Below are 57,671 nucleotides of genomic sequence, written 5' to 3'. Positions count from 1 at the left end.
CCCTAAAATTCGACAAAGTGTCAAGAGCGGCAATCTAATCCCGGTAAAACGTGGTTGGTATGCTGTTCCCGGAGCTAATCAGAATGTGATTCGCGCCCTTAAAATCGGTGGACGTTTGGGATGCTTATCCGCTCTGAAGGAGTACGGGGTCTGGGTGCCCCAGACCGACAGGGATTTACATGTGGTACTTGGCAAAAATGCCGCGATTCCGAAGCTGGAGAGTACAGTGTTCCACCGCTACGATTTTCTGCCAGAAACGGTTGCTTTCAGTGTAGAAGATTGTCTACGCCAAGTTATGAGACACCACGACCCAGAAACAGGATTAATCGTTTTAGAATCGGCGGTGCAAAAGTCCTTGGTTACGCCGTTCTGGGCTCAGATGCTGATAAAGGAACTACCATCTAAAAAGCAACGCATCTACCGTTTCTTCGATCCGTCATCCCAGTCGGGAAGTGAAACTCGGGTGCGCTTGTTCTTCCAGCGTCGAGGGGTAAAGGTTCACAGCCAGCATAAAACGAGCGGCGGATGGGTGGACATGCTGGTAGGGCAATCGTGGATTATTGAATGTGACAGCAGAGCCTTTCATGATAACAAGACGAACCACAATATCGACTGCCACCGAGATTTATCCAATTTCTCTGCGGGTTTCGTGACAACTCGATTAAGCTATCCCCAGATATGGTTCGAATGGGAAGATGTAAAACCCCAGCTCCTGGGGATTTTGCGAAAAAAGGAGCACCTGCGTTTGCCTCGCCCGTGCCGGACTTTCGGAACGTAACCGGTGCGATTTTGGCCACATCGTCGTATATAGGAAGATGTGGCCGAAATCGCACCACTTACGACCAAGCGCCCCGCGTCAACCTTGGATTTGGGCAGAAACCCGTGCCGGTGGTACACTGGACAGGCCTAAGACCGCCGGTCCGAATGGATAATCAGTGAATGCTGAGCCTGCGCAGGTTGTGTTTGTGAATCGAGCGACTCGCCCTTGCCGGGTGTTGTGATGGTTACGTGATTTTGTGGTTGCGTTTTCTGTTTCATGAGTCGCCATCTCCAAGCCCCGCCTGCGGCGGGGCTTTTTCTCGCCCCACAAATGGCACCTCATGACACTGAAGAAACCAAGGCGACCGGCACTAACACGGAAGGGAGGGCTCATGGCACGGCCTGATAAAGTTGCAGGGGTGAAGTCACTCGCGGATTCCGCGAAGGACGCTGCCGCTGTCATTTTGACCGAATACCGTGGTCTGAGTGTAAAGCAGATGAAGGAGTTGCGTTTGGCGCTGGGTGGCGAGGTTCGCTATGCGGTGGCCAAAAACAAGCTCTCGAAGCTCGCATTCAAGGAAGCCGGGGTGGAAGGTCTCGACGAATACCTCGTTGGCCCCACCGCGATTGCTTTTGTTGGACACGACGGGGATCCCGTTGCGGCCGCCAAGGTGATTTCAAAGTTTGCGAAAGAAAACCCGGCGCTTGTCGTCAAGGGCGGTCTCATGGACGGAAACGTCATGGACGCCGAGGATGTCAAGAAGCTGGCGTCCCTCGAATCTCGCGAGGTATTGCTGGCGAAGTCCGCTGGGGTACTCAAGGCGCTCATGTACCGCGCTGCAGCCGTTATGGTGGCTCCGGCCTCCAAGACGGTTCGTACCGTCGACGCGCTGCGTGAAAAGCAAGCCAAGGCTGCGTAACAATAACAGACCACTTATTCAAACCCGCCGCTGGCGCATAAACCAATAAACCCATAGAACCGCGTCGCGGCAACTAACCGAAAGGAAGCCAAAATGGCTAAGATGACTGCTGATGAACTGATTGATGTGTTCAAGGAAATGACCTTGATTGAGATTTCGGATTTTGTAAAGAAGTTCGAAGAGGTATTCGACGTGACCGCGGCGGCTCCGGCTGCGGTGGCGGTGGCTGCCCCGGCAGCTGGCGGCGACGAGGGCGGCGCTGCCGACGAAAAGACCGAGTTTGACGTAATCCTGGAGAACCCGGGTGCGGGCAAGGTTCCGGTAATCAAGGTAGTGAAGTCCTTGACCGGCCTGGGGTTGAAGGAAGCCAAGGATCTGGTTGATAACGCCCCGAAGCCCATTCTCGAGGGTGTCAAGAAGGAAGAAGCTGACAAGGCTAAGGCTGAACTCGAAGAGGCCGGTGCCGAGGTTACGGTTAAGTAACGTTCATGAGTCGCTAGGGGGAGGTGCGGTGTGTGCACCTCCCCCTTTTCTATGCCCTATTTGTTGTATTTCTTTAGTATCCGTGCTGTAGAATTGTAGTTGTTGCATTGAGGCCTTGGCTGCAGGAAGTCGCCGGTGACTGTCCGGGGTGGGGCTGGTGTTGCAAGTGTAAAAGCATACGAATTCCGAATCGTAAAATTCAGAAAGGACTCGTCATGAGTACTGGTGAAGCCATCGAACCGAATGGATTAAATCCCAAAAAACAACATAACTTTTTTGCTAATTTAAAGCTTTCTGTGAAATTCACTGTAGTGATCGCGGTTTTGCTGGCTCTGCTGGTGGGGCTGGCGGGATATTCTATTGTCAAGGTAAATGCCTTGGGGGATGACGCGGATCGACTGTTGGAGGTCAGCCGATTTTCGCGTTCTATGGCGGCTATGGATGCCACCTTAATTTCCACCCGTTCCGACGTGTTGCTCACCTTGGGGATGCCTAGTCAAGAAGAAAAAAACAAGTTCCGTGACGGGTTTAAAGCCAAGCAGGCCAATGTGGACAAGATGCGCCAAGAGATTATGGCGAACCCGATAGCGAAAACCGTTGCGGAACTGGACCAGTATTTCGCGGCTATCGACCACTGGCAGAAAGTCTTGGAGGATGAACTGGTGTCGGCCGCTATTGTGGATGACCGGGAATTGTACTCGAAACGCTTGGCCGGGGAGTCCTACCAGAAAGCACGTGGGGATTATTACAAGGCCTATGACACTATCACGAAGCGTTTCACGCAACTGGAACTGGAACGCAAACAAGACGTGGATTTCACTCGTTTCAGCTCCATGATTATTATCGGCGTGCTGCTGGTGGTGGCCTTGGGGATTGGGCTGACCCTGGGCATAGTTTTGTATCGCGGGATCAAGCGGCCGCTGCATTTGGTGAATGTGGTGGTGAAAGCCATGGGAACCGGGGATTTCACCCATCGTACCGAATACGTGGCTCGAGACGAGTTGGGTCTAATTTGTCAGGGTCTAGACGCTTCAATAGAGTCCGTGGCGAAACTGATTAACCAGTCATCTTCCCTGGTGGGTGGCGTTTATGCGGCCGCTACCGGGTTGAAGCAAGACGCTGACGGGGCGGCGGCCGGCGCCAGCCAGGTTCGCAGTGAGTCTGAAATGGTTTCCAATGCTGCCGGCGAGGTTTCCCAATCTATTCAAACCGTGGCTGCTGGCGCGGAAGAAATGGGGGCTTCTATCCGCGAAATTTCTTCTAATGCCGCTGAAGCCGCCCGGGTTGCCGCCGAGGCCACCCAAGTCGCGAGTGAGACCAGCAAAGTGGTGGCTAAACTGGGCGAGTCCAGCAAAGAAGTCGGGGAAGTCATCAGGGAAATCACCGCTATCGCCGAGCAAACCAACCTGCTGGCGCTAAACGCCACTATTGAGGCCGCCCGTGCCGGGGACGCTGGTAAGGGCTTCGCGGTGGTTGCCGGCGAGGTTAAGGATTTGGCTTCGCAAACCGGGGACGCCACCGAGAATATCGGCTCGCGCATCACCCAGATTCAAGCCGACACTGCCGAGGCAGTGTCGGCCATCGAGCGGATTTCTGCGATTATTTCCAGTATCAACGACTTCCAAACCACGATTGCGGCCGCAGTAGAGGAACAATCCGCGACCACCAACGAAATGTCGCGTTCGGTGCAGAGTGCCGCCGAGGGTGCCCAGCAAATCGCCCAGAATATTGCTTCGGTGGCGGAGGGCACAGATCACACTTCCGCAACCCTCGAGGATATGGTGACCAAGACCGATGAACTCTCGGCGCAGGCCACTGGCTTGCAAGGCGAGATGGAAAAGTTCCGTTTCTAGCTAGCGTTTTCGCTGTGGTTCATGAGGTGCTTGCCGTGGTCACCGCCGCACCACACTGCGCCCGGTTCCTGAAAGTGAGGTGCCTCGCTGTTCTCGTACTTGATATATGCAGTATGACGCCCCTGCCGAAAAGCCGTTAAATCAAGTAGAATCATGGGGGTGATATTTATCAAGGAGGATAGATGAGCGTGCAAAGAACCAAGGGTCTATTTAGCGTTCTGGTAGCTTTTTTCCTGGTTTTGGCGATGCAAAGCCTGACGGCTGTGAATGTGGCTCACGCCGATGTTGGGAATATGTACCTGAGTTTCACGCCAGACCCGGCGATACAAAAACCCATCACCAAATACCGAGTGGCCTATTGGGCTGACGGCAAAGAAAACACCCCGACGGTGCAACTCTTCGACGGGATGGATAACGGGAAACTCAACGCCGTGATTCGCCCTGGGAGCACAAATGGAACGGTGAACTTCCAGCTTTACACCACTGACACGGTGAAAACCGGACCTAATGACGTTGACAATCGTACTTGGGAATCTGCGGTCTTTAAAAAAGTTCCGTTGGGTAGCTCTATAGTTGCGGCCTATAACAGTAACCAACTGACTGACCCTGATGGTAAACCGATAGTAACTGGCGCCCCCGCTCCTACCCCCCATCCCGCCGAACCCGCCGGCTGTGACGCATAAAGTTGTGGTGACCTTCACGCCGCAGCCAGGCGTAGACGAGTCAGAATATAATCTGTGGGTTTGGGGCGATGGTGATAAGAAGGTACTTTTTACTGGCAAAGATAGCCAGGGTCGCTTGACTGCGGAAATAGTGGTGTCTGAAAGCGTCACTAAAATCGGGATGCTTTTGCGTCGTGGGGACGGCTGGGATAAGAAAATTACCGGAGACATTCAGAACGTGCCGGTTCCAGGACGGGTAGATATTAAGAGTGACGGCAGTTTTGAGATAGCTAGCGGGCTGGGAACCACCCCGAAACCTAAACCAAAGCTCACTGAAGTTACCTTGACTGTGCACTATGTGCGCTGGGACGAGGACTATGAAAATTGGAATATTTGGAGCTGGATTGATGGTAAAAACGGCGCCCGCTATGGTTTCGACTCTAATCACACCGCCACATACTCCCTGGCAGACCCCGCTGGAATAGCTAAAGTCGGGTTGATTGTGCGAAAATCCGTGGACGGCAATGATTGGGCACAAAAGAATAGTAAAGACGACTTGTTTATAGACAATTTCCCTGGCGGCAAGGCCGAAATTTGGATTGTGCAAGGAGACGCAAAGATTTACTACTCTCAAGCTGAACTGCCCGCAAAACCGAGTAATTTCGGGGCTTGCACCAAACTGCACACGAAGGCCTTTAACGACCAGTATTACTACGATGGGGAATTGGGTGCGATTTACACCCCCGCGTCCACCACCTTTAGGGTGTGGGCTCCCACCGCTCAAAAGGTTGAGTTTGTGAATTATTCCCGGGGTGGCGCCACGCAACTCATGAACGCCGGCGCCAAAGGCACCTGGGAGATTACGCTGAGCGGCGACCAAAAAGGCACCGAATATCGCTACCGGTTGACTTTCCCGTACGGTAAAGTCAACGAAACGGTTGACCCCTACGCCAGGGCGGTTACCGCGAACTCCACCCGCACTGTGGTAGAAGACGCGGAGGGTATCCGACCCGCCAACTGGAATGGTGGCAGGATGCCCGCCTTTACTTCGATGAAGGATGCGATAATTTACGAGGCGCATGTGCGCGACTTGACGATAGACCCGAACAACGGCATCCAACACAAGGGTAAATTCTTGGGACTGACCGAGCCGGGCACCAAGACCGCTCAAGGGAATCTTTCAGGTCTGGATTACCTGAAATCCTTGGGTGTCACCCACGTGCAGCTACTGCCGATTTACGATTTCGGCTCTGTGAATGAAAACGACGATTTAGGCTTTGGCAAGCAATATAACTGGGGTTACGACCCACAAAACTATAACGTGCCCGAAGGCTCATATGCTACTGACCCGGCCAACCCGCAGGCGCGGATTCGGGAACTGAAACAACTGGTGGATACGCTGCATCAAAACGGAATCCGAGTGATTATGGATGTGGTTTACAACCATGTCTATGACCCCAAGACTTCCCCATTGCAGTTGACCGTACCGGATTATTACTTCCGGATGGACGATGCTTGCAATTTCCACAACGGCACCGGGGTGGGCAATGAAACGGCTTCCGAACAGCCCATGATGCGTAAGTATATTATTGATTCCCTCAAATATTGGGCCAAGAACTACAACTTGGATGGGTTCCGCTTCGACTTGATGGGGATTTTGGATGTAAAAACTATGCAGCAGGTACGCGCGGAGTTAAACCAGATTGACCCTTCGATTGTGATTTTGGGTGAAGGCTGGGAGATGGGTAAGCATCCGGCGGGGTCATTAGGTGCCAACCAAAATAACGCGAAACAACTTCCGGGGATTGCCTTCTTTAATGATTCCTACCGTGACACGGTTAAAGGCGATAACTTTGAGCTGTCACACTCTGGTTTCGTCAATGGAGCCAATCAGGAACAACGCTCGTGGGATTTGCTAAACAATATTAAAGGCGGTCAGTATGTGCGCCACTACCTGGATCCGAATCAGTCCGTGGTTTACAACGAAGCCCACGACAATTACACCATGTATGACAAACTCAAAGGCAGTACCCCAGGGGCAAGTGAGGCAGAAATCGCTAAGCGTCACGCCCTGGCAACCGCTACCCAATACCTGGCCAATGGTTCGGTTTTTATCCATGCTGGCCAGGAATTTCTGCGCACCAAAGGCGGGGATCACAACTCTTACCAGTCCCCCGACTCGGTGAATCGGCTGGATTACGACCGGGCGGCGTTCTATCCGGAGAATGTGGAATTTTTCAGAAAACTGAACAGTTTCCGCAAACAGTATGATTTTATGCGCCAGCCCAGCTATGAGGCTGTCAACAAACGCTATGCACATGATTTTGCAGCGGGATCCCAAAAAACGGTGGAGACCAATCACGTGTCCTACCTGGTCAAAGACGCTTACCGTTATGGTAGCGAGAAAAGCGCGAACGCCTATGTTTATATTAACGCCGACACCCGAGCATGGAATGCTCCCCTGCCGGCAGGTAAATATGAAACCTTGATTAAAGGGCTTGAGGTCTATGAGGTTCCCCCGGCTTTGACCTCGGATGGGCAGGTGGAAGTGCCACCACTAAGCATTATGGTGATGTTGGAATGGACGGGTACGCATCTGACACCTCCAAGTCCTCCGAAACCTCCGATTCCCGCGCCGAATCCTGGTACTCCGGGTGGGGGTTCGACTCCGAGTCCGAGCACGCCGGCACCGGTTCCGCCGGTTCCGGGTGGTTTTGGTAGCGGTAACTCTGGTTCTGGTGGGGGTAGTGGTTATGTGCCCTCGTATTCTGGCGGCGGTTCCGGTGGGTCTGCTGGTGGCGGGTCTAGTTCCGGTTCGTCTTATGACTCTGCTGACAAGAGCACTGATGAGAAGCCGGAGTCTAAGAAGCCGACTGTGAAGCCTGCGGCGCCTCAGCTGTCGGTGTTTGATAAGCAGTTTACGAAGCCGTTGAAACTGGAGGCTAAGGCGGTGTTGCGGGCGGCTGGGCGAGACCGGGTAGCTACGTCTTTGGCGGCTTTGTCGCTGGTGCAGAATCATGAGACGGTGGTGTTGGCTACGGGTAATTCTTTCCCGGATGCTTTGGTTGGGGGCGCCCTGGCGGGGGCTTTCAAAGGCGGGGTGGTGCTAACCACTGGCATGAACCTGGAGCAGTCCGTTATCGATAGTTTGCAGTCTTATAAGACTAGGACGGTTTACATTATTGGTGGCGAGAATGCCGTGTCTGCTCAGAAAAAAGCTGCGCTTAAGGCTGCTGGGTTGAAGGTGATGCGCCTGGCTGGGGCATCACGCTACGAGACGGCTCGGGCAGTGAAGGCTGCTACCTTGCGTATTTTGGGCGGCAAGTCTGTGGTGACTTGCGTGGCCACAGGATCTAATTTCCCGGATGCTTTGGCGTGTTCCTCGGCTGCTTCCCTGCAGGGTGGGGTCGTAGACTTAGTGAAGCCGGGTGCGTCTGTGACTAAAGACGTGGTGTCTGCGAGAACTATGTGTGCAGGTGGTTCGGCATGTGTGGGGGCTCAGGCCGATGTGACTAAGGTAATCGGTTCGGATCGTTACGATACGGCTTACCGGGTGGCGCTGTCGGGTCCAGATAAGGGTAAGGTAGTGGTTTCTAGCGGTATGTATTATGCGGATTCCCTGGTGGCTTCGGCTTTGTCGGCTTCTACGGGGGCGCGTTTGTTCTTGTCTAATGGTAGGCGGGTGAATGTGCCGGCTGATACTAAGAGTGCGCATCTGGTTGGTGGCAACGCTGTCCTACCGGACAACCTACCAATGTTTACCAAGTAGGTTTGTTGCTGCGGCGGCGCATGGCGTGGTTTTTGCTACGCCGCGCGGTCGGCGGCGGCTTGAGCTGATGGGGATCCGCTCTGTTTCTCTAAGCGGCTGTGCCGCTAAGAGAAACTACGAGCACCCATAGGCTCTTCGCCGTCCGCCTTCCCCGCACGGCTTCGCGCGTGCACACCGCAAGCCAACGCCAAGCCTAAGATGGCAGGGGGCGTTATGGTTCTTGTCGATAGATGGGTAAGCTGTGTGTCCCCCGCCTCCTGGCGGGGGACACACAGCACTGTCTAACTCTAGGATTCAGCTAAGACTAATTCGTCGGTAGTGGATTCGCGATCCGGGATTCCAGTGGGTGTCTGGGAGTGCGGCAGTTTCGAGGGGTCGACCGGAGCCACCACGTCCAAAACCAGGCCTACCACCATGACCACCATAGCGGGAGTGAGCCAACCCATTTGGATATCGCCTAATGGCAACATCTTCAACACTCCCTGCATCGCCTCTTGGAAATCGGTGACTTTACCGCCCCAAGCCGGCAGCGCGAAGGTAGAGACCGCCTCGAGGAAGCCCACAACCCCAGCTACCCAGGCGGAAAGGCGATACGCCCAGTACAGTTGCTTGCGGCTCATCGCGTAGTCCACCAAGGTCACGACTATCAGGCAGATAGCCGGGGGATAGGTCGCCAGACCGATGGTAACCACGAAAGCGAGGATGTTTTCCAAGCCCAGGTTTGCCACCATCAGGGAAACCACGACGTGAACCCCCACCATCGCTTTCGACGGCACCTTGGGCAGCAACGCCTTGAAGTACTGTAAAGACGCTCCCATCAGGCCAACCGCAGTGGTCAGACAAGCCAGGAACACGATGATAGAGAACAGTACCTTGCCCACCGGCCCGAACACCATTTCCGCTGCCATCGACAGTCCAGCTGCGGGGTTATCGACTTTCTGGTCAGCGATACGGGTGCCCAGGAAGGCCAACCCGGTGTAAACCAAACCGAGCGACACTCCGGCGATACCAGCAGTGAAAGCGGTGGCGCGGAACACAGTGCGTTTTTCGTTATATCCCCGGTTGTGCAGCTGGGTGATGATAACCACCCCGAACATCAGGGAGGCCAGGGCATCCATCGTACCGTATCCGGTTTTCAGTCCGGTGGCGAATGGGGCTTTAGCATAGGCTGGGTTAAGATGCAGCGTGGGGACGCTGGGCAGCCGGAACATCGCTATGGCTATCATCGCCACCAGCAGCACCAGCAGTGCCGGGGTCAGGTATTGGCCGATACGGTCGAGCATCTTGTCGGGGCGGTTACAAAGGAACAGGGTCAAAGCAAAGAACACTACTGAATAGACAAACAAGCCTACTTGGCTCGCGGACCCAGAATTACTGCCTAGACCGGTCAGCGGTTTCACCGCCATTTCCCAAGAGACCACCGCGACGCGTGGCATGGCATAACATATCCCACAGAACAGGAATATTGCCACCGTGAGGACTAATCCGGGAACGTGACCGATCCGGTCGGCGATACGCCCGGCACCGTGGGAATCGGTGGATGCTGCCAACATTCCAGCGACCGGAAACAATACGCCTGTCAACAAAATCCCGGATACGGCGGGAATGACTTGGGCACCGCTGGTGATTCCGACTTGGAACGGGAAAATCAAGTTGCCAGCTCCAAAGAACATAGCGAAGAGAGCGAAACCGGAAACAAGCAGGTAACTGTCAAAGCCTTTAACCGGTTTAACGGATTTACTCATGATGACTCACTCCTTTCAGTGGGTTACGGCCGGTGGCCGGAGTCGTTTACAGAGGTTACAGGCGCACATAACCGCTGATTGATGCGGAATGTGCAGCGCTGTAATGAAAACTTAGACTAGCACAGCGCTAGAAAACCCGAAAAACCGTCTCGTATTTTGACATAACCGTCCATATGTTGAAACGGTTCGCTGCGCCACCTGTCCGGCTGGTTACGTTTCGGTTTCATGAGGTGCCATCCTCGGCACCGCCCCGCGCCTAAGTACTAACCAGTTCTTTTCCACAGCCTGTGGAAAACTGTTTTGTGCTCGCGGATTGGGACTGTATCCTGGTCTAGCCAGGGAAAGGCTCTGGCTGCGTCAAGGCAGCCTGCCTTGACGCATGGTAAAAGCCCCGGTTGCGCCCGGGGCTTTAAGGAAAGGACATCCAGATGATCACCCTCATCCAGATTCTGATTTCCTTACCTCCTTCGATTCTAGCAGTAATCCTGATAAAGGAGAAGCTGTGGAATAACAAGAAGGACGATTAAGGAAATCGCGGCCAGCCTACCCAGGCTGGCCGCTTCCTTATTTTACGGCTATTACTCTGGCTGTGCCGCGCCGGGTTCATAGGTGCTTGTGTCGCCGCCGTAGCGCCTTGAACGGCGAAGCCGTAACAGCCGCTACGTGCCGCACCTTGCCACACCTTGCTGCGCCGCCTTCGCGCGCGGTTTCGCTTGGGGCTCTGGGGCGACACGGCCGGGCTAGCTATGTTTTGTCCGATAACGCTTAGCGGCAAAGCCGCTAAGAGAAATTACGGAAAACATGAATCGCCCTACGTTAAAGGTTTCGGTGGCGACGGCAAATCGTTGCTGTCGCTTAATTGCCTTCGCCGGTGACTGTGCCGATATGCGGCTTGCGCCGCGCGGCACAGCCCCTTACGAGCCTCGCAAGCCGCCTCCTAGCGAAGGCGCGCGGGGAAGGCGGACGGTGAAGAGCCTATGGGTGCTCGTAGTTTCCCTTAGAAACGAAGTTTCTTAGGGAAACAGAGCAGGACCCCATCAGCTCGAACCGCCGCCGACCGCGAGCCGCAGCGGCGCAGCACCGAGCGGCAAAACCGCAACGCCGACCGCGAGCCGAGGCGACACAAGCGGCTCATGAAACCGCAGCGCTGAGAGGCAACAAAGCCGCAGCGACACAAGCAACGAAAACAAAGACTGCGCGGGGGCGGCCGTACACCACCCCCGCACAGCGTAGGATTCGAGTCGTTTTCCTTACTCTAATCCTACGTCTGCGGCGCGGGCATAGACGATGCCACCGCAGTGTTATCTGGATTCCAAGGCTCATACCCCAGGACACTGGGCGCAAGCCCAAGGATTCAGACTTTCAGATGATGATGAAACGGGGGATGCCAAGCCATGCTTGGCATCCCCCACATAAAGCAGACAGAGAATGTTTGGTTGTTGATACGAGGCAGGCTTGACGGAGTAAGGTGTTTTGCTTGCATAGTGAAAGGTAGTGGCGTATGACTGCGGGAAAGAATGAATCTAATCGTGATGTTAGTACTATTTTTGTCAGCTACCGGCATGATGACAATGAGCATCTTAGAGGGGCTATTATCCAGCTGGCTAAGGCTATTCAAGAGGAGTATTACTATATCTCGGGGCAGTCGATTGGACTGTTTCTTGATAGAGATAATATTCGGTGGGGTGATGACTTAGATGGGGCGATAGGAAGGGGTAAGTCTCTGGTTGAGCTCAATCCCAATACGCGGGAATACGAAAAACTGACACGTGATATTACGATTCAGCTTTACAAGGTAATAATTTTTCACCGTCAACAGAAAATCAACACTGACACTGATTCCGTGCAGGTATCAGAATCCGAAGTTACAGAGGCAAAGAGTGATTTAGAACATGTCGATGATTTTCAAAAACGTCTTCGGTACTTACGGGAATTGGATTCTCAGCTTGCATTAAATCTAATGGCTCATAAAGACGCATTAGATAATTTTTTACACAGTAAAAATTATGTACCGAGCAATGATAAACCGGGTTTGTTGATGTCGATTGGATTAAAAGATGTCGCGCCTAACTTTAAAGATTTGGCATCAGAATTGTTCCTTAAGAGGATGGGATTAGTGAAATTGTGTGGTAAGGAGCTGCAATTTCTTGTTCATGTAGTCCCTTTGGTGCTTCGTTCTACGGTGCAGAATAAGTTGGAGTTATGTCAATTGTTTATGGTATACGTACAGGGTTTAGTTTCGAATATTAAAAAAAGTATCAGCAATGATAAACTTTCTAGTATTGATTATTACAGGGTACCTGGTCCAGATTTTGTATGGGTAGAGTACTTAATTGAAGCTTCTCATTTTTATATGAATGAAAAATTGTCATCGTACCTTGAAACTCTGTCTCGGCATGTTGATGTCTGGAAAGAATACCGTGTTCTCGAAGATTCTTGACCGCTGCGCGGAAGAAGGTGTGTGATAGAGGCCGTCGCCAATCGTGGGCGTGACGATTTCAGGAAAAAACAGGCGTGGCGGGCGATAAATTGGCGTGGGTAGTCCGAATTATCCTGAATTTGTTACAAGTGGCCCGCCGCGAGTCCGAATTATCCTGGTTTTGTTACAAGTGGCTCGCCGCGAGTCCGAATTATCCTGGTTTTGTTACAAGTGGCTCGCCGCGAGTCCGAATTATCCTGGTTTTGTTACAAGTGGCTCGCCGCGAGTCCGAATTATCCTGGTTTTGTTACAAGTGGCTCGCCGCGAGTCCGAATTATCCTGGTTTTGTTACAAGTGGCTCGCCGCGAGTCCGAATTATCCTGGTTTTGTTACAAGTGACCCGCCGCGAGTCCGAATTATCCTGGTTTTGTCACAAGTGACCCGCCGCGAGTCCGAATTATCCTGAATTTGTTACAAGTGGCCCGCCGCGAGCGCGAAACGGGATTCTCCACCTATTGTCAAAAACCCATCACCCCAGGCGGATTTCCCGGAAAGCCACGTGGCAGCGGCGCAGCCGCTCGGCAGTCAAATCCGCGATAGTATCAAAGCCTAAATCCCGGGCACGCGCCTCATGAAGCGGCGAAAACGGCTCTGGAAGCTGCACCAAAATAAACCGACGCAACCCGTCGGCCGCCGCCACCCCGAAGGAACCCGAGCCGGCAAAAAAATCCAACACCAAATCCCCCGGCGCACTTGCGGCCTCAAGCAGCACCGCCAACAAATCCACCGGTTTCGGGGTTTCAAAAATCCCGCCCAGACCCAGGCGTTCCAACTCGCGTTGCCCGGTGCGGGTACTCGGCCCCATAATCAAATCCTTTAGGGTTGTCGTTTCGAAATCACGAATTTTAGTGCGAATCACCAGGTGTTCTTTCACCACCTCGAACTCTAAATCGTCTGGGTTGGCCAGCACCCGTTCACGTGACCAGCGCCAGGCGTGCCAGCGTAAACCCGGGCGCGCGTTGGGATGCGGCAGGGCAGTAATCCAGCCCTCGGCCGGGGTGCCGGGGGGCGCCTCATGCACCCCGCTGACGGCGACCTCGCCGGTGCGCTGGTTGTAGTGAATCGCATAAACCAACGAAGGCGAGGTGACCTCGTTGAACTTCGAGTTCGTGTTGTACAGTTCGTTTTTGGTCACGTATTCCCCGCGGGCATCGCGTTTCACCTGGCGTTTGGGCAGCCGGTAAACTGCGGGCATCAGCCGGCGCAACATCGACACGCGTCCGCGCAGTTTTCCAACCCGGCGAGCCTCGCGCGCATAACACAGGATGTATTCATGAGTCCCCGCCGGGCCGTTGCCTAGTTGCCGGCCTTTCAGGTTCGAGACCCACACGAAGTTCGCTACGAAGTTTTCCGCCCCGAAAACGCGGTCGCACAGGGCTTTTAGTTCCGCGAATTCGTTGATATCAATGGAAATAAAGACCAGTCCGTCGTCACGCAGGGCTTCCCTGGCCAGCACCAGCCGGGGTTGCATCATCGCCGCCCAGGCGTCTTTGTCGCGCGCGTCGTGGTAGGCGAAAGTGTTACCGGTGTTATACGGCGGGTCGATGTAAATCATCTTGACCTGGTCTTTTACCAAGGGAATTGTCCCTGCTGTCCCTGCTGTCCCTGCTGCCCCTGCTGTGCTGGTTGTCGCGCCCGCCCCGGTTGATTCGTCTGGCGCGTTGCTGGCTTGGGTGGGTTGGTCGCTGTGGTTGTTTTGGGTGGGTTGGTCGCTGTGGTTGATTTGGGTGGGTTGGTTTTTTGCGGATTCATGAGGTGCCAGCCCGGTATCCACGCGCTCTTTGCGGCCGGTGAGCCTCTCTAAAGCCGCTAGCGAATCCCCGCGAATCAACAGGTTCTCGCTGGCTACATCTTTCTCCATTCCAATCATCCTACCTGCTTGTGTCCCGGTTCCCCCGCCCGCCTCTCAACGTACGCCCAGTTTTCCCAGCCCGGATTCCCCTCCCGCTGTGCTCGGCGGTCGCCTCGCGTCTTTATTGGGGTTCATGAGGTTATAGCAGCGCAGACACGGGGGAGGCGAGTCAGCGAGACAAAGGAGCGCAGGCGGCGCAGCGGAGGGGGCGCTGCGGAGTGCGACGCAAACGCGGGACTGGGGGGTGAAACTTTTGCGTCAGCAAAAGTTGAGGGGGTGCTCCCCCTCTCCGTCCCGCGTGCGCGCACCCGCGAGACCCCAAGCGATAACGCCGCCTCCTAAGCGTCAAGCGACAAGTCTAAAACAAGCCCCTCATGAACCCGAACTAAAACCGCCGTTTCGGCCGCGACACCGACACCAGCGCCCCTTGCGGCATGACCCGCTTCGGATCGAGCGATGCCGGCGCGGCGGAAACATAGGCGCTGAAGGTCGGGGGGCGGCGCACGGTCAGCTCCAGTTTCCCGCCGTCGGCTTCAATCAGCTGTTTCGCCAGTGCCAGCCCTATTCCGGTCGACCCGTGTCCGGAAACGCCTTTCTTGAAAATATCGGGGGCGATTTCGTCGTCGACCCCAGATCCTTCGTCGCTGACTTCAAAGAACATGCCTTTGTTGTTGGCACTCATTTTGGCGCGTACTGTGGTGGTGCCTGACCCGTATTTCAGCGAGTTTTCCAGCAGGGTCGCGATGACCTGCCCGAGCGACCCGGGGGTGGCCAGGGCGGGCCGGTCGGTTTCGTTGCGGAACACCAGGGGGCGGGCGGCGGCGCGGAAGGGGCCTTCCCATTCGCTTTGTTGGTGTATCAGGAAATCGTCGACGTCGATGGCTTGGGTGGTGCCGCCGCCGGTGCGTTGCGCGTTGCGTTTGAGGTCTTCGACGACTCCGGTCAGGCGCTCAATTTGGTTGAGGGCTTCGCCGACTTCGTGTTGAACTTCGTCTTCAGTGGATATCATTTGGATTTCTTCGAGCCGCATGGACAGGGCGGTCAGGGGGGTGCGCAGTTGGTGGGACACATCGGAGGCGAATTGGTGTTCGGCGGCGAGCCGCCCCGCCAGGGTTTCACTTGATCGCACCAGTTCGGCTTGTACCAGGTCGATTTCTTCGATTCCCGAGGGGTCTAACCGGGGTCGCACCCCGCTGCTGCCGAGCTGTTGAGCCTGGGCGCAGAGGTAAATCAGGGGTGCCGAGATGCGCCGCGAGGATCGAAATGCGATGGATGCGCCAACAAAAACCGAGACAGCCACGCCCGTCAGGGTGACTATGATAAAGAATACGGAGCGGTAGTGTACGGCTTCGGATGACACAAAGAGCCGCAGTTTCGCGCCGGTGGCGGTGGTGACTTCGGAGATGATGCGGGCGGCTTCGGGGTTGGAACCGAAGGCGAGTTTCCGTCCGTCGGCGGTGACGATTTCGATACGCGCGTCTTGCCCGGTTCCTGGCCACAACCATCCTGCTAGGGTGACATCGGTCACATACCGCCCGCTCAGCGTGTTGCGATCATACACCAGTGCGTATTCTTGGGCGGATTGATCCACATTGGCGCGAGCCGTGGCCCACAGTTGGTTGACGGCAAACCCGCACAGCGGCACCCCCAGCAGCAGTACTGCGACAATCACGGCCGCTAGCGTGGACAAGAGTATCTGTTTACGCATGTCGCCTCGGTGCGGTTGGTGTCGTTTTCACGAGGCGCCAGCCGGGAATCTAGGCGAAATGCCAGGAACCCGGGATGGCACCTCGTGAAATGGAGCTTTTTAGACGTTCTCGAAACGGAAACCCATACCACGCACCGTGGTGATGTAACGTGGCGAGTTCGCATCGTCGCCCAGTTTACGCCGCAACCACGACACGTGCATATCCAGGGTTTTCGTGGAACCGGATGGGTCGGAACCCCACACTTCGCGCATGACTTGCTCGCGCGACACCACCGATCCGGCATCGCGAATCAAAACTCGTAGCAAGTCGAATTCTTTGGCGGTCAGTTGCAATTCCCGCTCGCCCTGGAAAGCGCGGTGCGCCGCGACTTCGACTCGCACATCTTGGCATTCGATGATTTCGTCCTCGGTGACTTCCCCACCGGCACGTCGCAGCAGCGCCCGCACCCGCGCCAACAGCTCGCCTAGGCGGAAGGGCTTGGTTACATAGTCGTCGGCTCCGGAGTCCAGCCCTACCACCATGTCGACTTCCCCGGTGCGGGCGGTTAGAATCAGGATAGGAATGGTGATGCCTTGGGCGCGTATCGTGCGCGCCACGTCCAGGCCGTCCATGTCTGGCAGTCCCAAATCCAGAATCACAATATCGCAGCCCCCGACTTGCTGCAGGGCGGCACCGCCGGTGGTTTGGGCGCTGACTTCGTAGCCTTCGCGCCCCAGTGCGCGTGCCAGTGGCTCCGCAATCGCGGGGTCATCCTCTACTAACAGGACTTTTGTCATAGTAGCTCCTCTTCTTCTGCTGCTGGGCTGGTCGTGGGATTGGTAAAATTTCCAGTTCGCTCTATGAAGAACTTTACTCGTTTTTGACTTGTTTTGCATTAATTTCTGCGATTCTCGGGTCGCCATTTCGGCGTGGACACATAAGGGCTTTGCTGTGATAGCATGCCGCTCAAGGAGGTTCACCTAAAACGGCAAATCGTTGCCGTTTTTTAACGGTTCCACACTGCGACTGCGGTGCTCTCAGGGCTTCGCCCTTGCACCGCAGTATCTCGGTATCGAGTATTCTCAATAAGGGGCTTATGTGTCCATGAGATAATTGCAGGGTGAAAACGTATCGTTTGATTTTGGCCTCGGCTTCGCCCGCGCGCCTGAAAACCCTGGAAAACGCGGGTTTATCCCCGGAAGTCCACCCCGCTGACGTGGACGAGGCGGCGCTGTTGGCCGACTTGCGGGCGGCGGGCACGCCCCCGGCTGGCCAGGTTCTGGGGTTGGCGCGCGCTAAAGCCCAGAAAATCGCCTCTGATTTAGCGGCCGGTACTCTTGATTCGAGCCGACCCGCGACCGTGGATACGGACGTGATGCCGGGGGTGCCCGGTGATGCGGCGGTGGGCAAAGCCCCAAAGTCCGGGGAATTCAGCGAGGAACCCGGGATGGCACCTCATGAAGCCGCCGCCCGGCCGAGCCCTGCCGACCGGCCGACCCTGGTAATCGGCTGCGACTCGATGCTGGAGTTTGGCGGGGAAGTCTTGGGTAAGCCGCATTCGCCCGAGGTGGCACGTGAGCGGGTGCGGGCGCTGTCAGGGGCGTCGGGGGTGCTGCACACCGGGCACTGGGTGGTGCTGTTGGGTTCGTCTTCACGAGGTGCCAGCCCGGAATCTGTCGGTGCTACCGAATCCACCGTGGTGCACTTCGAGGAATTCACGCCAAGGGAAATCGAGGCTTATGTTGCCACCGGCGAACCCCTGGAAGTGGCGGGGTCCTTTACGATTGATGGCCGGGGTGGGGCGTTTATCCGGGGCATCGAGGGTGATCCGCACAATGTGGTTGGGATTTCCTTGCCGTGTCTGCGCCGCCTCTTGGGCGAGCTGGGCGTGTTCTGGCCTGACCTGTGGGTCTAGTGCCAGCATGGATTTATAAACCCCTTATTGAGAATGCTTGATAACGATAAAACCCTGTGACCTGGGGTTTTGCCTGACCTATACTTCTAGCAAAGTGCTTATGTGTCCACGTGTATGTTGACAAGGCCGTATCGGTGTATTAGTCTAGTAATACACCGATACAGGGAAAGGGATGCGTATGAACTTTGACGTGGGGACACCAATATGGCGCCAACTGTTCGACGAATTCAGCCGGCTCATTGCCGCCGGACAGTGGCCACCCGGCTCCCAGATACCCTCCGTGCGCGAACTTGCCGCCGCGCACGGGGTAAACCCCAACACGGTACAAAAGGCGCTCGTGGAACTGGAACGCGTTGGGGTCGCGGAAACCCGGCGCGGTCTGGGACGATACGTCACTGATAACGCCGCTGCCATCCGCAGCCTGGGACGGCGCTTGGCCTGCGAAGCCGCCAGGATTTTTGTCGCGGATATGAAAACTTTAGCCATCGACCTGCCCGAGGCCGAGGCGCTGGTCAAAACACAATGGAAAGGGGATAAAGATGCCAACGCTAGTTGAAATCAAAAACCTAAGTAAATGCTATACCGGCTCGAATTCCGGGCGCCCGCCGGCCTTGGATGGGCTCGACTTGAACCTGGAGGCCGGGAAAATCATCGGCCTGCTGGGCGAAAACGGCTCGGGGAAAACCACGCTGTTGAAAATCCTCGCCGGGGTGTTGGAGCCCACCGCCGGCACGGTCACCATCGCCGGGCAGCCCATTGGACCCAAAACCAAGGCCGTCACGTCCTATCTGCCCGACGCGGCCTGGCTGCCAGACGCCACCCGGGTAGATGTGGCCATTGCCCAGCACGCGGATTGTTTCGCGGACTTTCAAGCCGACAAAGCCCGGGAACTCGCCCAGTTTCTGGGCTTGGAACTGAAACAAAAAACCAACCACATGTCCAAAGGGATGCGCGAAAAACTGCAACTTACCCTGGTGATGTCACGCGAGGCGCGGCTCTATCTGTTGGACGAGCCGATTTCCGGGGTTGACCCGGCCGCCCGGCAAACCCTGCTGGACACGATTATGCGCGGGTGGAATCCCGATTCAACGCTGTTTATTTCCACCCACCTGGTTACCGATATCGAAACCGTCATGGATCAGGCAGTGTTCTTGCATACCGGCAAGCTACTCATGAACGGGGATGCCGATGAACTACGCGAAAAATACGGCCTGTCCCTGGATCAAATCTTTCGGAAGGAGTACTCCCATGTTCGCTAAAATCCTGAAATACGACTTTATGGAATTCGGTCTGGCCTCCCTGGTGGGCTTGATTCTCGGTGCCGCTGTTGCGATTGGTTCGACTTTCCTGGTGTTCACCGGGCAAGAGATACTGGTCGGGCTGGGTACCACGGTGGGTTTCCTAGCGGCACTGATTGTGCCGGCGGTGATATTTATCCTCAACGCGATGCGCTACTACCAGTCGGTTTACGGGGGACGCGGCTATTTCACGAACACCCTGGCCGTAGGTGGGGGAGTAATCCTCGGGGCGAAAACCCTGTGGCTCTATCTGGTATCCATGGCGTGCACGCTGTTTGCGATAATTTCTTTTGTGTGGCTGGTGGCTTGCCAAAACATCATGCACGACGCCCAAGGCTGGGACTACGGCGAACGAATCGCCAAAGCCTGGGAATCTATTAGCAGTGCTCTGGGTTATATTCCGGGCTATATGTACGGGATGCTCCTGGTAATCTTCCTGTTCGCGCCCTTGCAGTGGGTCATCTGGACGGTGGCATCCAGCGCCCTGGGTAACCGCTTCGCCTTCGCGCGTATCGCGGAAAAGAAAGCCGTGTGGCTGGGGGCTATTATCTGTTTCGCTATCTACCAGGCGGTTTCGCTGGCTGCCATTTTTGCCATCCCCGCCAGCCTGCACCTGACGGGTCTGGGGGACAACGTCTCCATCAACTTCACCACCGGGATAATCACCTCGGCAATGACCACCAATGATTCGGGAACCCACATCCCGCTGGGCACCCTGGTGCAAATTCCGCTGTTGATGCTGGGCTACTGGTTCGCGCACAACTCGCTGACCCGCCACCTTTCCTTGCGGTAGCTCGCGTTCTTGCCGTTGCCGTTTCGGCGGGTTCATGAGGCGCTGACGGTGTCCTGGAGCGACACGGCCGGGCTAGCTATGGTTTGTCCTACGCCGTGCCGCTCCGACGGACACCGTGAACTGGCAAGCGCCGCTACTTCCCCATCAAGAGGTCGGCCGCAGCGCGAGCCTCGGCCAGTAAAGCCTCGGGGCTCAAACCGCTGACATTCACATGCCCAAGTTTACGCCCCGCCCGGTTACCCTTGCGGTACAGGTGAATCTTGACATTCGGATAGCGATCCATCACCGTTGCGGCCGCCTGGCCGGGATCCTCCAGCGCACTGCCCAGCACATTGGCCATCGCCGTGACGGGCGCAGTGGGGGTGGTTGCGCCCAGGGGCAAGTCTAAAACCGCCCGCAGGTGCTGCTCGAACTGCGAGGTCACACACCCGTCCTGGGTCCAGTGCCCGGAATTGTGCGGGCGCATCGCCAATTCGTTGATATACAACTGGGATTTGCCGCTGGGGCTTTGCACCTCGAACAGTTCCACTGCGAACACCCCGGTGACGTCCAGTTCCGCCGCGACTCGCCGTGCGATGGCTTCGGCCTGGGCAAATACTTTTGTTTCCGTTTCATGAGGTGCCTGCAAAACGGCGGCGCACTGCCCGGATTCCTGCCAGGTCTGTACCACCGGCCAGATGCGCATCTCGCCCGAGGGACGCCGCGCCCCCAAAACCGCCAGCTCCCGGGTAAAGGGAACCCGCTGTTCCACCAGGCACTGCGTTCCAGAATCCAGCCTTTCGCGCCACTCTTGATAGTCAAACAGATTGGTGACGAATTCGACCCCGCGCCCGTCGTAGCCGCCGTGTGTCACCTTGGCGACCAGCGGCCAGCCGCAGTGTTTACCCAGCTGTGCTACCCCGTCAATATCGTCGCCTTCAACCCAGGCTGGCATGGGCAGCCCCAGTTCCCCCAGGCGCCGGCGCATCGCCAGTTTGTCCTTGGCATACACCAGGGCTTCGCGCTGGGGATGCACCGCCACCCCGGCGGCCGTGGCCTGGTCAAACACCGTATCGGGAATTAGCTCGTGTTCAAAAGTCAACACGCTGGCCCCCGCTAACAGGCGACTCAAAGCCGCCGTATCTGCGGGTGAACCCACAATGACCTGGGTTTCGGGCAACACCAAAGCCGCCGGGTCGTCCGCCGAGTTCGCCATTACCCGCAGCGCCATCCCCAGTTCCCCGGCCGCAGTGGCCATCATGCGTGCTAACTGGCCGGCTCCGATGCAGGCCACGACTGGTGCTTGATACATTTTTCCTCCTAGGATGTGAAATCACAGGTTTCCGGATTCGATTATGCGCTGCTGGGGGTGCAACCGGATTCGGGGCAAGCCCCTCATGAAACGAAAAAGTGACGCCAAGAGCTACCCAGAAAGTCCCGACGTGACCGAACGTAAGGCTGCCCCCTTGTCGATGGCAACCTGGCGTAACTCCGCCTGGTAGGCAAGCATTTTTTGGCGCAACTGCGCGCCAAAATCCCCCTGGTCGGAGCTCAGAATCCGCACCGCCAACAGGGCGGCGTTCTTGGCGTTGCCGACTCCGACCGTGGCTACCGGCACCCCGCCGGGCATCTGCACGATAGACAGCAGGGAATCGAGTCCTTCCAGGTGCGCCAGCGGCACCGGCACGCCGATAACCGGCAAAACCGTGGCGGAGGCCAGCATTCCCGGCAGATGCGCCGCGCCCCCCGCCCCGGCGACAATCACCCGCAGCCCGCGTTCGGCGGCACTCTGGGCGTATTCCAGCATGTCAATGGGCATTCTATGGGCGGAAACCACCCGGGCTTCAAAGGGAATCTCGAAATCTGTGAGGACTTGCGCGGCGGCGCTCATGGTTTTCCAGTCGGAATCCGAACCCATGACCAGGCCAACCAACGGTGTTTGCTTGTGTTCCATACCTGACCTCCTGGGGATAGCTTACCCGCGAGTCGGTGTGCTTAGTCGCAAATTATGGATATATTCCGTTTGTATAGTTCGTGGAATGTTGAACCTGCCGCCGGCTTTCGCCTCGGTTATGCCCGGCACGGGCGTATCAAATCTGAGGGAAAGCGGGTGCGTCCTCCCCGAAAACGCGACCCCACCCCCGAAATCCCTCGAATTTGATACGCCCAATCCGTGACAGGGGGTGGTTTGAGTGGTTTGCGGGTTTTGCTGGCGGGGCGAGCCTCCGATTTGAGGGTTGACAGCCACGATTTAGGATAGAGGTATGGAAATTTTTCGGGTTGACCCCGAGTCGGGTGCCTTGTCGGAATCGGAACTTGCCGCCTGCGAAGCGGCGGTGAAATCCAGTGAGCTGCTGGTGATACCCACGGATACGGTTTATGGTATCGCTTCGGTTCCTTTTGAGCCGGCGGCGGTGCAACGCCTGCAGGGCGCGAAAGGCCGCAGCGAGGATTTTCCGCCGCCAGTGCTGGTGTCCGGGGTGGCGGCCTTGGATTCTTTGTTGGAGCGCCCGGCGATTTTTGGGGCACCGGCTCCGCTTTACGAGGCGGCACGGCGGCTGGCGACGGCGTTTTGGCCCGGTCCTTTGACGATTATTGCTCGGGCAAATCCGCGCCTGGGGTGGAACCTAGGGAAAACCGGGGGTACGATTGCGCTGCGCCAGCCCGACCACCCGGTGGCACTGCAAATCCTGGAGGCGACCGGCCCGCTCGCGGTGACTTCCGCGAACCGCCACGGAGCGCCCCCCGCCACGGATATTTCCGCCGCCACCGCGTATTTCTGGGACAAGGTCGCGGTTTATGTGGATGCGGGCGAATCGCCCAGTGGCCAGCCCTCCACGATTGTGAACTTGACTAAGCTTGATGCCGCCGGCCAGCCGGTTATCGCGCGCGCCGGCGCGATAACCGCCGCCGAAATTCGTGCCGTTTTGGGTTCATGAGGTGCCATCCGAATACGCGGCTATGGCACACACATCATCCTAGGTTCGCAATTCCTATTTGGTGGTTTCGATGGTGAATTTGTGCATCTCGGTGTTGAGTTCGTTGACTTGTGTGTCCAAATCCTTCACGTCTTCGCTGAGTTTACGCAGCTCGGTGGAGGCACCGGCGGCCATGGAGGCGAAAGAAGCAACTTGCTGGGAAAGTGAACTGGCGCCTGATGAAGCCTCGGTGACGGAACGACCCATCTCGGCCGTGGTGGCGGTTTGCTGTTCCACCGCCGAAGCGATTGTCATGGAAACATTGTTGACATCCTCGATAATCTTGGTGATGCGGGTAATCGCGTCAATCGCAGCGGTGGAATCTTGCTGAATCTTTTCAATCTGATGCGAGATATTCTCGGTGGCGGTGCCGGTTTCCCCGGCCAAGTCCTTTACTTCTTCGGCAACCACGGCGAAGCCCTTGCCGGCTTCCCCGGCGCGAGCGGCTTCAATAGTGGCGTTTAGTGCCAGCAGGTTGGTTTGTTCCGCAATAGCTTGAATCGTAGAGATTACCTCCCCAATTTGCTGTGAGGATTCCCCGAGTTTAGAGATTGTGTTATTGGCTTCCCGGGCGGCTTCGGCTGCTTGACCGGCGATGTCAGCGGCGTGGTTCGCATTGGAAGAAATTTCCCTGATGGAAGCGCTCATTTCTTCGATTCCAGCGGCGGTAGTTTCAATAGCTGCTGAAACAGCCCCGGCGGCTTGTGCCCCGGTATCAGCCTCGGTGGAAGCCTGGGAAGAAGTCACTGCGGTTTGCGAAAGTTTCTCGGCCAGGGAAGAGGTGCTTTGCGCGACTACGCCGGAAGTGGAGCAAGCCACCGAAATGGCTCTGCCCAAAGAATTACGGGCATTCTCCAAAGACAACGAAACCTTGCCTAGCTCATCAAGGCGCTTGGCTTCAATCGGAACCGATAAATCGCCGCGTTCAAAGTGCTCTGTGGCTTGTTGCAGCTGAGCGATGGCAGCTAAAACTTGACGGGAAACTACTTGAGATATCACCAGGATGCACACAATCATTACCACTAGCGCCACAATGAAGGCCGGCATCCAGCGCAACAGAGTTCCCTGTAGGTATACGGCGTATTCATCCGTGTCCTTAGTGATGCTTTTGTCGAGTTTGCTGGCGGTATCATTGACTTTGCCATAGGCATCTGCCAGGGGGCCGCGAACCAATTCGTTAGCGGCTGCGATGCTCTGTGGGTTTACAGTTTGCAGAGTCGTGAACAAGTTAGCATTTACTTGCCAGTATTCATTCCAGGCAGCCTTCAGGGTTTCTTTGTCGGCTTTTTGTGCAGCGGTTAGCACGGCATCATCTATTTGTTTTATGTGGGCTGCTACATTGTCTTTGACTCCCTGTGTGCCGGTGGCGACTTCGTTGCCTGGAGCCGCTGCGTCCGTGACCCCGTCCTTTACCCGGCGCATCAGGCCTTCTACCCAGCCATCAACATCCATGATATCATAACGAACGTTGGAAATGCCAAGCTTGGAACTGTTATATTGATTCTGTCGAGCCACGCCACTGTCATAAGCGCGACCAAAAGAAAAACATAAAATTCCAATAATTACCGCCAAAATTACTCCGATAACACCTTGGAGCAACAGCTTTCCGCGAATAGTTGAGACTTTACTAACAGTTTTTCCGGGTTTTTCCATGGCGACTTCATCTTCCCTTCCTTAAAAATTACTACCCAAAAAACATCGCTCACTCTACACCCCTTCGAGGGGTGAGGGAAGGGGTCAAATATTTACAAAATGACATTGGCGATATAATAAATAAAACCGAATTAGCAGTAACATTTCGCTAACCCGCTGCGGATTTCCCCGTAAATCTGACGCAAAAACGGATTGCCCCTGACTCCGAAACCCCGAAACACCCCGGAGCCCCGGAATCCCCGAAACCCGAAAACCCCGAAATCCCCGCAAACTTCCCCGCAGCTCCGTCACGCGCCGGCCACGCAAACCACCGCTAGCGCAAGTAAAAGCTAAAATGTCAAACAAATGAAGTTCTATGCCCTGATTTTCCTGGTGGCCACGGCCGCGACATACCTCACGGTGCCGTTGGTGCGCCAGTTCGCCATCGCCACCGGCACCCTTGCCCCGGTGCGCGCCCGCGATGTGCACCAATTCCCAACTCCACGACTGGGAGGGGTGGCGATGGGGCTGGGCTTCCTGGTGGCCTTGTTTATTGCCGGGCACACGCCTTACTTGAATCAAGCGGTGAACTGGGATAATGCTAAGGGCTTGGTGGTCGGTACCGTGTTGATTTGCCTGCTAGGGGTGGTGGATGACATCTGGGATCTTGATTGGTATACCAAACTGGCCGGCCAGATTCTGATTGCCGGAATCATGGCTTATCTGGGGATCCAGTTGACTTCCTTTCCGGTTTTTGGTTTGACTATCGGTTCCTCTAGGCTTTCCCTAATCGCGACGGTACTGGTGGTGGTGGCGGCGATTAACGCGGTGAACTTCGTGGACGGGTTGGACGGGCTGGCTTCGGGGATGATGGCTATCGGCGCGGCGGGTTTATTCATTTATTCCTATGCGCTGACCAAGACCTTGGGGGCGGCTTCTTATGCCTCGCTGGCGACGACGGTAGCGGCGGCTTTGGTGGGGATTTGCTTGGGTTTCTTAGCGCATAATTTTTCACCGGCTTCGATTTTCATGGGGGATACCGGAGCGATGCTGCTGGGGTTACTCACGGCGGCGGCAGCGATTATCATTACCGGCCAGATTGATCCGGCGGCGGTGTATTTCCGCCAGGCTTTTCCTTCGTTCTTGCCAGTGTTGTTGCCGATTGCGGTGTTGGCGATTCCGCTGTTTGACATGGTTGCTTCGGTGATTCGCCGTTTGTATCACCATCAATCGCCCTTCCAGGCCGACGCTGGTCATCTGCACCATCGTTTGTCGCGGGCGGGTCGCTCCAGGGTGCGGGCGGTGTTGGTGATGTATCTGTGGACGGCGGTGTTTTCATTAGGTGCTGCCTCGTTGACACTGCTTAGGATGCGCTATGTCCTGGCTTTAGTTTCGGTGGCTTCCGTGTTGGCCTTGGTGGTTTCTATCGAAATTTTGCCAGCGGCTCGGGAACGAGTCCGCCGGGTGTTTAATCCGCGCTATCGTCCGGTTCACGGTCCGGTTCACGCGTGGGATGGGTCGGATTGTGCGGTTTGGCTTCATGAGGGGAAAGCACCTCATGAAGCCGACCCCAACGGCGAGCCGCCCGAAGACTTCAAGCACGAACCTTGCTAGACCAAGCCCAGGAGCTGCCACAGTGGGGGCATCACCAGAACCAGCACAATGGTGGACACGCTACCAACCACTATGCCGAGGGTGGCCATTTCTTTGACCTTTACTTCCCCGGTGGAATAAGCGATGGCATTGGGCGGGGTAGAAATCGGCAGGGACATGCCCAGTGAACAGGCTATGGCTACGGTTACCGCCACGGTCATGGTGTCCACCGATTCCAGGGACACGGCCAAGGTTACCGCCAGCGGTATCAACAGGTTTGCCGAGGCAGAGTGTGAAATCACATTCGCGATGGCGAACCCAATCAGGGAAGTAACCGCCACTATCAGCATCGGACTGAAACTATCCCAGGGGATGGATCCGACCATCCAGGTGCCCAGACCGGTGGCTCCCACTCCTTCACCCAGGGCGATACCGCCTGCCACCAGCCACAACACCGGCCAGTCCAGTTTCTTTATGTCCTCGCCGGTCATCACCCTGAGGCTCAGCAACACCACCACCGGCAGGAAACCGACCACGGTTGACGACACGCCGTGAATAAACTCGGTCATCCACAACAAAATCGTGGTGCCCGCGACGATATAAAACAAAACCGCCGCGAAAGAACGATTCCACGAGGTACTCATTTCTATGTTGATTTCGGCGTTTTTGGGGATAAACATCAGGGACAAAAAAACCCAGGAGGCGAACAAAATCACCAGCATAAAGGGAATCGCCAGAATCATCCACTGGATAAAGGAAATCGTGATGCCTTTTTCGGCCAGCGCGCCGATGGCGATGGCATTGGGCGGGGTACCGACGGGGGTGCCGATACCGCCCACATTCGCGGCCAGGGGAATAGACAAGGCCACCCCCGCCCGGGCCTTGCCTTTCGGTAGGGTCGCTAGAATCGGTATCACCACCGTGAACATGGTGGCGGTAGTGGCGGTGTTGGACATGAACATGGACAGCACCGCAGTAATCAGCATCAGCCCCAGGGTGGTGAGGCGGGCGTTTTTCGGGAAGGGCTTGAGCATCACGGCGGCCAGGTTTTTGTCCAGCCCGTATTTAGCCGCCCCGTCTGCTATCATGAATCCGCCCATGAACAGGATTATCACCGGGTTGGCGAGGGTAGCGAAATAACTTTTATAGCTGGCCACCTGGTCTGCCAAGGCCGCATCGCCCAGGGTGGGATCCACCAGAGCCCGGTCGGACACCATGATTACTTCCAGCCCGATTACCAACACGGCGGTGGCGCTTAGCGCGATAGGTTCGGTAATCCAAAACACGATGGCCAAAAGGAAAATCGCCAGCATGCGTTCGCCGGGCTCGTCCAGGTGGGGGATGTCTATCGCCAGGGGCAGCACGAAAACGATGGCACCCAGCACAAGGCCAATCTTGGCTTTCAAGCTCAGGGGTCGACGCCGACGTACCACTTTTGGCGGTGCCGGGGTTGGGGTGTGGAGTTGGCGCACATGCGTCAGCAAGGGCTCTGAGGATTCTTTTTTGGCGTTCATGTCACAGTCCTATACCGAGGTTTCCGCTTCTTTGAGGTGATTTAGGCTTGCGTTGTTAGCCGACCGCAGGGAGGTTACTGGTTGGGCACTAGTCGGCTACGCTGTGGTGTCGAGCGATTTGCATGGCTCGCTGGGGGTCTAAAACCCCCAGGTAGGGCATGGGTTCAATTTCCGCCAGTTCTATATAGTCGGTCAAGAGGGAGCGCACTACTTCCTGGAGTTCGGGCGCTTTCCAGGGTTTCGCGACGTATTGATCGAGCCCGGCATCGGTAACGGCGCGTATGGTGTCGGTCAGGCTGGCTTGTCCAGTCAGCAAAATTTTGCGGGTCAGGGCGGTACGTTCGTCTTCCATCATTTGCCCCATGAATTCGATACCGGTGGTGCCGGGCATCCGGTGGTCGCACACGGCCAGAGCCAGCACGTCCCCGTCTGCGTCGATTTCGTTGATTACCTCCCAGGCATCCGCTACGTCTTCGGCGGTTTCGATACGTAGCGCACTGGAAAAGCCCATTAGGTCTCGCTCTATGGCGTTGCGGACTTCCGTTTCGTCTTCCAAAATTAAGATTGCGAGTTTCATGTGTTCTATTTTGCCTTACTTTTTGTCTGTTGGGGTGTTTTCACGGGTTTTCCTTGCTGGTTCGGGGGCGCGGGTTCATGAGGTGCTTACGGGGTATTTTCGCGAAATTCCCCGACCAGCTCCGGCGTCTGGGGACTTTTCACTGGCAGCTCTACAGTTGCCAGAGTTCCCTGCGGGTTTTCCACGGTTTTCAGGTCAATGGAACCGCCGTGATTCAAGGCGATTTTTTTGCACAATCCCAGGCCTATTCCCATTCCGCCGAATCTGACTTGTCCGGCTTTCGTGGTGAAGTGCGGTTCGAAAATGTGATTGATGATTTCGGGGGGAATTCCCGGTCCGGTGTCACGGAAACACACTCTGATACGGTTTTCCCCTATCGTTTGGGTGGTGATTGTCAGGCTGCCAACTTGGTTGGGGTCACTGGCGTGTTCGCTCATGGCTTCCACCGCGTTGGTGATTACATTTGTCCAGATTTCGCTCAACTGTCCGGGACGACACGTTATGCGCGGCAGTTCCTCGTAGTTTCGGATTACTTTTACGGCTCGTAAACGGTGGTTCAACAACCGTAGGGTGTCTTCCAGGTTTTCGGGCACATCGATGTCTTCTACGGGGTCGCCGTCGGGTCTGGCGTATGACCGCAGGGAGGCCACGAGTTCTACGATACGCTCCGAGGCGGTGCGCAAATCCCGCAGATTGGTGCCGATTGCGGCGGCTAGTTCCACCACGCCCAGGGTTTTGTCATCGCTCTCGGCGATGGTTCTGGCTAGGTCGAGGTCGTGTATCCCGGCCAAAATTAGTTTCTGGGTTAAAACCGGATCGCCGGTGATTTCTCGCATTTCGCGTTTGATTTGGCGTTGTTCCTTGGTGGATAACACCTTGGCGTGTTGGGCAAGCTGCAAGGATTTCAAGGCGTGTTCTTGCCATTGCAAATCCGGCGAGGTTTCCAACAGGGAAATGGTGTCTTCGTTGAGGTAATCCGCGTTACGGCGGATGGCAGCCATGGGATTGTTCAGTTCGTGAGCCACCCCGGCCGCGAGTTCTCCCAGCGAAGCGAAGCGGGCTTGGGCGGCCATTTCTTCGCGAGCTTCTTCGAGGTGTTTGAGGGCTCGCGCCAGGTTTTCCCTTTCCACGTTCAGTTGCGTGGCCAGTTCGGCTTGTTCAATGTGCAGGGCTTCGGCGCGGCGCAGCCGCCGATCGAGGGTGCGGAGGAACAGGGTGGTAACCAGGTTAGAGATTTTATTGTCGGCATCAATTACCTCGTTGAGTTGAGGCAGGCTCAGTACTACGCCTGTAACCGGAGTGGTGGCGATGGCAGTGAAAAAGGCGGCATCCATGTCGGTGGCTCCCAACAGGCCGATGATATTGCCGGTCGAGGCGTGGTGCATCAGGATGTCTCCCGCCTCAGAGTGGTGTTCCAAGGCAATCGCGCCCGACAGTGCCAGGATGACCTTGGTGATGGGCTGGCCTTCTACGGTTAGTTTTGCCCCTTTGGGGTATTCGACCCGGGGCTGTGGGCCGATTATAATCTCGGCACGGCGTACGATTTCCGAAATAATCAGGTGGTCGTTATAAGGCAGGTCGAAGATGAATCGGTTCGTTTCCACTTCCGGCTTTTCCAGATTTACCATAGCTTCAAGCCTACCTGTCGTCATGCGGTGATATTGCCCTTTTGCTAGGAAATACATGGCCGAACCGGTGAGCTTCTTTGCTCTGGTTTTCTTGGTCACAACGCCCCGACCGGCGTGGTACCCTACGAGTATGTCAAAACAAAGTTCCGCAAATACAGGGATTCAAATCGGGTCTCAAACTCGGCGTGCCGTCGTGAGTTCTTTGCGGCTTACAGCGATATCGATACTGGTAACCCTGGGTTTAGCGGCGGTTTTGGCGGGTGTCCTGGTGGGGGTTCCTGGCTTGCAAACCGTGGGTTTGTGTGCGGTAGCGGGGCTGTTGCTGTTAGGGATAACCGTGGGCTCGCATCGGTTTGTTTTGCGGGCACCGGATTTGATGATGGTGGGGATGGGGGCAGATTTTGTCCTCAAGTTGCTGTTGTTTTTGGGTTTGGTGGCGGTGGCACGCCAGTTTCCAATCGTGCACCCGCTGGTGCTGTTTTTGACAATGCTGGCTTTGATTTTGGTACAAGCAGTGGTGTTTTCGGTGTCTTTGTTACGGTTGCGGGTGCCTCTGGTAGAGGCTCCGGAAAGGGAAACCTAAATTTTAGAAATTTAATTTTCGCGGGGTGCTAAATCGATTGGGCTTTTATGGTAGCGTTGGTTTGGCGATGAAGAAATAGGATTACTTCAAAGGAGAGTCGATGGGAGTACACATGACCTCGGGTTTGGACTCGGTGTTCGCTCCAGTGCTGGTCTCTGCTAGCGGTGATGGGTTTCACGCTCCTGATATCTCTGACTTGTTCCCCCCGGTGTTTGCTTTCGAGGGCACGGTCTTGGGGATGGATCGAGTGATGATGATTCGTCTGGTGATGTGTCTGGTTTTGGTGCTATGCCTGGTGTTGTATGCGACCCGGGCGAAGCTGGTTCCGGGACGGGTGCAAACTTTGATGGAAATGGGCTTTGATTTCTGCCGCAAGAACATCAGCGAAGAGATTATCGGCCAGGAGCTGGGACGCAAGTATTCCCCGATTATCACCGCGATTTTCTTCACGGTGTTGTTTATGAACATCGCTGGAATTATTCCGGGTTTCAACTTGGCTGGAACCGCGAAACCGGGTTTCCCGCTGTTGCTGGCGGTTTTCTCTTGGTTCGTGTTTGTCTATGCGGGGATTCGGGAAACCGGTTTGGGACATTTTGTAAAGTCCAGTCTGTTCCCGCCGGGGGTTCCCTGGGTGCTCTATATCTTGCTGACCCCGATTGAACTGATTTCGACTTTCATTATTCGACCCTTCACCCTGTTTGTCCGGCTTTTGGCCAATATGATTGCGGGGCACTTCCTTTTGGCGCTGACCTTGAGTGCTTCGAATTATTTCCTGTTTGCGCATCTTTCGACGCTGTCTCCCCTGGGGATTCTCACCTTTGCGGCGGCTTTCGCCTTTACGCTGTTCGAGATTCTGGTGGCCTTCCTCCAGGCCTATATCTTCGCGGTACTCACTGCCGTATACGTGAATCTTTCGGTTCACGCCCATTAAAAAACACAAGCTTCCCGGGTCGACCGACTCGGGAAATAACAAGAAAAAGGAAAGAAAAACATGACTGGAAGTGTAGCAGTACTTGCAACCATTGGCTACGGTCTCGCTACGCTCGGACCGGGAATCGGTCTGGGCATCTTGATTGGCCACACCCAGGATTCTATTGCCCGCCAACCGGAGCTTGCCGGCAAGCTTACGGTGAACATGTTCATCGGTATCGCCTTCGTCGAAGCCCTGGCTTTGATTGGTTTGGTGGCTGGCTTCCTGTTCCGCTAAATCGGCAAGGAAGTAGTCAATCATGGAATACGTGAACTCATTAGTAGCAGCCGTTGCTGCAGCTGAGGATAAAAATCCGCTGCTGCCGGCGATGTACGACATTGTCTGGTCGGCGATTATTTTTGCCATCATTCTGTTCGTAATCGTGAAAGTTGCGCTGCCCAAGTACAACACTCTGGCTGATGAGCGCGCGATGAAGCTACAGGAAGGCTTGGACGCAACCACCAAGGCTCACGAGGAATCCCAGAAAGCTGAGTCGCGTATCGCCGCTGAGTTGACCGAGGCCAAAGCCGAGGCCGCTAAGATTCGTGACCAGGCTGTGGCTCAGGCCGAAGATATTGTGGCTCGCGCCCAGGCTCGAGCTGAACAGGAAGCCAAGCGCATCGTCGAAACTGCCCAGCGCCAGATTGAAGCGGAACGGGTGGCTGCCGAACAGTCCCTGCGCGCTGAGGTCGGCGGTCTCGCCACCCAGTTGGCAGAAAAGATTGTGGGCGAGCAGCTAAAGGACGAGGCTCTTTCGGCGCGTGTGGTGGATCGTTTCTTGGACGAGTTGGACAAGCAGGTAGCCGCTGTTTAGGCGGTCGGATTAAAGGGGAAAAGTTTCATGAGAGCCTCATCGGTTAGAACCCTGGCCACTATGGTGGTGGCTGCGGACAAGACACTTGGTCAGGCCTCCGAGGCAGATGGCTCCAAGGTCGCCGAAGAGTTTTTTGCGCTATCAAATTTGTTTGATAGTGATATTCGGCTCGCGCGCAACCTCACAGATCCGGCACGGACTCCCGGCGACAAACAAGCCTTGGTAACCAAAATTTTCACCGGGAAGCTTTCGGCTCCGCTTCTGGAAGCCATGCGTGTCGGCGCGGCGGGACGTTGGTCTAACGAGGCGGATTTGGGTGAGACTTGTCGCCTGTTAGGCAAGCATGTTTTGCTGAAAACCGCCTCGGATAACGGGAAACTTGACCAGGTGGAGCGCGATGTTTTCGCGATGGGACAGATTATCGCTAAGAACCGTGATTTGCGAAACTTCTTGACCGACCGGCATCGAGCTCCCACTGCCCAACGAATTGCAGCTTTCAACAAGCTCGTCGGCTCCCAAGTGGATGTATTGTCCTTGCGCCTCGTGAATGCGGTGATAGAGCGTGCCCAGCCGGGGCGGATTAGCGCCGATATTCGCGCCGTGCTGGAATCAGCAGCACAAATGCGTTCCCGCACTATGGCCACGATTTACGCTGCGAAACCCTTGAGTGAAACCCAACACGCCCGTTTGGTGAATTTATTGTCTAAACAGGCAGGGCACGACGTGGTGGTCAATGTGGTTATTGACCCCCTTGTGGTGGGTGGTCTAAAGATTCAGCGCGGAGACATCGTCATGGACGGCGCTGTCTCTACCAAGGCGGAACAGTTCCGCCGGCAACTGGCTAGTTAAAATAATAAAACTCCAGGGAACCCCTTGGAGCAGAACCGAAAAAGAAGGAATGCTGATGGCTGAGCTATCAATAAGTCCCCAGGACATCAAGAGTGCCTTGGACGAATTCGTAGAGTCCTACGAACCGTCTGCCGCCACGGCGGAAGAAGTTGGCTATGTAACCGAGGCCGCTGATGGTATTGCCCACGTCGAGGGGCTGCCCGGCACTATGGCCAACGAGCTGCTGCGCTTCCAAGATGGGACGCTGGGGTTGGCGATGAACCTCGATGTGCGCGAAATCGGCGCTATTGTCCTGGGTGATTTCACTGGAATCGAGGAAGGCCAAGAGGTCTACCGTACCGGGGATGTGCTCTCCGTGCCGGTGGGGGACGGATATCTCGGCCGGGTGGTTGACCCCCTGGGTAACCCCATCGACGGGCTAGGCGAAATCAAGGATGTGGCGGGACGCCGTGCCCTGGAGCTGCAGGCTCCCGGCGTAATGATGCGCCGTTCGGTGTGTGAGCCGCTACAGACCGGGCTGAAGGCCATTGATTCGATGATTCCGATTGGCCGTGGTCAGCGCGAGCTCATCATCGGGGATCGCCAGACCGGTAAGACCGCCATCGCTATTGACACGATTTTGAACCAGCGTGACAACTGGAAGTCGGGCGACCCCAGCAAACAGGTGCGTTGCATCTATGTGGCGGTTGGTCAAAAGGGTTCCACTATTGCCTCGGTGAAGGGTGCCCTTGAAGATGGGGGAGCGATGGAATACACCACGATTGTGGCCTCGCCCGCTTCGGATGCGGCCGGCTTCAAGTACTTGGCTCCCTACACCGGTTCTGCTATTGGCCAGCACTGGATGTACGAAGGTAAGCACGTTTTGATTGTTTTCGACGATCTTTCCAAGCAAGCCGAGGCCTACCGTGCGGTGTCGCTGCTGCTGCGTCGCCCGCCGGGGCGTGAAGCCTATCCCGGTGACGTGTTCTATTTGCACTCCCGCCTGTTGGAGCGCTGCGCGAAGCTTTCCGATGAACTGGGCGGTGGTTCCATGACCGGCCTGCCGATTATCGAAACCAAGGCAAATGATGTTTCGGCGTATATTCCGACCAACGTTATTTCTATCACTGACGGCCAGATTTTCTTGCAGTCAGACCTGTTCAACGCCAACCAGCGTCCCGCCGTGGATGTGGGCATCTCGGTGTCCCGTGTCGGCGGTGATGCCCAGGTCAAGGCCATGAAGAAGGTCGCCGGTACCCTCAAGATTACCTTGGCACAGTACCGTTCGATGGCGGCCTTCGCGATGCTGGCTTCCGACTTGGATGCCACCACCCGCCGCCAGTTGACCCGAGGCGAGAAACTAATGGAGCTGCTAAAGCAGCCGCAGGGAACCCCCTATCCGGTTGAAGAGCAGATTTGCTCGATTTGGGCGGGTACCAATGGCTATCTTGATGACATCGCCACCGACAAAGTTCTGCAGTTCGAACGCGACTGGCTGGACTACCTGCGTAAAGAGGAATCTATCTTAAAGGAGCTGCGGGAAACCGGGGCGTGGCCCGACGAGCTGGTGGCGCGCCTGGAAACGGCGGTAAAAGCCTTCCGTAAGACCTACGAACTGGTTCCAGAAAAGAAACTGGATGCTATCGGTGGCGAGGCAGAAGCCGAGCACTCCGAGGAACAGATTGTGGCGCGCAGCTCCCGCAGCTAGAGCCTAGAGGAAGAAAGCAAAAGACATGGCAGGTTCGCAAAGAGCTCTGAAACAGCGCATCCGCTCTACCGAGACGCTGCAAAAGATTTTCCGTGCTATGGAAATGATTGCAGCCTCGCGAGTCGGCAAGGCGCGCGGAGCTGCGGAATCAATTACCACCTATGACTCCGCAATTGCCGCTGCGGTGGCGGCGGTTTCCGCGCACTCGTCGCTGAATCACCCCCTGATTACCGAACGCACCGATACCAAAAAGGTCGCGGTGTTGGCTGTTACCTCTGACCGAGGCATGGCCGGGGCATATTCCGCTGCTATCTTGCGGGAAACGGAACGTCTGATTGAGCGGTTGCACAATGAAGGCAAAGAGCCGGTGATTTATGTTTCGGGGCGGCGTGCCTTGAGCTACTTCAACTTCCGGGGCATTGAAATCGCCGCCTCGTGGACAGGTAACTCGGATCGCCCTTCGGAAACCAGAACCCAAGAAATCGCCCGACGTCTGTTAGGGGATTTCTTGGCTCCGGCCGACCAGGGCGGGGTCAGCGAACTATACATGGTTTACACCAAGTTCCGTTCCATGGTTTCTCAAGTCCCTCAGGTGCGCAAAATGCTGCCCATCAAGGTTATTGATCCGGACGAAGAAATCCAGATTGACGGCATGGGTTTGGCCGATATGCGCAAAGATTCGGTGCTGCCACTTTACGAGTTTGAGCCGAATGCCCACGAAGTCTTGGAAACCGTGATGCCGCTGTACGTGGAATCCCGAATTCGCGCCGCATTGTTGCATGCGGCGGCCGCCGAACTGGCCAGCCGTCAAAACGCGATGCATTCCGCCACCGACAACGCCCAAGACCTGATTAGCGGCCTGACTCGCGAGATGAACCAGGCACGCCAGGCCGAAATCACCACAGAAATCTCTGAAATCGTTTCCGGTGCGGATGCACTGAAGGAAACGAAGAAATAACCGCACAAAAACACTAGGAAACGCTGAGGAAAAACAATGGCTGAAGAGAAGAAAAACGGAACCGGGCGGATTGCCCGCGTGATTGGCCCGGTGGTGGATATCGAGTTTCCCCCCGACCAGTTGCCGGATATGTACAACGCCTTGATTGTCAACTACAAGGGCATGGGTGGCGAAGACCAGTCCATGACCCTGGAAGTAGCTCAGCACCTGGGCGACAATATTGTGCGCGCTATCGCCTTGAAACCTACTGACGGTTTGGTGCGCGGTGGCAAGGTAATTGATACCGGTGCTCCCATTTCAGTTCCGGTGGGGGACATCACCAAGGGACATGTATTCAACGTGACCGGGGACTGCTTGAACCTCAAGGAAGGCGAAACCATCGAGGTTAAGGAACGCTGGTCTATTCACCGTAACCCCCCGACCTTCGACAAGCTGGAATCCAAAACCCAGATGTTTGAAACCGGGATTAAGGTTATCGACCTGCTGACTCCCTACGTCCAGGGCGGCAAGATTGGCCTGTTCGGTGGTGCCGGGGTGGGCAAGACCGTGTTGATTCAAGAGATGATTCAACGCGTGGCTCAAGACCACGGCGGGGTATCCGTCTTTGCCGGGGTGGGCGAGCGTACCCGCGAGGGTAATGACCTGATTCACGAAATGGCAGACGCTGGCGTGCTGGATAAAACCGCGATGGTTTTCGGCCAGATGGACGAGCCCCCGGGAACCCGTTTGCGGGTAGCTTTGTCCGGGCTAACCATGGCCGAATACTTCCGCGATGTGCAAAACCAGGACGTGTTGCTGTTCATCGACAATATCTTCCGCTTCACCCAGGCTGGCTCCGAGGTTTCCACCCTGTTGGGCCGGATGCCTTCCGCCGTGGGCTACCAGCCCAACCTGGCTGACGAGATGGGTCAGCTCCAGGAGCGGATTACCTCGGCGGGTGGTCACTCGATTACTTCGCTGCAAGCGATTTACGTCCCGGCCGACGACTACACCGACCCGGCGCCGGCCACCACTTTCGCCCACCTGGATGCGACCACGAACCTGTCGCGTGACATTGCCTCGCGTGGCTTGTACCCGGCGGTGGATCCCTTGGCTTCGACTTCCCGAATCCTTGACCCGCGCTATGTCGGCAAAGAACACTACGAAGTCGCCACCCAGGTTAAACAGATTCTGCAAAAGAACAAGGAACTGCAAGACATCATTGCTATCTTGGGTGTCGATGAACTTTCGGAAGAAGACAAAGTCACCGTGGCTCGGGCTCGTCGTATCGAGCAGTTCTTGTCCCAGAACACCTACATGGCCACAAAGTTCACCGGTATTGACGGGTCGACGGTACCGCTGTCCGAAACCATCGAAGCGTTCAAACGGATTTGTGAAGGGAAGTACGACCACATTCCGGAACAGGCCTTTTTCAATATTGGTGGTATCGAGGACCTCGAAGCTGCCTGGGCTAAACTCCAGAAGGAAATGTGATGTCCCTGAAAGTTGCAGTTGTCGACCGCGCTCATACCCTGTTCCAAGGCGAGGCGCACCAAGTGGTGGTGCCCGCAGCGAACGGCGACTTGGGGATTTTGCCCGGCCACCAACCCCTGCTGGTGGTGCTGCGTCCCGGCAAAGTCCGGGTCACGTCTAACGGGAAAACCCAGGAGCTAGCGGTCACCTCTGGTTTCGCCTCGGTTGATAACAACACGGTGACGGTGGTTTTGGGCTCGGATCTTTCAGAATCGGATAACGGTTCTGGCACCCCCCGTGATACGCTTTCCGCGCCGCCCAACGTGAGCGGAGAATAGGGGTTTTCGTGGTAGATGTTGCGAGTTCCGTGGTTACGGTATTGGTCTTCATTTTGCTTGCTTTGAGTATCCTGGCGGTCTACTTTATCGCCCGCCTGAAGATTAAGGCCTTGAATGCGGGCTCGTTCAATGTGGCTTACCGGGAAAAGCCCGAAGATACCTGGGTGGCCGGCGTATGCCACTATGCCGAGGATTTACTGAAATGGTACCGGCTTTTCTCGCTGAAGTGGGGTTCTTCGGTGCGCTGGACGCGCCAGGATTTCGAAATTCTCAACTCTGAAGTACGCGAAGCCGATGGCGAGACGCTGGCGATTCTGCACTGTCGTGCCGGTCAGGCTAAACATGGTCAGATTGAACCCCCCGCTGATTTCTATCTCGCGATGGGGGTTCATGATTATTCTGGCTTGGTTTCCTGGATGGAATCTGTCCCGCCCCAGGCAGCTGAGGTTTTCTGAAAACGCCGGTATGACGGCTGGCACCTCATGAATCTGGCGAAACCAACGAAACCGGCTAAGCCAACGTAACCAACAGAATCTCTGAATCTGGCGTAACCAACGAACCCGAAGCCACCGGCCGCCCCGCCGCAATCTGCGCCGGGCCTTTGCTAAACTAGGGCAATGCGTTTGGTAATCGCGGATTGCGAAGTCAACTATTCCGGGCGCCTCGACGCGCATCTGGCTCCCGCCCGCCGCCTGATTATGGTTAAGGCCGACGGTTCGGTGCTGATTCACTGTGATGGGGGCTCGTATAAGCCGCTGAACTGGATGAGTGCTCCGTGTCGCCTGGAGGTGATTCGGGGCGAAACTCCCGTTCATGAGGTGCCATCCCGGGAAACGGACGTAACGGGAATTGCGCCTCATGAAAACGCCGCTGGCGCGGCTGATTCCCAGCGTGACGACCCCGCCGCTGGCTCTACCGAAACCGGTGACGGCGCACAAACCTGGCGGGTGACCACCAAAAAGAACGAGACCCTGGTCATCGAGATTTCGCGGGTGTATTCCGATGAAACCTTTGGTCTTGGCATTGACCCCGGCTTGGAAAAGGACGGGGTGGAAAAACATCTCCAGGCGCTGTTGGCCGAACAAGTCGAAGCCGTGCTGGGGAAGGACTGGCGGCTGGTGCGTCGGGAATGGCCGACCCCGATTGGGCCGGTTGACCTGCTGGTTCGCGACCCCGAAGGACACCCGGTGGCGATTGAAGTCAAACGACGCGGCGAGATTGACGGGGTGGAACAGTTGACCCGCTATCTGGAACTGTTGGGACGCCAGCCGGAGTTGGCTGGGCTTACCGGGATTTTCGCGGCGCAAGAAATCAAAGCCCAGGCGCGTACCCTGGCCGAAGACCGGGGTATCCGGTGTGTTTTGCTTGACTATGATGCCCTGCGAGGGATGGATGACTGCATCAACCGACTTTTTTAGGTTTTTCAGCTTTAGCCTGGGGAAAACCTGGGAACTTTAGATTCCTGTCAGATTGTCCATTACAGGAAATATCTCGCATTAAGGCATCTACCAGCACTTTTATGTAAACTGAACGCCTGGTAAGTGACATTGTTATCACAAGCGACTAACGGGCCTTCACTTTTTTATCAGAATGCTCTATGGTTGTATTCAGCAACCAATCGGAAACGATTCCGTTGCCAGGGTCAAGAGAAGGGTCTCGGACTCACAGTTTTCCACAGATTTAGCAAGAAGGATTATCAAACATGAACAAAAAGTTTATTGGTTTCGCTTTGGCCGCGTCTTTAGTACTCCCCGGTTTGGCTGCTCCTACGGTAGCTTTTGCCGCTGACGACAACACCAATACTACGGTGGCTGCTATCACCACCGCCCCCGAAACTTTGACTCGTACCACTGCGGCAGAATACCTGGATCAAATCAACAATGCTATTGCAAATGTCCAGGAAGCCCAGAAAAACGATCCGCAGGCTGATTGGGGCAAGGAAATCAGTAAGTTGTTGTCCACGGCAGCGGAACTATCGCAGGTGATGGAATCAGTGGCGCAGCACGGTATGAATCTGGCTGATGCTGACCTCGAGATTGCTCGCGCCCAGCTAGTAGTAGAGATTGGTTCCACCATCAAGAAATCCTCCGATAACCTTCGCTACAAGATTCAAAAGGCACATGTGGAACTGGGCTTTGCGGTGACTCGTGCAATCATCCGCGTGGCCAATATTGGTGCCAAGACCCCGCAGTTGCTGGATTCCATCAAAGACTTGCAAGAAACCTACGAGCGGGTTTCGACCTATCCAGAACTCACCGCCACCAGCCGCGCTAACTTCTATATCAAGAACGGCTTGAACAAGTTTATCTGGAAGGTTCGCGTCGCCCGTGACAAGAACATCCTCGGCAAGAAGCCTTACAAGGTTTACCGCCAGTTGAACCGCGAAATCACCAAGGCAGTGGGCGTGTGGTTCCGGGCTCGCGCTACCGTACAGGATGTGGCTAATGCGGTGGAGCGTCTAGATAATGCTTACAAAACTGCGTTGAATTCCTAAAACGCTACTAATATCTAAGGGCGCTGTCTCGGCAGAGACGGCGCCCTTAGATTTTGTTCCCGCGCTTTACAACTAAGCTGCTGGGGGAAGGGGGTGTGGCCTTGGTGGAAAAAGAAAATTGTGGCAAAAACTAATAGACTTCTACCGGGGAAAATATCAGGCCGAAAACCTGCCTCAGCCCAGGAAGGAGACAAGCACCTCATGAACCAGCCGAAGTATCCCGGCGAAACCCAGGTTATCAACGGAAATGTGGCGGTGGCGCGCGTGATGAACCTGGTTTGCGGCGGGGTTATCGGCTATCCCATTACGCCTTCCACCGAAATCGCCGAGACCTTCCAACTCAATGTGGCGTCCGGCCAGAAAAACGTCTGGGGACGTCACCCGTTCTTTTTTGAACCCGAGGGCGAGCATTCCGCTCAATCCGGGGCGATGGGCGCGGCCTTGACCGGCGGGAAGTTTATTTCCAATGCTTCGAGCTCCCAGGGGATTCTCTATGCGATGGAATCCCACTATGTGACGGTTGGCAAGCGGATTGGTGGTTTCGTGCTGCACGTGGCCTCGCGGGTGGTGGCCAGGCATTCCCTGAATGTCATGGGCGGGCACGACGACGTGTATTCCCTGTTGCCGGCCGGATACACGGTGTTGTTCGGGGCGAACCCAGAGGAAGCCGCCGACCTGGCTTTGATTTCCTATCGCACATCGTCGCTGAGCCTGATTCCGGTGGCGAACTGCATGGACGGGTTTTCGACCAGCCATATGCTCAGCGAGGCGCGGCTGCCCAGCGCGGACTTGGTCAAGGAGTATCTGGGCGACCCGGCCGGATACATTCCCTGTCCCACTGTTGCCCAGGAGGTGCTGTACGGTGCGGCGGGGCGGGTGGCACAGTTTGGGGGGTATCTGGCGAAACATCGAGCTTGCTTGTCACGAGGTGCCAGGGAGGTTATCGACGCTTTGTTGGAGACCCGCGCGGCCGACTGTGAGGCGGATGTGTCCGGGGAATTATTCGATGCGGAAATCGCCCCGGAGTTGCCGGCCGCGACATTGGCGGCCTGGCGGCGCCAATGGGTGAATGCCCCGGTGAAAGGCACCCGGAAACTGGTTCCCGCGCTGGTGGATTTGGATAATCCTGGGATGACGGGCGGGGTGCAAAACCAACCGGATTTCCAGGCCGGGGTGGCTGACCACCGTACCCACTTCGTGGCGGATGTGCCGCAGCTGGTGCGCCGAGCCATGGCGGAATACAATGCCTTGACTGGGCGGGACTATGCACCCTTGAAGTGTTTTGACACCAATGATGCGGATTATATTTTTGTGGGCTTGGGCTCCATTTGCGAAGATGTCCAAGCGGTTTTGCCGCATTTGCGCCGGCTGGGGCTGCGGGTTGGGCTGGTGCAGGTTGTTTTGCTCCAACCCTTTCCGGAGGCGGAGTTGGTGGCGGCGTTGCGCGGGGCGAAACATGTCACGGTTTTGGAACGTTCTGACCAGGCAGCTTTGGCCAAGTTCGTGGACAGTGCCCTGGTGAAAGCTGCCCAAAACGCGGTGGCGGCTGCTCGTGGGCAAGACCCGCGTTTCCCGGGGATTGCGGCCGTGGACACCGCCGCGCTGCCGCTACTTTCGACGGGGTTCTTTGGGATTGGTGGCCATGATGTGCAGCCGCGACACTTGATTGGTGCCGCGAAAGCGATGGCCACGGGCACGGCTGCCCCCGAGTTCTACCTTGGTTCGACCTTCTTTGATCCGGCTGCCACTGGGGAGTTGCGGGTCATCCAGGACAAACTGCGCCGGGCCTATCCCCAGACCGAGCGTATGGCTTTGCAGCTGGAGGATAATCCGCCTGACTTGTTGCCCCCTCAAACCTTGCGGATTCGTTTCCACTCGGTGGGGGGATATGGCACGATTGCCACGGGTAAGCTGCTGGCCGATATTCTGGCCGAAGTGCTGGGCTTGTATTCCAAGGCGGCGCCGAAGTATGGTTCGGAGAAGTCTGGAGCTCCCACGAATTATTATATCACACTTGGTCCGGAGCCGATTAAAATTACCAACGCCGATTTGGAAGACGTCGAAATTGTGGTTTCCCCCGATCACATGGTGTTTGCTCACGATAATCCCTTGCGAGGCTTGCGCCCGGGGGGCACGTTCATCATACAGTCCCGGGAAACCCCGGAGGATTTCTGGGCGGGTTTGCCGCCGATTGCCCGCGAAACGATTCGGGCGCGGGGGTTGAATGTGTTTGTGCTCGATGCTTTCGGGGTGGCTAAACGCCACGCCCCCACGACTGCCCTGCAAACCCGCATGATGGGGGTGGCTTTCATCGGGGCAATCGGGGCGAAAGTCGACCGGATTGCTGCGGGAGCCTCTGAAGCGGATATGTTGGCAAAGATTCGCGAGCAAATTGAATATAAATTCGGCAATAAAGGTGCCCAGGTGGTGGCGGCAAATCTAGAGGTTATTGCCGAGGGCGCGGCCGCCGCCCAGCGGGTCGACTGGGAGCGTTTCGATGCGGCGGGGACTGCGGTGGCGCAAGACGCGACCCGCACCCGAAAACCACTGTCGATTTCAACCCAGATGTGCCAGCGCGGCTGTCCGGCGCTGACCAATGGACTGTTCAACCAAGATTACTTTAACAAAACTGTGGTCGAGCCGTTCACGCGCGGCGAAATCAGCGAGGCACCAGTTTATCCCGGCGCGGGCTTCTTTATGCCCCCCGCGTCCTCGGCAGACAAGAACAAAGGCCTGTTTCGACTGCAAATGCCAGTGTTCCACGCTGATACTTGCACCGGCTGCATGGAATGCGCGTTGGTTTGCCCGGACGCAGCGATTCCGAACACGGTTTTCACCATGGACAGTCTGCTAGAGATGACCCTGCGCGAAGCGGGGGACCCGGCCGCGCCGCTGTTGCCCCAAATCAGCGCCATCGAGGCGGCAATGCGGGAAAACCTGTTGGGTCGCAAGGATCGCCCTGGCCTCGCCCAGGTTTTCCGCGAGGCCACCGCCGTGGTGTTGGGGGTTCATGAGGAGCCATCCGCAGACTCGGGCGATGCGCTTGAATCCGCGCCGATTATTCGAGACCCACAGATTCTGGCGGCCGTGGATGCGGTGGCGGGCGTGTTGGAAAGCTATCCGGTGGCACAAACCCGGCCTTTCTTTGATGTGCCCGAAAAAAAGCACCCCGGTGCCGGCGTGCTCTTTGCTGCCACCGTTGACCCGTGGAAATGCACCGGATGCCTGGAATGTGTGGCGGTGTGTGCGCCGGGCTGTCTGCAGCCTGTCGACCAGGATGCCGCCGTGTTGACGCAAGCCAAAGAACGTTTTAGCTACCTGGCGAAACTACCGAATTCCCCCGACGAGGTCAGCGACCCGACCAGCGGGCCGACCCTGGATTTGAAGCGGATTTTGCTCAATCACGACAACTATTACGCCACGATTGGCGGGCACGGGGCGTGCAAGGGCTGCGGCGAGGTCACGGCGATACGCCAAACCATGTCGCTGGCCAACGAGATTAATCGCCACCGGGTACAAAACCACCGCGCAGAGCTCGAAGATTTGGTTTCTGGCCTGCGCGCCTGGCTGGCCGGAACAGTGCAAGAACCCGTGCTAACAGGCATAGGTGCCGCTGACCCGGTGGCGAGCGAGGGCGCCCCCCCGGACACTGCGACTCCCGATAGTGCGGCTAGCGTAGCCAGCCCGGCCGAACTGAACCCGGCGGGCGACCCTGCCCTGCGGGAGCTAGCCGCCGCAGCTTTGGCACGCCTGGAACACCGCCTGTACCGATTTGAGGGCCCGGGCGGGGGCAGGGGACCGGCCGGTACAGTGGTCGCGAACTCGACGGGATGCTCCAGCGTGTATGCTTCCACCACGCCGTACAATGCCTACCAGGAGCCTTGGGTAAACGGCCTGTTCCAAGATGCCCAACCTCTAGCCAAGGGGATTTTTGAAGGTCTGGCAGCCGATTTGACGGCGGATGTGTTGGCAATGCGCCAAGCACGCGCGATTCTAGGCGGAGCGACGGATTCGGGGCAAATCCCTCATGACCCCCCGCAATGGCAGAAATTCACCCCGGAAGAACTGCAACTTATGCCCGCCGTAATGAGTATCTCTGGCGACGGGGCGGCGTATGACATTGGCTTCGGAGCCTTGAGTCGCATACTGTCCAGCGGCACTCCGCTGAAAATGCTGGTGTTGGACACGGGGGCGTATTCCAATACGGGCGGCCAAGCCTCCACCGCGTCCCTGGAAGGACAGGATGCGGATTTGTCACGGCACTCTAAGTACCTCAAGGGTAAGGACGAACAGCGCAAGGAACTAGCGCTGTTGGCCGCGATGCACCCCGGAGTACTGGTGGTTTCCACCACCCCGGCTTTCCAAATGCATTTCCTAAAGAACGTGTCGCGAGCCATGAGCCAAGTGGATTATCCGGCGGTGATTGATGTGTACACGCCATGTCAACCAGAGCACGGTATCGGGGACGACCAGGCGGCGGATCATTCCAAGTTGGCCGTGAAATCGCGGGTTTCGCCCCTGTTTGTACACGAACCGGCGGGGGCAGATTTCCCGGATAGGTTCCTGATTGACGGCAACCCGGAACCCAAGAGTCTGTGGGCACGTCACAAGATCGCTTATGTGGACGATGCCGGTGCGGCAAAGAACCTGCAAACGGTCTATACCCCAGCGGACTTTGCTTTCACCGAAGGCCGGTTCCGCAAGCATTTCACGCTCTTGCCCCCCGACGCCCCAAATCCCACGCCTATCGCGGATTTCATCGAGCTGCCTGAAACAGAACGCGGGGAGGCCACGCCGTTCATCTACGCCACGAATCACGAGGGGCACCTCGTGAAATATCAAGCATCCCCACAGATGGTACGGCTGACCGAACAGCGCAAGGAGTATTGGCGCTTCCTGCAGTACCTGGCCGGGCAAGACCTGGCGGAGCTGCGCAAGACCAACGAAAAACTGGAGGCCGAACTCGCTAAACTCCAAGCTCCCGCCGAGGAAAACTAAGGTTTTATCCCCACTTTGAATTACCGAGCCAAATCAAAGTAAGATTGAAACCTACGCGCGAGTGGCGGAATTGGTAGACGCGCAGGATTTAGGTTCCTGTGTCTTTGACGTAGGGGTTCAAGTCCCCTCTCGCGCACTTTTGTTTGCTCAGGCGCGTGCTGTGCGTGTTACGTGGTTAGGCGCTACGGCTAAAACGGCCAATCGTGGCCGTTTTTTAACGCCTCCGCACTGTTAGGGTTAAAGGACAAATTGTGTGTTTTTATCCGGGGTTTTTCGTTGTGGTAGGGCTTTAAAGTCGGTTTGAAAGTTGGTTTGGCTGAACTTTGGGGTCGGTCAAATTGTGTGTCTGTTTTCTCGTGTTTTGCTTGTGTTGGCGGGGGAAAGTCGGGTTGAAAGTTGGTCGGTTCATGCTGATGGCATGAATATGATGAAATGCCCGGCGTGTAATACTCCTTTGAAACGTAATGGAAAGACTTCTTCTGGTTCTCAGCGTTGGCGTTGTAAGGAGTGTGGAAGGTCTAAGGTCGGAAAGATTGATAACTCTGCTAAAGAGCTTAATCGTTTCCTGAGCTGGCTGTTGTCGCGTCAGCGGCAGAAAGATATGCCCGGAGCGGGTCGGACGTTTCGTCGTCATGCAGCTAAGTTCTGGTGTTTATGGCCGTTCTCTCCGATTGTGGACGAGGTTCATGACGTGGTGTTTGTCGACGGGATTTATCTGGGGCGCAAGGCCGTGGTTTTGATTGCCTGTACTCGTCAGCATGTGTTGGGCTGGTATGTGGCTAGGAACGAGAACATTAACGCGTGGAAAGCCTTGCTGGATCGGATAGCGCCCCCGCTTCTAGTCGTGAGCGATGGCGGGTCAGGTTTCAAAACCGCTAGAGCAACTTCTTGGCCGGGCACGCAGGTCCAGCGTTGCACATATCACGCGTTTATGCAGGTACGACGTTACATCACTATGAATCCGAAGCTGCCAGCCGGGAAACAACTCGGGAGAATAGCTCGCGACCTGTTACATGTCCATAACGTAGAAGAATCTCTACAATGGCTGGTCGGGTTCAACAACTGGTGCCTGGAATGGGAAGCCTTCCTCGCGGAAGAAACCATAAACGAATACGGCACAAGATGCTTGACCCACGAGAAACTCGTTCGCGCCCGGGACTCGCTAATTAGGCTCATAAAATCCGGTAACCTGTTCACCTATCTCGATCCTGATCTCGCAGACCAGACCCTGACCTGCCTACCAGCAATGAACAACCAGATTGAAGGCGGGATAAACGCTCAACTCCGTGCCATGCTCAAAGACCACCGCGGAATGAGCCTGGCCAGGCGAATCAAAGCGATTTTCTGGTGGTGCTACCAACACATCGAAAACCCCGCGACTCCAGCAGAAATCCTGAAAATAATGCCTACGGATACGCAACTCGAGGAATACTACCTAAACCAGGAAAACCTACACATCACCCAAAGAAACCTCCCCGGATGGGGCGACGCAATCATCTGGAATGAACTCCACCACACCACCCCCTACAACAACACATGGGACTAACCCCCCAGACACACAATTTGTCCTTTAACCCCACTGTTACTGCGCCGTTGTGTGGCTTCGCCACGCGGCCAAGCGTCGCACCACAAGCGCCTCATGAAACTGAGCCACCAAGTGGGCACCCGCCGTGCCGAGCGGCAACTTTTCGAGACCCTAAATCGAAACGGCGCAAACCTCGCTGAGACGCGGCAACGGCCGCGGTTTCGCCGGGGGAGTGGCACGTTTCGCGGCGGCTACCAGCACGGATACGGGGGGCTCGGGTTCCCAACTGAAGGCTTGCAACGGCGCCTTGCCCGCAAGCGTTCCGGTCAGGGCGCGGTTGGGGGCGGCGAACCAGGCGGCGGCTTCGATTCCGTTGACACCGCGTGAATCGAGGACATCCAAGACTGGCGGCAACCCGTGAATGCAGGCTTCGTAAATCTCGGGGGCTTCGAACTGCCACACAGGGTAAATCCACTTGTTATCCAGGGTTTGGAACCCCAAAATCCGTTGGTCTTGCACGGCTTTATGCACGGCTTGCCGCGAGATTCCCAGCCAGTCGCACACGGCTCCGGTGCGGCACACGGCTCCGACTTGCTCGCTGAGCGTGGTGGGGGTGTCCAGAATCGCCTGGGTCAGTTTCAGGGCGTGTGCGGCTTGTTCGGCGGTGAGGGACGCGGCGCGGGGACGTTTCAGCAGTTGCTGGCGCAGCTCTGCTAGGAAGTCGCTTTCGATGCTGGTCAGGGTCTCGCGGCGCATGTTTCCTCCTTTGGGGTGGGTTCATGAGGTGCCACCAGGCAATCCGCCTTAGAACAAATACATCAGCTTGTCTGGCAGCATCACGGCTATTATCAAGATTATCAGCAGGAACACGGCTATGGTCAGCAGCCACCGCTGTTGTGTCCAAAATTTGCGGAACCCGGGTGGCAGCCAGGGCAAATGTCCCAGTCGCATCAGCGCGGCTCCCAGGTGAATCCAAATCAGTATCGTGGCGCCCCACACCAGCAGGCAAAACGGGCACAGCGTTCGAAAGAAAGTCACGGATTGTTGCAAAAAGAAGAATATCAAGGCGAGGGAAGCCGTCAATCCGGTTTCTATCAGCAGCGGCAGCCAGCGCGGCAGTCGTCCGCCCCACCAGGCCAGGAACACCCCGGCTAGCCCGGCATACAGTCCCACTCCGACCAGCGCATTTGGTATGCCCAGCAGCAAGTGTGCCTGCCAGCTCATCAGCGAGGAGGAACATCCTATCAGCGGGTTTAAATCGCATCCCAGTCCGCTACCCGGGTTGCTCAGATGCGTTATTTCAGATAAAACCAGTTCCGCGCTGGCGGCGAGCGCCACCAGAGTGGCTCCCACCAGCAGTCCCACCGTCTTCGTTGTCGGTCTTTCTGGATACCCTGTGTTCTGATTCATGTTTGCATCTTAGCTTATCCGCAGTTTAACCCCGAGATTTCAGTGTAAACACTTCAGTTTGTGTCGCGCGATTTAATCAGGTAGACTTTAGTGTCGTTGCCCCGGTAGCTCAGTCGGCAGAGCGTCTCCATGGTAAGGAGAAGGTCCAGAGTTCGATTCTCTGCCGGGGCTCGCTTGCCGCTAGTGCCCGGCTACGCGGCGCAGAACGCGGCGGGGTAGCTCAGTTGGTGAGAGCGCACGACTCATAATCGTGAGGTCGAGGGTTCGAATCCCTCCCCCGCTACGAACCGGCCGGTTCGGGACACGCTAGGAATAAAGGATTACTACAGTGGCTGCTAAGTCTAAAGATATTCGCCCGAAGATTACGATGGCTTGCACGGTGTGCAAGGAACGCAACTACATCACGAAGAAGAACCGTCGCAACACGCCGGATCGCTTGGAGCTCAACAAATATTGCCCGCGTTGCAAAAAGTCTACTTCGCATAAGGAAACCCGCTAGGTTCCGCTGGTTCCTGGGTTCAAGCCGCCGTGAGGCGGCTTTTCCTGTTTAATCTCCTCGGTTACGTTGGTCGCACGGCTTCATGAGGTGCCATCGCGGACACATAAGCGCTTTGCTAAGGTAATACCTTTCCTAAATCCCCGGGTCAGGGGCTTATCCCGTTATAAAGCATTCTCAATGAGGGGCTTATGCGTCCATCATCAGATAAGCCCCTCATGAACCCCATAAAAACAGGGTTAAAGGACAAATTGTGTGTTTTTATCCGGGGTTTTTCGTTGTGGTAGGGCTTTAAAGTCGGTTTGAAAGTTGGTTTGGCTGAACTTTGGGGTCGGTCAAATTGTGTGTCTGTTTTCTCGTGTTTTGCTTGTGTTGGCGGGGGAAAGTCGGGTTGAAAGTTGGTCGGTTCATGCTGATGGCATGAATATGATGAAATGCCCGGCGTGTAATACTCCTTTGAAACGTAATGGAAAGACTTCTTCTGGTTCTCAGCGTTGGCGTTGTAAGGAGTGTGGAAGGTCTAAGGTCGGAAAGATTGATAACTCTGCTAAAGAGCTTAATCGTTTCCTGAGCTGGCTGTTGTCGCGTCAGCGGCAGAAAGATATGCCCGGAGCGGGTCGGACGTTTCGTCGTCATGCAGCTAAGTTCTGGTGTTTATGGCCGTTCTCTCCGATTGTGGACGAGGTTCATGACGTGGTGTTTGTCGACGGGATTTATCTGGGGCGCAAGGCCGTGGTTTTGATTGCCTGTACTCGTCAGCATGTGTTGGGCTGGTATGTGGCTAGGAACGAGAACATTAACGCGTGGAAAGCCTTGCTGGATCGGATAGCGCCCCCGCTTCTAGTCGTGAGCGATGGCGGGTCAGGTTTCAAAACCGCTAGAGCAACTTCTTGGCCGGGCACGCAGGTCCAGCGTTGCACATATCACGCGTTTATGCAGGTACGACGTTACATCACTATGAATCCGAAGCTGCCAGCCGGGAAACAACTCGGGAGAATAGCTCGCGACCTGTTACATGTCCATAACGTAGAAGAATCTCTACAATGGCTGGTCGGGTTCAACAACTGGTGCCTGGAATGGGAAGCCTTCCTCGCGGAAGAAACCATAAACGAATACGGCACAAGATGCTTGACCCACGAGAAACTCGTTCGCGCCCGGGACTCGCTAATTAGGCTCATAAAATCCGGTAACCTGTTCACCTATCTCGATCCTGATCTCGCAGACCAGACCCTGACCTGCCTACCAGCAATGAACAACCAGATTGAAGGCGGGATAAACGCTCAACTCCGTGCCATGCTCAAAGACCACCGCGGAATGAGCCTGGCCAGGCGAATCAAAGCGATTTTCTGGTGGTGCTACCAACACATCGAAAACCCCGCGACTCCAGCAGAAATCCTGAAAATAATGCCTACGGATACGCAACTCGAGGAATACTACCTAAACCAGGAAAACCTACACATCACCCAAAGAAACCTCCCCGGATGGGGCGACGCAATCATCTGGAATGAACTCCACCACACCACCCCCTACAACAACACATGGGACTAACCCCCCAGACACACAATTTGTCCTTTAACCCTAAAAACAGTGTGGGGGACACCGTAGGCGCCCCCCCACACTATGAAGCTATATCCTACTTAGCCTCAGTGGTACCAGCGTTTTGATGAGTCACAGCACGACGCTTGTTGATAATGGCCAGCAGGATAGCGCAAACCATACCAATCGCCGTGACGCCGGCGGTAATCAGGAACACCCAGTGGTATGCCCAGTATTCCTGGCCTTTGAAATCGTCCAGGAACTTCCCGTTCATTTTGTTGGCCCAGAACACGGCCGCATAGGCCAGGAAGGAGCCCACCGCCATAGCGCCACCATTAATCTGCTCCGGCAGATGTAGCTCCGCAATAGGTGCCAAAATCACAGCCTTACCCAAGAACACCCCGAAGGAGGTGACAATCAGCAGCAGGATGGCTGGCCACATAGCGCCGGGGTTATTAGGCAGGAAGAATACGACGATGGAGGCTACCATCACGGTGCCCAAGGCCACTGCCATCATCACTGTCGAGGATTTGAACACGTAGTCGGCCAGGAAACCGGATACCAGCCCGGCCAGAATCCCCACGGCGGCGGTGTTGAAAATCCCGAAGATAGCTGATACCCCGTCGGAAATGTGGTACACCTTAATTAGGTACGGGGCGGATGACCAGAACATGTTGATGTATCCCCAGTACAGGCACAGCGCGGCGACACCGGCCAGCCATACCCGAGGAATGGCCAGCACTTTCAACAGACCTTTGAGCGCGGCCATGTTGTCCGAGGTTTTTTCTTCGTGGGCGATGGCATTCTTGGGGACGAACTTCAACAAGCACAGCACCAGCGGAATCAGCAACAGGGCATATCCAACCCCGAACCCGACCATAATTTCGTTGACAGCCTTAGGAAAAATGGTAATCAAGGTGACCACGATGATGTTCATCAGGAACTCGGCGGCGCGGCGAATAGTTTCCAGCAGACCCATCGCCATGCCGCGTCCTTCAGTGTCGGAGTCTTTTGACATATATGACACACCGTTGACTACGGCCGGCCAGCCTATGGCATCCCATACCCCCCAGGAGGCGGCGATAATCACCATTCCGGTGTACCCAATCGGTGCCAGCCACAGCAGTAGGAAGGTCACCAGGCGCCACACCGACCAGACCAGCAGGATGTTGCGAATCGTGAAGCGGTTGTTAATCCACCCGGCGGGCACATACAGGAACATGGCGATACCAATCCACGACCACAGGGTGCCGTATTGCTCATTAGTTAACCCCAGAGCGTTGGTCATGGGGATAATCAGTGAGCCTTTGAAGGCTTCGAAAGAGGAGTACACCAACTGCCCGGCCATAACTACGGTGAGGAAGCCGGCAATGGTGTGGCGGCGCAGGAACACTGGCCATTTACTGGATTTCGTTGCGTCAGTCATGTTGTTTTCTCCGTTCTTCGTTGAATTGACTTGCGTTGTTTGTGTGGGGTGGCGCGAGTTGCGTTTTTCTCGGCTTCACGAGGTGCCATCATGGACACATAAGCGCTTTGCTAAGGCAATACCTTTCCTAAATCCCCAGGTCAGGGGTTTATCTCGATATAGAGATACCTGTTTTTCAGCCCTATGTGTTCATAACCGAAAAAGCCCCTCATGAACCGCTAAATCTACTTAGCGTGTCGCGCGGCGACGAAACGGTCGGCGATATCGGTGAACACCCCGGTCGCGCCCCAGTTGAACAGCTGGTTGGCACGGGCGATGTCATTCACTGTCCACACGTTGACTCCGAAGCCGGCCTGGCGGAAAGCCTGCACCTTTTCGCGGGTCAACCCGGTGTCCTCGGGGTGAATATAATCCGCCCCTACCAGTTCTAACAGGCTCTTCCAGTCGTCATAGAGCGCACAAGTCTCGTAGAGACATCCGACCGGCAGCTTCGGCGCTTTTTCCTTGAGCTTCGCCAGCAGCACGTGGTTGAAGCAGGAAATAATCACCTGGCACTTATTGGTATCGAGCTTTTCCAATTCGGCCAGCAGATTGTTAATCAGCATCAGGGTCATTTCTTTGCCGGCTTCATTTGACTTTACTTCGATATTACAGTTCATCCCGGTTTCATTCATGAACTGGATTAGTTCGCTCAACCGGGGAATCCGCTCGCCGCGAAAATCCGGGGCGAACCACGACCCGGCATCAATATGATCCAAATCGGCCGCACTCAAGCCGTAGTAGCTGCCCGCCCGGTCGGTGGTGCGATCCAAGGTGGTGTCGTGGCAGATAATCACGGTGCCATCTCCCAGCACGTCCACGTCGGTTTCCATCCAGGTCGCACCGCGCTGGTGCGCCAGGCGGAACGCCGCCATGGTGTTTTCGGGGGCTTCTTGGTTGAGACCGCGATGTGCAAAAATCATTTCAGTGTCTGACATGTTTTGTCCTCTTTTCTTGTTGATAAAGATGTCAGCTGGCAGCACCACTGCTGTCCAGTTGTCGAAACAATCGGCATCTATTCTATGACGGTGCATGAGGTGCCATTTGGGACTTGTGCCGCTGCGTCCACATCTGCACATCTTTACGCTCGGTGCAGTGCCCGTTGGGAAAATGCTCATAGCCACAGCGTGGCTCCGGGATGCCACCCCATTAGCAGGCACGGGGCATTATAAAGGTAAGCCTCGTATCTGTACGCTGCATCCAAATATCCGGGTACGCTGAGCCGTATCGCATTGTATCGATTTCTGGCTTCATCTAAATTAGCCGTTACCCACAGTTTGGGCTCAAAGCTGTCTAGGGGGTAACTGGTACGTCTAAATGCTGGATATTGACGGCATAAATTTACCCAGTCTGAATAAGAGTTAATGGTATAAATATTTATATTATCTGTTTCTGCTGGAGAACCCGCTACTGCCCTCCATTTACCGGGAGAAATCTCGTACTCATCCATCAGGAAAGGCAACCAGGATTTACTTTCTTCTTCGTACCATCCAGGAAGTGTCACCTGAAAAGGCTGCATAGCCTCTGCAGCCCACCAGGAGGGGGCATATTTAGAATCATTATTTTGAACTAAATTCTCATAATCATGCGTAATTAATTGACTGCTATCGCGTGTCCCCATCAAGAAAGCTTGCATATTCGGATGAATGTTAGCGAATACTTCTTGAGCTAAACCCAGTGTCCTCTCTGATATTGAAGAATAATGGTAAAAGTGTTCCCATAACCCCCAGGGGTATGTCTCTAGGAAATCTTGCAGTTGCTTTCTGGACATGCCAAATGTTCTAGGTGTCAGTTTATTCGCTTCTTGTTCCGCTGCTTTAAGTGCTTTTTCATCACCTTCTATGAAATCTTTAAAAAAGCGTATTTCGTTGGTGGTACCTATCTTCTCACCTATCTGGGATTCTAGAATACTCAGCACCAAAAGAACCCCAAATGGGGTGTACTGATGGAATCTAGCGGAATTTACGAACAGGACACACCCTCTTTTTCAGTTGAGCTGTATAGCATAATTTTGCATCCATATTTATCAATAATAAAGTGAGTATTTACAGCTCTCCAGTCATGCTTTTTGTAACCGTTGCATTTACGTGCAACACCTCTGTGCTTGAACTTGTGTGTATTGTATGCTCTTCCTGTGTGTTCAGTAGGGCTTCCCCATCCAAAAAGCCAGTGTCTGCGAAATAAAACAGTATCGATTTGCATATACTTAGCCGTGCTGGTACACTCCGTTTTCGGTTTGTTTCCAATATATTTTCCCCCATAGAAGAGCGGAGGTGAATTTGTTGAGTGCCTGAGTCGTAAATCCTCACTTATGCTTTCATATTGTACGCCTTTAGTGCTGTGATTTATCTCCGTACCGGCTGCTGTACCAGCTGTGAATGTGAAAGCGATAGCTAACAGGGCTAGTGTAGTCGAAAGTTTCTTTAGCATTTGCTACCCCCTGCCCAGGACATCTGATTACTTCTGTTGGCGTTTCATAGCACTATACTGATTACCGGAATCGAATTCAAGTTCACGGCATGCCTCAGATTGTTTGAGCGCGAAAGCAGACTGGTGCCTCACTTGTTTTTGAGCGCGAAAAACGGTTTTTGCCTCAAATTGAGGCGTTTGGAGATGGTAAACCAGGTCTTGCAATCGTTGAGGTCTTGCGAAGGTCATGAAATGCGTCAGTTGGTCATGCTGCAGTTCATATTGCCGTCACCAAACCCTTTCATGTCAAAAAGAAACAAATATTTCGCGCTCAAAGTTATGTGAGGCACTACGGTTCACGTTGCCAAATATGGGGTAATGTGGTTCGATGTGTGTTTTTCCGGTTTCGCTGCTCACAGTTTTTAAATGTTTTTGGGGTCTGCCTCTCGGCAGACCCCAAAAACATTTAAGAGTGGCTCAAAACCTACTTCAACAGGCCTTTCACGGTATCCACCACGGTGTCGCTGACCACCATAGCCCCACCCAGAGCCTTGAACTTGCCCTCCAGTGCCGAATTCGCCTGGCGTGCGGCCTTCAGATAGGCCTCGATCTCGGCGGGAACCGTGTCGGCTTTCACCAGCAGCACCGGTCCGGCTAACTCGGCTTTGTTGTCAATAAAACCAGCCACAGTGGCATCGGCTGAGGCCGTGCCGTTAGCGACATAAACCGCCTTGGCATTGCCGCCAGAGGGGAAGGCCGTCTTCGCAATCTCCAGGGCGGTCTGGTAGCGGTCATTACCGGCGATACGCGAGGTCTTGGCCCCGCCGCCGCCCATCGCAGCCTGAATCAGCTGCTTGACCTTGTCGCTGTTCTTGGCGCCTTGCACATCTTTAAAGGCATCACTAACCTCTCGATAGGTGTTCTTGGCTTTTTCGAAAGATAAGGCGATTCCGGCTTTCAATATGGCCGAATCAGCGGCTTCCTTTTCTTTTTTGGTATCGGGCTGGGCTTTCTTGGCTGCTTCAGTCTTCGCGGCTTCGGCGGTCTTCTTGACGTCTTCTTCCGCCATTTGCACCGACTTCTCCAAGCCCATGAAAGTCGCTACGCCGTGGCCGTCTACGGTGGCCAGCATCTGGGCTTTAGCCTTGGCCTCAGCCAGGCTGCCATCACTTGTGGCACCGTCAACCTGGAAAATCCGCTTGTCGCAGTCGTTGCTGACGTCACTAGGCAGTACTCGTGGGAAAGTCATCTCGACATTGGCCTTCAGCGTGGCTTTCTTTTCCGCCTTTTCCTTGTCTTCTTTGTCTCCATCCGCAGCCACGCACCCGGAATCCATGAACTGGTTCAGATTGACGTCCTTGGCCACAGTGAACCATCCCTTCAGCTGCATATCGGCTTCGCGAAGTTCCTTGGCTAAATCAGCGGTGACCTTCTTTACCGCCGCATCCTGGCTTAGCCCGCCGCCGGATCCATTCACCCGGGATGCCGCATTCAACTCGTCTGTCTTCACTGCCCTGGCACCACCCAAAGCAACAATCTCAGTGGGCTTCAAACGCTTGATTTCCGCGACCGTGGAGGAAGGCAGGCTCCCGGATCCGTCAGTCAACAAGATAGGAGCATTGTCGGGAATAGTGCCGCCCGCCAAGGCATCCACCAAGGTCATTCCGTTTGCCAAATAAACCTTCGCGGCGGTTTGGTTATTAGTCAAGGCCTTAGAGATTTCCACGGCGGTCTCGAAACGGTTCGCTCCGGAAATCCGCAGGATGTCCGCATTGCCCGCCACGGCTTTAACGGTGTCATCTGACACGGCACCGACGCCACCCAAAACCACAACATGCTTGGCTTTAAGCTGCTTAATCTCGGCAGCCACGGCTTCTCGTGTCCTAGACCCTTCGTTTACCAGCAGCAACGGGCCGTTCTTAAGTTTGCCCCCGGCCACCGCATCGGCCTGGTTGTCGCCGCGTGCCAGGTAGACCACGTCGGAGGTCTTAAACTCGTCGGCAATCTGGATGGCGGTGTCGTAGCGGTCGGTTCCGGCCAGCCGGTCGGCGGTGCTCGCGGCCACGGCGGTTGCGGGTGCTACTAGCGCGGTCACAGCCAGGGTGGCGCCCAAAATCAAAAATTCTTTTCTCATGGTTCTCCTTTCGGTTGGGGACGTTGGTTTTGTCCGGTGGCTCAAACGGGTTCATGAGGTGCCTCCCCGTGATTTGAGCCTCTATTTTACGTATGTAGCTGAACTGCTGATTCTTACAGGGACGCTGCTAGACTGGAGCGGTGATTGAAATGGCATCTCATGAAACCGAAATAACCCGACCGAACGAAACCGACACCCGCGCCACCCTGCGTGCCGCGCGCGAGACCTCCGACCGTATCTGGCAGGACATCCGCGCGGGTCGCACCGAGCGCTACCGAATCCTGACGGGGGATCGCCCCACCGGGTTTTTGCACATCGGGCATTATTTCGGCACCCTCAAAAGCCGGGTGGAGCTGCAAAATCTGGGCATAAACACGACCGTGCTGATTGCTGACTACCAGGTAATTACTGACCGGGACAATATCGGCAATGTGCGCGAATACGTGTTGAACCTGGTGGCGGACTATTTGGCGGCGGGGATTGACCCCGCGAAGTCCACGATTTTTTGCCACTCGCAGGTGCCCGCTATTCATGAGATGCTAGTCATCTTCCTGTCTTTGGTCACCGAAGCCGAGCTGCATCGCAATCCCACGGTGAAAGCGGAGATGGAGGCGGCTCAACGGCCGATGACCGGGCTGCTGCTTACCTACCCGGTACACCAGGCAGCGGATATACTCTGTGCCCAGGCGAATCTGGTGCCGGTGGGGCAAGATCAACTGCCGCACCTGGAGCAAACCCGGGTGGTGGCCAAGCGGTTCAACAAGCGCTACCCGCAGCGTGACGCGGCCGGGAACAAGGTCAAGGATTCGCGCGGGGTGCTGCCGCTGGCACAGGCTCTGTTGGGGCGTGGTTCCATGATTCTGGGCACTGATGGCCAGAAAATGTCGAAATCGCGGCATAACACAGTGGAACTGGGGGCTAGCGCCGAGGAAACCGCAAAGATTATCAAGAAAGCCGTGACGGATTCCAACCGCGAGATTACCTATGACCCGGTGGGGCGCCCGGAGGTGGCGAATTTGTTGCTGATTGCCTCGCTGTGTACCGGGCAAAGCCCGGAGGACTTGGCCGCCGAGATTGGTAGCGGTGGCGGGGGAGCGCTGAAGCAACTGGTCACCGAGGCTTTGAATGAACATTTGGCGGCGCACCGGGCGCGGCGCGCGCAATTGTTGGAAGACCCCGGATATCTGTGGGGCGTGTTGCGTGAGGGCAACGAAAAGGTTGCCGATCTGGGCGCGGATACCTTGCGCGCGATGAAGCAGGCCATGGGGATGAACTACGGTTTTTGACTGGCTTGGTAATTTGGGCGGTGGTTTCCGGTGCGCGGCATTGAGTCGCCCGGGGTTAGGGTATAAGGATGTATGGTTTTCGGGTCGACGTCGTCGACCGGTGGTGGCTCCCCGCGCGGGGTTTTGACGCTGTGGGACTAGCCGCGGGAC

General features: G+C 55.8%; 49 protein-coding genes and 3 tRNA genes (1 of these 52 cut by a window edge). 35 read left to right on the top strand and 17 right to left on the bottom strand.

Features of this window, described 5'->3' with window-relative positions:
- The 7 genes from F4555_RS08000 to pulA form a co-directional block, all read left to right on the top strand.
- On the top strand, window positions 1–778 hold the 3' portion of the coding sequence (locus F4555_RS08000) for a hypothetical protein (protein ID WP_004018140.1). Its footprint begins 62 nt before the window's first position; only the last 778 of its 840 coding nucleotides appear in the window; its start codon lies off the left edge, out of view; it ends in the stop codon at window positions 776–778.
- Between the two features lie 258 nt (window positions 779–1,036).
- The gene (locus tag F4555_RS11315; protein ID WP_004015246.1) at window positions 1,037–1,165 is read left to right on the top strand and encodes a hypothetical protein; all 129 of its coding nucleotides are present in this window, start codon (window positions 1,037–1,039) and stop codon (window positions 1,163–1,165) included.
- Entirely contained in the window at window positions 1,152–1,679 is a 528-nt protein-coding gene (gene rplJ / locus F4555_RS07995; protein WP_004015245.1) for a 50S ribosomal protein L10, read from the top strand. The genes F4555_RS11315 and rplJ overlap by 14 nt, the downstream gene beginning before the upstream one ends.
- Window positions 1,680–1,772: 93 nt before the next feature.
- Window positions 1,773–2,162 carry a 50S ribosomal protein L7/L12 gene (gene rplL, locus F4555_RS07990; protein ID WP_004011648.1) on the top strand — a complete coding sequence of 130 codons (390 nt, stop codon included), beginning with the start codon at window positions 1,773–1,775 and terminating at the stop codon, window positions 2,160–2,162.
- Window positions 2,163–2,377: 215 nt separating this feature from the next.
- Complete coding sequence (locus F4555_RS07985) at window positions 2,378–4,015, top strand: methyl-accepting chemotaxis protein (protein WP_115325833.1); 1,638 nt, start codon at window positions 2,378–2,380, stop codon at window positions 4,013–4,015.
- Between the two features lie 182 nt (window positions 4,016–4,197).
- The gene (locus tag F4555_RS11310) at window positions 4,198–4,698 is read left to right on the top strand and encodes a hypothetical protein (protein ID WP_255312863.1); all 501 of its coding nucleotides are present in this window, start codon (window positions 4,198–4,200) and stop codon (window positions 4,696–4,698) included.
- Window positions 4,688–8,446: a type I pullulanase gene (gene pulA, locus F4555_RS07980; protein WP_255312864.1), complete on the top strand. Its 3,759-nt coding sequence runs from the start codon at window positions 4,688–4,690 to the stop codon at window positions 8,444–8,446. Before F4555_RS11310 ends, pulA begins: the two co-directional genes overlap by 11 nt.
- Before the next feature lie 287 nt (window positions 8,447–8,733).
- Here the strand turns inward: pulA and brnQ are convergent, their stop codons facing one another.
- Complete coding sequence (brnQ, locus tag F4555_RS07975) at window positions 8,734–10,191, bottom strand: branched-chain amino acid transport system II carrier protein (protein ID WP_115325834.1); 1,458 nt, start codon at window positions 10,189–10,191, stop codon at window positions 8,734–8,736.
- Window positions 10,192–11,692: 1,501 nt separating this feature from the next.
- Between brnQ and F4555_RS07970 the strand changes: the two genes are divergently transcribed.
- A complete protein-coding gene (locus tag F4555_RS07970; RefSeq protein WP_004017323.1) occupies window positions 11,693–12,631 on the top strand; it encodes a hypothetical protein in 939 nt (312 codons plus the stop codon).
- Window positions 12,632–13,139: 508 nt separating this feature from the next.
- Here F4555_RS07970 and F4555_RS07965 read toward each other — a convergent pair.
- The 3 genes from F4555_RS07965 to F4555_RS07955 all read right to left on the bottom strand — a co-directional run bounded on the left by F4555_RS07965 (window position 13,140) and on the right by F4555_RS07955 (window position 17,007).
- Complete coding sequence (locus tag F4555_RS07965; protein ID WP_115325835.1) at window positions 13,140–14,531, bottom strand: site-specific DNA-methyltransferase; 1,392 nt, start codon at window positions 14,529–14,531, stop codon at window positions 13,140–13,142.
- Between the two features lie 376 nt (window positions 14,532–14,907).
- On the bottom strand, window positions 14,908–16,230 hold the full coding sequence (locus F4555_RS07960) for a sensor histidine kinase (RefSeq protein WP_103758636.1): 1,323 nt from the start codon (window positions 16,228–16,230) through the stop codon (window positions 14,908–14,910).
- A 99-nt stretch (window positions 16,231–16,329) separates the two neighbouring features.
- Window positions 16,330–17,007, bottom strand: coding sequence for a response regulator transcription factor (locus tag F4555_RS07955; RefSeq protein ID WP_004015234.1), 678 nt, complete (start codon window positions 17,005–17,007; stop codon window positions 16,330–16,332).
- Between the two features lie 323 nt (window positions 17,008–17,330).
- On the opposite strand from F4555_RS07955, the gene F4555_RS07950 reads away from it, so the two are divergent.
- From F4555_RS07950 to F4555_RS07935, 4 genes are all read left to right on the top strand, one after another.
- Window positions 17,331–18,125: a Maf family protein gene (locus F4555_RS07950; RefSeq protein WP_114989617.1), complete on the top strand. Its 795-nt coding sequence runs from the start codon at window positions 17,331–17,333 to the stop codon at window positions 18,123–18,125.
- Window positions 18,126–18,297: 172 nt separating this feature from the next.
- Window positions 18,298–18,681: a GntR family transcriptional regulator gene (locus F4555_RS07945; protein ID WP_260399995.1), complete on the top strand. Its 384-nt coding sequence runs from the start codon at window positions 18,298–18,300 to the stop codon at window positions 18,679–18,681.
- Window positions 18,665–19,384: an ABC transporter ATP-binding protein gene (locus tag F4555_RS07940; protein ID WP_004011658.1), complete on the top strand. Its 720-nt coding sequence runs from the start codon at window positions 18,665–18,667 to the stop codon at window positions 19,382–19,384. Before F4555_RS07945 ends, F4555_RS07940 begins: the two co-directional genes overlap by 17 nt.
- Window positions 19,374–20,216, top strand: a complete 843-nt coding sequence (locus tag F4555_RS07935) for a hypothetical protein (protein ID WP_115325836.1) — start codon at window positions 19,374–19,376, stop codon at window positions 20,214–20,216. Before F4555_RS07940 ends, F4555_RS07935 begins: the two co-directional genes overlap by 11 nt.
- Window positions 20,217–20,349: 133 nt before the next feature.
- Here the strand turns inward: F4555_RS07935 and F4555_RS07930 are convergent, their stop codons facing one another.
- Together F4555_RS07930 and purE are read right to left on the bottom strand one after the other, a co-directional pair.
- Window positions 20,350–21,507, bottom strand: coding sequence for a 5-(carboxyamino)imidazole ribonucleotide synthase (locus tag F4555_RS07930; RefSeq protein WP_004015230.1), 1,158 nt, complete (start codon window positions 21,505–21,507; stop codon window positions 20,350–20,352).
- 111 nt (window positions 21,508–21,618) lie between these two features.
- Window positions 21,619–22,149, bottom strand: a complete 531-nt coding sequence (purE, locus tag F4555_RS07925; protein WP_004015229.1) for a 5-(carboxyamino)imidazole ribonucleotide mutase — start codon at window positions 22,147–22,149, stop codon at window positions 21,619–21,621.
- 85 nt (window positions 22,150–22,234) lie between these two features.
- On the opposite strand from purE, the gene F4555_RS07920 reads away from it, so the two are divergent.
- Both F4555_RS07920 and F4555_RS07915 read left to right on the top strand, forming a co-directional pair.
- Entirely contained in the window at window positions 22,235–22,372 is a 138-nt protein-coding gene (locus F4555_RS07920) for a molybdopterin oxidoreductase (protein WP_114989616.1), read from the top strand.
- An 87-nt stretch (window positions 22,373–22,459) separates the two neighbouring features.
- Window positions 22,460–23,134, top strand: coding sequence for an L-threonylcarbamoyladenylate synthase (locus F4555_RS07915; RefSeq protein ID WP_114989615.1), 675 nt, complete (start codon window positions 22,460–22,462; stop codon window positions 23,132–23,134).
- A gap of 54 nt (window positions 23,135–23,188) precedes the next feature.
- Here F4555_RS07915 and F4555_RS07910 read toward each other — a convergent pair whose 3' ends face one another.
- Window positions 23,189–24,826, bottom strand: a complete 1,638-nt coding sequence (locus tag F4555_RS07910) for a methyl-accepting chemotaxis protein (protein ID WP_004015226.1) — start codon at window positions 24,824–24,826, stop codon at window positions 23,189–23,191.
- 345 nt (window positions 24,827–25,171) lie between these two features.
- Here F4555_RS07910 and F4555_RS07905 point away from each other — a divergent pair, with 345 nt between their 5' ends.
- Entirely contained in the window at window positions 25,172–26,419 is a 1,248-nt protein-coding gene (locus F4555_RS07905; protein ID WP_004015223.1) for an MraY family glycosyltransferase, read from the top strand.
- Here the strand turns inward: F4555_RS07905 and F4555_RS07900 are convergent.
- The 3 genes from F4555_RS07900 to F4555_RS07890 all read right to left on the bottom strand — a co-directional run bounded on the left by F4555_RS07900 (window position 26,416) and on the right by F4555_RS07890 (window position 30,216).
- Window positions 26,416–27,912, bottom strand: coding sequence for an SLC13 family permease (locus F4555_RS07900; protein WP_004018182.1), 1,497 nt, complete (start codon window positions 27,910–27,912; stop codon window positions 26,416–26,418). The two genes, F4555_RS07905 and F4555_RS07900, sit on opposite strands and share 4 nt — an antisense overlap.
- Window positions 27,913–28,000: 88 nt before the next feature.
- Entirely contained in the window at window positions 28,001–28,489 is a 489-nt protein-coding gene (locus F4555_RS07895; protein ID WP_004011668.1) for a response regulator, read from the bottom strand.
- 86 nt (window positions 28,490–28,575) lie between these two features.
- The gene (locus tag F4555_RS07890) at window positions 28,576–30,216 is read right to left on the bottom strand and encodes a sensor histidine kinase (RefSeq protein WP_004018186.1); all 1,641 of its coding nucleotides are present in this window, start codon (window positions 30,214–30,216) and stop codon (window positions 28,576–28,578) included.
- Between the two features lie 31 nt (window positions 30,217–30,247).
- Between F4555_RS07890 and F4555_RS07885 the strand changes: the two genes are divergently transcribed.
- From F4555_RS07885 to F4555_RS07815, 15 genes are all read left to right on the top strand, one after another.
- Window positions 30,248–30,700, top strand: coding sequence for a Cg1360 family ATP-synthase-associated protein (locus F4555_RS07885; RefSeq protein ID WP_255312865.1), 453 nt, complete (start codon window positions 30,248–30,250; stop codon window positions 30,698–30,700).
- A 100-nt stretch (window positions 30,701–30,800) separates the two neighbouring features.
- Entirely contained in the window at window positions 30,801–31,631 is an 831-nt protein-coding gene (atpB, locus tag F4555_RS07880) for a F0F1 ATP synthase subunit A (protein ID WP_004011671.1), read from the top strand.
- Between the two features lie 60 nt (window positions 31,632–31,691).
- Window positions 31,692–31,907 carry an ATP synthase F0 subunit C gene (gene atpE, locus F4555_RS07875; protein WP_004011672.1) on the top strand — a complete coding sequence of 72 codons (216 nt, stop codon included), beginning with the start codon at window positions 31,692–31,694 and terminating at the stop codon, window positions 31,905–31,907.
- 22 nt (window positions 31,908–31,929) lie between these two features.
- Entirely contained in the window at window positions 31,930–32,484 is a 555-nt protein-coding gene (locus F4555_RS07870; RefSeq protein ID WP_004011673.1) for a F0F1 ATP synthase subunit B, read from the top strand.
- Window positions 32,485–32,511: 27 nt separating this feature from the next.
- Complete coding sequence (gene atpH / locus F4555_RS07865) at window positions 32,512–33,333, top strand: ATP synthase F1 subunit delta (protein WP_004015215.1); 822 nt, start codon at window positions 32,512–32,514, stop codon at window positions 33,331–33,333.
- 55 nt (window positions 33,334–33,388) lie between these two features.
- Window positions 33,389–35,020, top strand: coding sequence for a F0F1 ATP synthase subunit alpha (atpA, locus tag F4555_RS07860; RefSeq protein ID WP_004015214.1), 1,632 nt, complete (start codon window positions 33,389–33,391; stop codon window positions 35,018–35,020).
- A gap of 25 nt (window positions 35,021–35,045) precedes the next feature.
- Window positions 35,046–35,978 carry a F0F1 ATP synthase subunit gamma gene (locus tag F4555_RS07855; RefSeq protein ID WP_004011676.1) on the top strand — a complete coding sequence of 311 codons (933 nt, stop codon included), beginning with the start codon at window positions 35,046–35,048 and terminating at the stop codon, window positions 35,976–35,978.
- Between the two features lie 36 nt (window positions 35,979–36,014).
- Entirely contained in the window at window positions 36,015–37,451 is a 1,437-nt protein-coding gene (gene atpD / locus F4555_RS07850) for a F0F1 ATP synthase subunit beta (RefSeq protein ID WP_004011677.1), read from the top strand.
- Window positions 37,451–37,768 (top strand): F0F1 ATP synthase subunit epsilon, encoded by a 318-nt coding sequence (locus F4555_RS07845; protein WP_115325838.1) that lies wholly within the window; start codon window positions 37,451–37,453, stop codon window positions 37,766–37,768. Before atpD ends, F4555_RS07845 begins: the two co-directional genes overlap by 1 nt.
- A gap of 8 nt (window positions 37,769–37,776) precedes the next feature.
- Window positions 37,777–38,223, top strand: a complete 447-nt coding sequence (locus F4555_RS07840; protein ID WP_004011679.1) for a DUF2550 domain-containing protein — start codon at window positions 37,777–37,779, stop codon at window positions 38,221–38,223.
- A gap of 162 nt (window positions 38,224–38,385) precedes the next feature.
- Entirely contained in the window at window positions 38,386–39,186 is an 801-nt protein-coding gene (gene nucS / locus F4555_RS07835) for an endonuclease NucS (protein ID WP_004011680.1), read from the top strand.
- Between the two features lie 284 nt (window positions 39,187–39,470).
- The gene (locus F4555_RS07830) at window positions 39,471–40,262 is read left to right on the top strand and encodes a CAMP factor family pore-forming toxin (RefSeq protein ID WP_004011681.1); all 792 of its coding nucleotides are present in this window, start codon (window positions 39,471–39,473) and stop codon (window positions 40,260–40,262) included.
- A gap of 201 nt (window positions 40,263–40,463) precedes the next feature.
- A complete protein-coding gene (locus F4555_RS07825) occupies window positions 40,464–45,260 on the top strand; it encodes a 2-oxoacid:acceptor oxidoreductase family protein (RefSeq protein WP_115325839.1) in 4,797 nt (1,598 codons plus the stop codon).
- A 55-nt stretch (window positions 45,261–45,315) separates the two neighbouring features.
- Window positions 45,316–45,396, top strand: a tRNA-Leu gene (locus F4555_RS07820).
- A gap of 282 nt (window positions 45,397–45,678) precedes the next feature.
- The gene (locus tag F4555_RS07815) at window positions 45,679–46,806 is read left to right on the top strand and encodes an IS1249 family transposase (protein WP_103758630.1); all 1,128 of its coding nucleotides are present in this window, start codon (window positions 45,679–45,681) and stop codon (window positions 46,804–46,806) included.
- A 150-nt stretch (window positions 46,807–46,956) separates the two neighbouring features.
- Here F4555_RS07815 and F4555_RS07810 read toward each other — a convergent pair whose 3' ends face one another.
- Together F4555_RS07810 and F4555_RS07805 are read right to left on the bottom strand one after the other, a co-directional pair.
- Window positions 46,957–47,541 (bottom strand): hypothetical protein, encoded by a 585-nt coding sequence (locus F4555_RS07810; RefSeq protein ID WP_004011683.1) that lies wholly within the window; start codon window positions 47,539–47,541, stop codon window positions 46,957–46,959.
- Between the two features lie 48 nt (window positions 47,542–47,589).
- Window positions 47,590–48,195, bottom strand: a complete 606-nt coding sequence (locus tag F4555_RS07805) for a vitamin K epoxide reductase family protein (protein ID WP_004011684.1) — start codon at window positions 48,193–48,195, stop codon at window positions 47,590–47,592.
- A gap of 98 nt (window positions 48,196–48,293) precedes the next feature.
- On the opposite strand from F4555_RS07805, the gene F4555_RS07800 reads away from it, so the two are divergent.
- The 4 genes from F4555_RS07800 (at window position 48,294) to F4555_RS07785 (ending at window position 50,239) form a co-directional block, all read left to right on the top strand.
- Window positions 48,294–48,366, top strand: a tRNA-Thr gene (locus F4555_RS07800).
- A 38-nt stretch (window positions 48,367–48,404) separates the two neighbouring features.
- A tRNA-Met gene (locus F4555_RS07795) sits at window positions 48,405–48,478 on the top strand.
- A gap of 45 nt (window positions 48,479–48,523) precedes the next feature.
- Window positions 48,524–48,694 (top strand): 50S ribosomal protein L33, encoded by a 171-nt coding sequence (gene rpmG, locus F4555_RS07790; protein WP_004011685.1) that lies wholly within the window; start codon window positions 48,524–48,526, stop codon window positions 48,692–48,694.
- A gap of 417 nt (window positions 48,695–49,111) precedes the next feature.
- On the top strand, window positions 49,112–50,239 hold the full coding sequence (locus F4555_RS07785; RefSeq protein ID WP_103758630.1) for an IS1249 family transposase: 1,128 nt from the start codon (window positions 49,112–49,114) through the stop codon (window positions 50,237–50,239).
- Between the two features lie 85 nt (window positions 50,240–50,324).
- On the opposite strand, the gene F4555_RS07780 is transcribed toward F4555_RS07785, so the two are convergent.
- The 5 genes from F4555_RS07780 to F4555_RS07760 form a co-directional block, all read right to left on the bottom strand.
- On the bottom strand, window positions 50,325–51,653 hold the full coding sequence (locus tag F4555_RS07780; protein ID WP_004011689.1) for an MFS transporter: 1,329 nt from the start codon (window positions 51,651–51,653) through the stop codon (window positions 50,325–50,327).
- Window positions 51,654–51,877: 224 nt separating this feature from the next.
- Window positions 51,878–52,726: a glycerophosphodiester phosphodiesterase family protein gene (locus F4555_RS07775; RefSeq protein WP_004011691.1), complete on the bottom strand. Its 849-nt coding sequence runs from the start codon at window positions 52,724–52,726 to the stop codon at window positions 51,878–51,880.
- Window positions 52,727–52,806: 80 nt separating this feature from the next.
- Entirely contained in the window at window positions 52,807–53,610 is an 804-nt protein-coding gene (locus F4555_RS07770; RefSeq protein WP_114989607.1) for a hypothetical protein, read from the bottom strand.
- 44 nt (window positions 53,611–53,654) lie between these two features.
- Window positions 53,655–54,122, bottom strand: coding sequence for a hypothetical protein (locus F4555_RS07765; protein WP_127891458.1), 468 nt, complete (start codon window positions 54,120–54,122; stop codon window positions 53,655–53,657).
- A 463-nt stretch (window positions 54,123–54,585) separates the two neighbouring features.
- The gene (locus F4555_RS07760; protein WP_115325840.1) at window positions 54,586–56,235 is read right to left on the bottom strand and encodes a cell wall-binding repeat-containing protein; all 1,650 of its coding nucleotides are present in this window, start codon (window positions 56,233–56,235) and stop codon (window positions 54,586–54,588) included.
- 149 nt (window positions 56,236–56,384) lie between these two features.
- Between F4555_RS07760 and trpS the strand changes: the two genes are divergently transcribed.
- Window positions 56,385–57,521, top strand: coding sequence for a tryptophan--tRNA ligase (gene trpS, locus F4555_RS07755; RefSeq protein ID WP_115325841.1), 1,137 nt, complete (start codon window positions 56,385–56,387; stop codon window positions 57,519–57,521).
- Window positions 57,522–57,671 lie beyond the last annotated feature (150 nt).

This window comes from Mobiluncus mulieris (assembly GCF_014204735.1).
GTDB lineage: Bacteria > Actinomycetota > Actinomycetes > Actinomycetales > Actinomycetaceae > Mobiluncus > Mobiluncus mulieris.
This window is presented reverse-complemented; position numbering and strand designations above follow the sequence as displayed.

Bases quoted from the DNA above. Each gene is read 5' to 3' on its own strand.
- F4555_RS07970 (WP_004017323.1), top strand. From the start codon at position 11,693: ATGACTGCGGGAAAGAATGAATCTAATCGTGATGTTAGTACTATTTTT.
- F4555_RS07765 (WP_127891458.1), bottom strand. From the start codon at position 54,122: ATGCTAAAGAAACTTTCGACTACACTAGCCCTGTTAGCTATCGCTTTC.
- F4555_RS07985 (WP_115325833.1), top strand. From the start codon at position 2,378: ATGAGTACTGGTGAAGCCATCGAACCGAATGGATTAAATCCCAAAAAA.
- F4555_RS07900 (WP_004018182.1), bottom strand. From the start codon at position 27,912: ATGAACGCCAAAAAAGAATCCTCAGAGCCCTTGCTGACGCATGTGCGC.
- F4555_RS07870 (WP_004011673.1), top strand. From the start codon at position 31,930: ATGGAATACGTGAACTCATTAGTAGCAGCCGTTGCTGCAGCTGAGGAT.
- F4555_RS07815 (WP_103758630.1), top strand. From the start codon at position 45,679: ATGAATATGATGAAATGCCCGGCGTGTAATACTCCTTTGAAACGTAAT.
- F4555_RS07965 (WP_115325835.1), bottom strand. From the start codon at position 14,531: ATGGAGAAAGATGTAGCCAGCGAGAACCTGTTGATTCGCGGGGATTCG.
- F4555_RS07855 (WP_004011676.1), top strand. From the start codon at position 35,046: ATGGCAGGTTCGCAAAGAGCTCTGAAACAGCGCATCCGCTCTACCGAG.
- atpH (WP_004015215.1), top strand. From the start codon at position 32,512: ATGAGAGCCTCATCGGTTAGAACCCTGGCCACTATGGTGGTGGCTGCG.
- F4555_RS07930 (WP_004015230.1), bottom strand. From the start codon at position 21,507: ATGTATCAAGCACCAGTCGTGGCCTGCATCGGAGCCGGCCAGTTAGCA.
- F4555_RS07910 (WP_004015226.1), bottom strand. From the start codon at position 24,826: ATGGAAAAACCCGGAAAAACTGTTAGTAAAGTCTCAACTATTCGCGGA.
- purE (WP_004015229.1), bottom strand. From the start codon at position 22,149: ATGGAACACAAGCAAACACCGTTGGTTGGCCTGGTCATGGGTTCGGAT.
- atpD (WP_004011677.1), top strand. From the start codon at position 36,015: ATGGCTGAAGAGAAGAAAAACGGAACCGGGCGGATTGCCCGCGTGATT.
- F4555_RS07760 (WP_115325840.1), bottom strand. From the start codon at position 56,235: ATGAGAAAAGAATTTTTGATTTTGGGCGCCACCCTGGCTGTGACCGCG.
- F4555_RS07805 (WP_004011684.1), bottom strand. From the start codon at position 48,195: ATGAATCAGAACACAGGGTATCCAGAAAGACCGACAACGAAGACGGTG.
- atpB (WP_004011671.1), top strand. From the start codon at position 30,801: ATGGGAGTACACATGACCTCGGGTTTGGACTCGGTGTTCGCTCCAGTG.
- F4555_RS07825 (WP_115325839.1), top strand. From the start codon at position 40,464: ATGAACCAGCCGAAGTATCCCGGCGAAACCCAGGTTATCAACGGAAAT.
- F4555_RS07895 (WP_004011668.1), bottom strand. From the start codon at position 28,489: ATGAAACTCGCAATCTTAATTTTGGAAGACGAAACGGAAGTCCGCAAC.
- nucS (WP_004011680.1), top strand. From the start codon at position 38,386: ATGCGTTTGGTAATCGCGGATTGCGAAGTCAACTATTCCGGGCGCCTC.
- F4555_RS07905 (WP_004015223.1), top strand. From the start codon at position 25,172: ATGAAGTTCTATGCCCTGATTTTCCTGGTGGCCACGGCCGCGACATAC.
- F4555_RS07830 (WP_004011681.1), top strand. From the start codon at position 39,471: ATGAACAAAAAGTTTATTGGTTTCGCTTTGGCCGCGTCTTTAGTACTC.
- F4555_RS07935 (WP_115325836.1), top strand. From the start codon at position 19,374: ATGTTCGCTAAAATCCTGAAATACGACTTTATGGAATTCGGTCTGGCC.
- F4555_RS07940 (WP_004011658.1), top strand. From the start codon at position 18,665: ATGCCAACGCTAGTTGAAATCAAAAACCTAAGTAAATGCTATACCGGC.
- F4555_RS07780 (WP_004011689.1), bottom strand. From the start codon at position 51,653: ATGACTGACGCAACGAAATCCAGTAAATGGCCAGTGTTCCTGCGCCGC.
- trpS (WP_115325841.1), top strand. From the start codon at position 56,385: ATGGCATCTCATGAAACCGAAATAACCCGACCGAACGAAACCGACACC.
- atpE (WP_004011672.1), top strand. From the start codon at position 31,692: ATGACTGGAAGTGTAGCAGTACTTGCAACCATTGGCTACGGTCTCGCT.
- F4555_RS07960 (WP_103758636.1), bottom strand. From the start codon at position 16,230: ATGCGTAAACAGATACTCTTGTCCACGCTAGCGGCCGTGATTGTCGCA.
- atpA (WP_004015214.1), top strand. From the start codon at position 33,389: ATGGCTGAGCTATCAATAAGTCCCCAGGACATCAAGAGTGCCTTGGAC.
- F4555_RS07775 (WP_004011691.1), bottom strand. From the start codon at position 52,726: ATGCACCGTCATAGAATAGATGCCGATTGTTTCGACAACTGGACAGCA.
- F4555_RS07810 (WP_004011683.1), bottom strand. From the start codon at position 47,541: ATGCGCCGCGAGACCCTGACCAGCATCGAAAGCGACTTCCTAGCAGAG.
- F4555_RS07955 (WP_004015234.1), bottom strand. From the start codon at position 17,007: ATGACAAAAGTCCTGTTAGTAGAGGATGACCCCGCGATTGCGGAGCCA.
- F4555_RS07785 (WP_103758630.1), top strand. From the start codon at position 49,112: ATGAATATGATGAAATGCCCGGCGTGTAATACTCCTTTGAAACGTAAT.
- F4555_RS07915 (WP_114989615.1), top strand. From the start codon at position 22,460: ATGGAAATTTTTCGGGTTGACCCCGAGTCGGGTGCCTTGTCGGAATCG.
- F4555_RS07945 (WP_260399995.1), top strand. From the start codon at position 18,298: ATGCGTATGAACTTTGACGTGGGGACACCAATATGGCGCCAACTGTTC.
- F4555_RS07920 (WP_114989616.1), top strand. From the start codon at position 22,235: ATGTTGAACCTGCCGCCGGCTTTCGCCTCGGTTATGCCCGGCACGGGC.
- rplL (WP_004011648.1), top strand. From the start codon at position 1,773: ATGGCTAAGATGACTGCTGATGAACTGATTGATGTGTTCAAGGAAATG.
- rplJ (WP_004015245.1), top strand. From the start codon at position 1,152: ATGGCACGGCCTGATAAAGTTGCAGGGGTGAAGTCACTCGCGGATTCC.
- F4555_RS07845 (WP_115325838.1), top strand. From the start codon at position 37,451: ATGTCCCTGAAAGTTGCAGTTGTCGACCGCGCTCATACCCTGTTCCAA.
- F4555_RS11310 (WP_255312863.1), top strand. From the start codon at position 4,198: ATGAGCGTGCAAAGAACCAAGGGTCTATTTAGCGTTCTGGTAGCTTTT.
- brnQ (WP_115325834.1), bottom strand. From the start codon at position 10,191: ATGAGTAAATCCGTTAAACCGGTTAAAGGCTTTGACAGTTACCTGCTT.
- F4555_RS07885 (WP_255312865.1), top strand. From the start codon at position 30,248: ATGTCAAAACAAAGTTCCGCAAATACAGGGATTCAAATCGGGTCTCAA.
- F4555_RS11315 (WP_004015246.1), top strand. From the start codon at position 1,037: ATGAGTCGCCATCTCCAAGCCCCGCCTGCGGCGGGGCTTTTTCTCGCC.